The sequence below is a fragment of the Streptomyces polyasparticus genome, from assembly GCF_014493765.1.
GTDB classification, from domain to species: Bacteria; Actinomycetota; Actinomycetes; order Streptomycetales; family Streptomycetaceae; genus Streptomyces; species Streptomyces polyasparticus.
In genome coordinates, this window is sequence record NZ_JACTVJ010000006.1 from 170,048 (window position 1) to 227,718 (window position 57,671).

Genomic DNA, 57,671 nt, shown 5'->3' on the forward strand with positions numbered 1-57,671 from the left:
GATCAACCGCGGCGGCGAGAAGATCGCCGCCGAGGAGGTCGAGAACGTCGTCCTCGCCCACCCCGCCGTGCACGACGTCTCCGTCGTCGCCGTGCCCGACGACTACCTCGGCGAGCGCACCTGCGCCTATGTGATCCTGCGCGCCGACGCCGGGCCGCTGAAGCCTCTCGCCATCAAGAAGTTCGTCCGCGAACGGGGCCTGGCCGCCTACAAGGTGCCCGACCGGGTCGAGTTCGTCTCCGCGTTCCCCTCGACCGGGATCGGCAAGGTCTCCAAGAAGGATCTGCGCAGCGCCGCCGCCTCCTGAACCTCCTGCCCGTGTACCACCGAAAGGCCCCTGACATGGCGCTGCCCGCCATCGCCCCCTACCCCCTGCCCACTGCCGACGAGCTGCCCGCCAACCGGGTCGACTGGACGGTGGACCCCGACCGGGCCGTGCTGCTCGTCCACGATCTGCAGAACTACTTCCTGCGCGCCTATACGGGAGATCGGTCACCGATCCCCGAAATGCTGGCCAACGTGGGGGAGTTGACCCGGCAGGCCCGTGCGCTCGGCATCCCGGTGATCTACTCCGCACAGCCCGGCGGGCAGTCGGCCGAGGAGCGGGGGCTGCAGCAGGACTTCTGGGGCCCGGGACTGCCGGACGACGCCGAGGCGAAGGCGATCGCCGGGGCCGTGGCGCCCGAACCCGGTGACACCGTTCTGACCAAGTGGAAGTACAGCGCCTTCGTGCGCACCGACCTCGCCGAGCGGATGAAGTTGCGCGGCCGCGACCAGCTGGTCATCACCGGTGTGTACGCGCACATCGGCGTGCTGATGTCCGCGTCCGACGCCTGGATGCGGGACATCCAGGCCTTCGTCGTCGCCGACGCCGTCGCCGACTTCTCGCGCGCCGACCACGACATGGCACTCGCCTGGGCGGCCGGCAAGTGCGCCGTCGTCACGACGACCGACCTCGCTCTGAAGGGAGCCTGAGAGATGCCCGTACTGACCGTGGAACGCATCCGGGCCGATGTCGCCGACGTACTCGGCGAGGACCCCGCCGACATCCCCGACGACGAGAACCTGGTGGACTACGGCCTCGACTCGGTCCGTCTGATGTCCCTGCGGGAGCGCTGGGCACGGGAGTTCGCCATCGAGGCCTCCTTCACCGATCTCGCCGAACGCCCCGCGATCGAGGCGTGGGCGCCCCTGCTCGGAGCGCAGGAGTGAGCGTGCTGCTCTCGCGTGCGGAGGTGCCGCGCATCGTCCACGCCGAGGCCACGCCCGCCGAACTCGACCTGGTGCTGCGGGAGGTCAACGCGACTGCGCGCGCCGTTCCGCCGACGACCGCGATTGGGCCGTTCGAGGCGCAGGTGCTGCGCACGCCCGACGCGACGGCGCTCGTCGGACGTGGTGGCGGGCTGACGTATACGCAGCTCAACGCGCGGGCCAATCAGCCGGCCCGTCGACTGCAGTCGTACGGAGTGGGGCCCGGCACCGCCGCGGGCCTCGACCTGCCCTCGGCGGCCGAGACGCTGATCGGGGTGCTCGCGGTCCTCAAGGCGGGCGGCGCCTGGGTGCCGGGGCCGAGCGCCGCGGCCGTCACCGTGCTCCGCGAACTTCTGCCGGACAACGGCTACTTGACCATCGACCCGCCCCGCGCGCTCACCCCGCACCACCCTGGGGCCCTGTGCCCCCGCACGGGCGCGGTCGTCCCGCACGCCGCCCTCGACCACCGGGTGCGCTGGCTCCAGGCGGTCGCGCCGGTCGGCCCCGGCGACCGGGTGCTGTTCCGCACGGCGCACCTGGACGACGTGGCGGAGGCGCTGCGTGCGCTGCGGGCGGGGGCGGCGGTCGTCGCGGCGGAGTCGCGGGAGCCGGAGCGCCTGCTGCGGACCGTACGGGAACAGGGCGTCACGAGCTGGCACGTGGACCCGGCCCTGCTGGGAGACCTCCTGGCGTACGTCGAGTCCGGGCAGCCCCGGCTGCCCGCTCTGCGCCAGGTCATCTGCACCGCCGACGTGCTCACCCGCGAAGACGTACGCCGGTTCGCACACGCCCTGCCGGGAGTGCGCCTCCACCGCCTCTACGGCCATGCCCACGGCGCCGGCGCCATCACCCACCACCTGTGCGCACCGGACGACTTCGGTCCCGTACCGCTGGGCCGCCCCGCCTGGAACACCCGCGCGTACGTCCTCGACGCCGCGATGCGTCCGTGCCCGCCGGGCGTGCCGGGCGAGCTGTACGCGACTGGACCGCACCTGATCACGTCCAGCCGAGGCGTCCCCGCGTCCCGCTTCGTCCCCGATCCGTACGGACCGCCGGGCGCGCGCCTCTACCGGACCGGCACACGGGCGCTGTGGACCGACCAGGGCACGCTGAGCCCCTGCGGCAATCTCAGCCCCTGCGGCGTTTGAGCAGATCCGAACGACGTTCGGATGCACGGGGGCCGGGGCAGAGCCCCGGTTTCGGGAAGGGGCGGGGTGGGGGAGAAGAGCCCACCGCAGGCGCCACCCAGCCCGCCCGCCCCTACCCCCGACTCCGCAACCGATCCCCGCTCGCCAGAATCGCCGAGGCCAACGCCTGGGCGGCCTCGTGGGCATCAGCCCGCCGACCGCGTCCGTACAGCAGCACAAAGTCCACGGGCCCGAGATCCGGCAACCCCCCACCCCGCAGCCGCGCAAGCCCCGGCGGGATCAGCCCACGCGCGTGCGCCATCACACCGAGACCCGCACGGGCCGCGGCGACCAGGCCGTTGAGGCTGCCGCTGGTGCAGGCGATGCGCCACTCGCGCCCCGACCGCTCGAGGACCTCCAGCGCGCGGGCCCGCGTGATGCCCGGCGGGGGATAGAGGATCAGCGGGACCGGGCGCTCCGGGTCGAGGCGCAGCCCCGGGGCGCCGATCCACGCGAGCTCGTCGCGCCAGACCATCTCGCCGTGCCGGTCGTTCGGCCGGCGCTTGGCGAGGACCAGGTCGAGGGCGCCGTGCGCGAGCTGTTCGTGCAGCGTGCCGGAGAGCTCGACGGTGAGCTCCAGGTCCACCTCGGGATGCTCGTGCCGGAAGGTCTCCAGGGTCTCCGGCAGACGCGTCAGGACGAAGTCCTCCGAGGCGCCGAAGCGCAGCCGGCCGCGCAGCCGGGTACCCGTGAAGAACGCGCTCGCGCGCTCATGCGCCTCCAGGATCGACCGCGCGAAGCCCAGCATCGCCTCGCCGTCCTCCGTCAGCTCCACGCTGTGCGTGTCCCGCGTGAACAGTGCACGCCCCGTCGCCGCCTCCAAGCGCCGCACATGCTGGCTGACCGTCGACTGGCGCAGCGAGAGGCGGCGCGCGGCCTGCGTGAAGCTGAGGGTCTGCGCGACGGCGAGGAAGGTGCGCAGATGCACCGGGTCGTACATACGCCCAGCGTAGACGCTTATCGCGGATCGTGATGACAGTAAGTGTTGTATGCAGGATTCCCGATTTCGGTGATCAGGAGGACGATGGAGAGGGCACGTTCCGCGCCTCACCGGCAACCGGTACGTCCCACCAGCACGTCCCCCCCCACCTTGGAGCACCACGCAAGTGAAACGCCCCGCCTGGACCCAGAAGCTGCCGATCGACCCGTACATCCTGGCGCTCCTCGGCACCGTGGGCATCGCCGCGCTCTTCCCGGCCCGCGGGACCGGCGCCGATATCGCCTCCGGCGGTGCGACGGCGGCCGTGGCGCTGCTGTTCTTCCTGTACGGAGCGCGGCTGTCGACCCGCGAGGCCCTGGACGGGCTGCGGAACTGGCGGCTGCATCTGACGGTCGTGGCCTGCACCTTCGCGCTCTTCCCGCTGCTCGGCCTGGCGGCCAAGGGACTCGTGCCGTACGTCCTGACGCCGGCGCTCTACAGCGGCTTCCTCTTCCTGACGCTGGTGCCGTCGACCGTGCAGTCCTCGATCGCGTTCACCTCCATCGCGCGCGGCAATGTGCCGGCCGCGATCTGCGCGGGCTCGTTCTCGTCCCTGATCGGCATCTTCCTCACGCCCGTGCTCGCCGCGGTCCTGATCGGCGGGCAGGCCGGGTTCTCCGCGGACTCGCTGGTGAAGATCGTGCTGCAGCTGCTCGTGCCCTTCGTGGCCGGACAGCTCCTGAGGCGCTGGGTCGGTCCCTTCATCGCCCGGCACAAGAAGATCCTCGGCTACGTGGACCGCGGCTCGATCCTGCTCGTCGTCTACAGCGCCTTCAGCCTCGGCATGGTCGAGGGCATCTGGAGCCAGGTCACCCCGCTGCGGCTGCTCGCCCTGCTCGGTGTCGAGGCGGTGCTGCTCTCCGTGATGCTGACCGTCACCTGGTTCGGCGCGAAGCGGCTCGGGTTCGACCGCGGGGACCGGATCGCGATCCAGTTCGCGGGCTCCAAGAAGTCCCTGGCCGGTGGACTGCCCATGGCGAGCGTCCTGTTCGGGGCGCACGCCTCCCTCGCCGTACTGCCGCTGATGCTCTTCCACCAGATGCAGCTGATGGTCTGCGCGGTGATCGCCAAGCGGCGCTCGCGCGACCCGGAGGCCCTCGCCCAGGACGGCCTGGCGGGCCCCGAGGTCCTCGCACCGGCACCGGACGCGGCCGGCGAGGTCACTGCGCAGGCTCAAGACGCAGCCGCACGAACCGCGGCCGGTACAGGGACACGTTCCGGTTGATGTGCGACTCCGCCACCCGCGGAGCGGCGTCCAGCCAGTTCACGTCATAGCTCAGGGCCAGCCCCTTGCCGCCGAGATCCGGGTGGATCTGCGGGTTGTACGCGGCGGTGTCCTGCCGCGGCGCCGCGTCCTCGGGCAGGGGCGGCGCGAAGTCCCGCGTCGGACCGTGCCAGGGCCCGTGCGGCGCGCAGGCCCAGTAGGCGCTGATACTGCGCAGGCCCTTCGTACCCGCGGCCATCGTGAAGAGCACCCAGGTCCCGTCGGCCTGCCGCGCGACCGTGAACGCGCTGCCGACCCCCTTGCGCCGGCCGTCGCCGAGCACGGAACGGGCCCGCCGGCTGTCCGGGTTCCAGCCCTCGCCGTCCCAGTACCGCCAGGCTTCGGGCTCGGCGAGGCGGCCGCCCGGCACCCGGGCCAGATAGGCGTGCGACGCGGGGCGCAGGGCGGCCTTGCCGTCGTTGCCGCCGTAGACGTACGTGAAGCCGTCCTCGGACACGGCCGTCGTGCCGTAGAGCACCCGCTTCGACGGATCGGGTACGGAGTTCTGGTCGAGTACCCGGACGACACCCTCCAGACGGAGGTCCGGCAGCGAGAGCGTCGCCACCTCGGTCGCCGTCGGCACACCGAAGATCCAGGGCTCGGCGGCCGCGGCACGGGTCCACAGGAGCACCCGTACGACCCGTTCGGGCGAACCCGGCGAGCGCGGTTCGACCTGGGCGGCCACCGGCCACCGCCACTGCCCTGGCGCGGGGTCGGGGAACAGCGGGGCGGGCAGGGTCTGTTCGAGGCGGCCCGCGGCGGACATCAGGACCGCGCTGTTGCGGACGAAGGGAGCGGTGCCGTCGCGCCAGGGGTACGGCTGCCCCGACAGATTGGGCGGCCGGTACACCTGGCCGAGATAGCTGTCCGAGAACAACCACAGGATCCGCCCGTCCGGCAGCCGTACCGAATGCGTGCCGTCCCCGCCGGTCCAGTCGTCGGCGCGCGTCTGGTCGTCGCCGTAGCGGGCGAACTCGGCGGTGGTCGCCCGGTCCACGGACCAGGAGCCCACCACCGACCCGTCACAGGCCTTGTCGCCCTGCCGGCCGTTCTCCGGCAGGGCGACGAGGAGCACGATCGCGCAGGCAAGGGCGAGCAGCAGGACCAGGACGTACCGTGTGCTCGGCTTTCCCGCGGCGGACATGAAAGGCGACGCTAGTTCCTGTTGCTGATCCGGTCCATGGGCAGCCACAGGATCGCGCCCCTGCCGTCGGCCCGCGCGAGCTCCTCCTCGCTCAACAGCCGGTCGTGGACCTGCACTTCGTCGAGTGCTCCGGTGAAGTGCGCCCGTGCGTCGAGGCGCTGTCCGAGGTGCACACCGAAGCCCGAGGTGCGGCTGACCGTACCGGGCACGTCGGCCACCGCCGTCTTCGTGCCGTCGACCGTCAGCGAGAACTCCCCGCCGCCGCGCCGCAGCACCGCCCGATGCCACTGCCCGTCGTTGTACGCGGAGGAGGTCCGCGCCACCGCGGTCTTCACGGGGGTCATGCCCTCCCTCGTGGTGATCAGCGCACTGATCCGGTTCTGCTCGGGCTCGCCGCGCAGCCACACCTGCGGCTGGTTGGTGCCGATACCGCCCATCCACAGCATCGGCTGCTCGCCGGATTTCGCGTCGTAGCGGAACCACACGCTCGCGGTGAAGTCCTTCGTCCCGAGCGGAAGTTCGCTGCGGTACGGGAGCCGTACGGCGTCGTCGGTGCCGTCGAAGGCGATCGCCCGCCCGAAGCGGCCCTCCGTCTCCCGCGCCCCGCCGAGCACCGCCGCGTCGGCGGCTCCCTGCGCCCGGTCAGCGGTCCGCGGGTCGGGGCCGCGGCGCGGCTTCAGCCAGTCCTCGGTGAAGCGCGCGAAGCGGATCTCGTCGCGGGCGTCCACCGCGCCGCCCTCGTACAGCAGGCCCACATGGTCCTCGTCCGCGAGCACCATGTCCGAGTAGCCCGACCAGTCCGTGGTCACCTGCGTACCGCGGTCGACGCTGTCCCAGGTGCGGCCGCCGTCGTACGAGGAGCGCACCATCATCGTGCGCCGCCGGTCCGGGTCCGCCGGGCACGCGAACAGCATGCGGCCCTTGAACTCCAGTGTGGAGCCCTGGACTTGAGGTGCGTAGAGATCGGGAATCGTGGTGAACGGTCGCACGAAGGAGTCCCCGCCGTCCCGGCTCACCGTGTGCGTACGGTGCCCGAGGTCCGTGCCGTCCTGCTCGCGCCCGTTGACGTACACCGAGCCGTCGGGCCGCTCGGTGAGCGCCATCTCGCTGGGCTTCTGCCGGAAGGTGCCGTCGGAGGCCGAGATCGGATACGAGTCGACCGCGCCGATCCGCCAGTTCTCGCCGCCGTCGTCGCTGGTGATCAGGGCGGCGTGGTTGGCGGTGACGCGGGAGCCGTCCCAGGTCTCCGTGTTCACGCCGAAGACCAGCCGGCCCTTGTGCCTGCCGCGGCTGAGCTGGATGCCGTGGTGCGGTCCCGTGGCGTACCAGGAGTTCCAGTCGTCCGGAAGGAGCTGGTCGCTCAGGTCGCGCGGCTCCGACCAGGTCAGGCCGTCGTCGTCGCTGTGCTGCAGATGGGGCGTCCGGTCGCAGGGGACCGAACAGTTCTTCCCGTCGGTCCGTCCCGTGTTGTACGTCTCGGCCAGCACGATCCTGCCGGTCTCGCGGTCGACGATCGGGGCCGGGTTGCCGTGCGTGTCGCCGTTGCCCTCGTTGACGACCTGCAGCGGGCCCCAGGTGCGGCCGCCGTCCGTGGAGCGCTTGAGGACGAGGTCGATGTCGCCGGCGTCCGAGCAGTCGTTCACCCGGCCCTCGGCGAAGGCGAGCAGGGTGCCCTTGGTGGTCTGCACGATCGCGGGGATCCGGTAGCAGGCGTAGCCCGGGTCCTGCGAGGCCTTGAAGAGCACCTGCTGCTCGAAGGCCGGGGTGGTGGCGCCCGGTGTGACCGAAGCGGTGGCGTTCTGTGCGGTGGGGGCGGTGGCGCTCTGTGCGTCGGGGGCCGCGGCCGAGATCAGGCCGGGCAGGAGGAGTGCGGCCAGCGCCGTGGCGACGGCCGGTCTCAGGCGTGCGCGTATCTGCTGTGCCGGCATGCGGGTCTGCCCTTCGTGCGGGTGCGTGCGGAAAGGTGCCGGGTGCGTACGGGTCTGTGCCGGGTGCGGACGAGCGAAACGGACATCGGACGTAGGACGTCCAACGTGCAAGTCCCAGACGGTACTTGGGGCCCGCCGGGCCTCACAAGGCACGTGCACGTCTTTGTCGCATCGGGCGACGGCCGACACGCGCCCTGCGCCACGCGGCCCCCCCCGAATTGGGCTACGGAGCAGGTCGGGGGAGGATAGGGGCGTCGAGTCCGTCGAGCCGGGGAAGGCGCGCCTTGAACTTCTGGTCCCTCTACAGCCAGGGCTTCGCACGTATCGCCGCGTGCACGGGCCATACGTACATCGCCGACCCGCACGCCAACGCCGCCGCCGTGCTGCGGCAGGCCCGCGAGTGCGACGGCGAGGGCGTGGCCGTCGCCGTGTTCCCCGAGCTGACGCTCACCGGCTACTCGATCGAGGACCTGCTCCTGCAGGACGTCGTCCTCGACCAGGTCGAGTCGGCGCTCCAGGAGATCGTGGAAGGCTCCGCGGACCTGCTGCCGGTCCTGGTCGTCGGCGCCCCGCTGCGCCACCGCCACCGCATCTACAACTGCGCGGTCATGGTGCACCGCGGCCGGATCCTCGGTGTCGTACCGAAGTCGTATCCGCCGACCTACCGCGAGTTCTACGAGCGCCGCCAGCTGGCGGACGGCGACGACGAGCGCGGCGGCACGATCAGGGTCGGCGGCCAGGAGCTGCCGTTCGGCACGGATCTCCTGTTCGCGGCCGAGGACGTCCCCGGGCTCGTGGTGCACGCCGAGATCTGCGAGGACATGTGGGTTCCGGTGCCGCCGAGCGCCGAGGCCGCGCTCGCCGGGGCCACCGTCCTGGTCAACCTCTCCGGCAGCCCGATCACGGTCGGCCGCGCCGAGGACCGCAAGCTGCTCTGCCGCTCCGCCTCACAGCGCTACCTCGCCGCGTACGTGTACTCGGCCGCCGGCCCGGGGGAGTCCACCACGGATCTCGCCTGGGACGGCCAGACGATGATCTACGAGAACGGGGCGCTGCTCGCCGAGACCGAGCGCTTCCCCGACGGCGACCGGCGCTCGGTCGCCGATGTCGACCTCGATCTGCTGCGCCAGGAGCGCCAGCGGATGGGCACCTTCGACGACAACCGCCGGGTGCACGACGAGCGCACCGGCGACTTCCGCGAGATCTCCTTCTCGCTCGACCCGCCGTCGGGCAACCTCGGCCTCAAGCGCCGCCTGGAGCGCTACCCCTTCGTGCCCGCCGACGCGGAGCGCCTCGCGCAGGACTGCTACGAGGCGTACAACATCCAAGTCGCCGGTCTGCAGCAGCGCTTGGCCTCGATCGGCAACCCGAAGATCGTGATCGGGGTCTCCGGCGGTCTGGACTCCACGCACGCCCTGATCGTCGCGGCCCGTGCGATGGACCGGGCGGGCCGTCCGCGTACGGACATCCTCGGCTTCACACTCCCCGGGTTCGCCACCGGCGACCACACCAAGGGCAACGCGCACCGCCTGATGAACGCGCTCGGTGTCACGGCCGCCGAGCTGGACATCACGCCGACCGCGCGCCTGATGCTCAAGGAGATGGGCCACCCGTTCTCCGAGGGCGAGCCCGTCTACGACGTGACCTTCGAGAACGTCCAGGCGGGCCTGCGCACCGACTACCTCTTCCGGCTCGCCAACCAGCGCGGCGGCATCGTGCTCGGCACGGGCGACCTGTCCGAGCTGGCGCTCGGCTGGTGCACGTACGGCGTCGGCGACCAGATGAGCCACTACAACGTGAACTCGGGCGTGCCGAAGACGCTGATCCAGCACCTGATCCGCTGGGTGGTCAGCAGCGAGCAGTTCGACGAGGAGACGGCGGCGACGCTGACCGCCGTACTGGACACGGAGATCAGCCCCGAGCTGGTGCCCGGCGAGGAGCTGCAGTCCACGGAGTCGAAGATCGGCCCGTACGCCCTGCACGACTTCACGCTCTTCCACGTCCTGCGCTACGGGTTCCGCCCGTCGAAGATCGCCTTCCTGGCGTGGCACGCCTGGCACGACGTGAAGGCCGGCGAGTGGCCGCCCGGCTTCCCCGACGACAAGCGCGGCGCGTACGACCTGCCGGAGATCCGCCGCTGGCTCGAGGTCTTCTGCAAGCGCTACTTCGCCTTCGCCCAGTTCAAGCGCTCCGCGATGCCCAACGGCCCGAAGGTCTCGCACGGCGGCTCGCTCTCCCCGCGCGGCGACTGGCGGGCGCCTTCGGACAGTACGGCGGAGGCTTGGTTGAAGGATCTGCGGCGGGTCGACGAGGCGTTGTAGGGGGCTGAGCCGGCCGTCGGGCGGACGCGACGAGTCCGGTGTGGGCGCGGGCGGCGTCGGCACGGGACTGGTGAACAGCCCGCAGGGGCAGGAGACTTCGCGGCGGACGGAGCCGGACGGCCCGTCCGCCGCCCACTGTTCGCCCGCACCGTCCGCCGCTCGTAGAAGGTGAACCCGGGAACTGCTCAACCTCCCTGTGCCATCCTGACCTGCGCAGGCGATGGACGCGGGGAGGCGGCGGCATGGGGCAGAGCAGGCAGGCGCTGATCGTGGCGGTGCCCCAGTACGAACTCTCGGACCGCTTCGAGGACTTGAGGGACACCGTCGGCCGGGACGTCGAGCTGATGACCGAGGCACTGCGCTCCTCCGGCTACAGCGTGGAGCTCGTCGGCGTACCCCCGCACGAGCCCGCCCTGCGCTCACGGATCCGCAGCACCATCAGCCGGGTGTGCGCCACCGCGCCGGAGGACAGCACCGTCCTCATCCACTTCACCGGGCACGGTCTCTCCGTCGGCGGCGCGGACTATCTCGTCCCCGCGGACGCCCAGTTGACCTGGGCGACCTCACCGCCGCAGGTCGCGCTCGACAGCCTCATCGGACTCGACCTCGCGGAACTGCTCCAGGGCTGCCGGGCCGACACGGTGCTGCTCACTGTGGACGCCTGCCGCGACACGGCCGGCGCGGACGGCCCCTCCTACGGTGGCCCCGCGACCAACTTCCCGGCCTGGCGGGACAGGGTCGCCGTCCTCTTCGGCTGCGGCCCGGGCCAGACGTGCGGCTCCGACGCGGAACTGGGCAGTCACTTCTCACGGGCCCTCGCGGAGGCCCTGCACGCCGACACCGCGCCGCGCACGGTGGCGGACGTCATCACCCACACCGTCCGCAGGACCACCGAGTTCGCCCGGGCCGCTCGCGAGAAGCAGACCCCGACCCCTCACTACGCCCCGAGCGGCCCCGACGCCGTCAAGGAGGTCGAACTCTGCGCAGGCCGCACCCTCCAGGAGGAGTGGACGCTGGCGGTCCGTGATCCGGAGCTGTGGGCGTCGGTCCAGTGCGGGGACGAACGCCGCGCCGCGCTGCAGCAGGCACTGGTCCGGCTGACGCAGGAATGCGCGAAGTGGCGCGGCGGCGCCCTGGCCCGGGTCCCCGACCCCTGGGCGGACGACAACTACCCCGTGCGGGTCCTGTCGCAAGGACTCAGACCGCTCCTCGCACCGTCGCAGACCCAGGGCGGACCGCTGCTCGACGCGGGCGAGTTCGCGCTGCTGGCCGCGGCACCGTTCGTACGGGAGGCGGTCCATGCGATGGGGATCAGGAACGTTGCCACGATCGACCCGCACCGTCTCGATCCCGCCATGGGCGATGGGGGACGCGATCCCGAACGCGTCGACCTGGAGCACACGTTCGCGGCGCACGCCCTGCTGCGGCGCAAGGGCCGGGAGCTGGCCGGACGCGGGCGCGCGGAGGAGGCCGAAGCCGTCGCCGCCTGGCTCGTCCACCGGCACGTCAGCGGCAAGGAGGAGCTCTGGGACACGTATGCCCCCCAACTCCTCACCCCGCTCGCCAAGGTGATGATCGGCGCCGACGCCGCACCCGCCAGGATCGGGGAACTCACCGACGAGCTGGTGCGCGTCTGCCGCCAGACCGGGCTGGCTCCCGCACAGCCCTACCAGGGAGAGCGTCAAGGCGCCGACACCCATTGGCGCCTTGACGAACTCGTGTGCCCGGACTCGACCGTGGAGCGCTGGCGGCCGCGCGAACTGTCCTGGCTGATCGGTGTCGCGGGCCTGCTCGGCGGCGATCTGCGCCAGCTGCCCGGGGTCCTGGTGGACAACATCGGCATCACCGACGGTCTGCGCCCCGTCCAGGCTGTCCAGAGCGTGCGCGAGCTGAGGTGGTCCCGGGACCGCCACAGCAAGGCCCTCGACCTCGACCTCCCCTGCCCCCACCCCGCGGTCCACGCGGCGCTGGAGGCGTTGACCCAATGGACCGACGACGCCGTGCGGCGGATCCGGGCCCACACCGCCCCGACGGGGCCGACCGAGCTGCTCACCCATCTGCCCGAGCGGGTCACCTGCCGCAGGCTGCGCCCGCAGTACGACCTCACGACCAGGAGCGACGCCTACGGAGTGCCGCTGATGCGGTTCGCCCTCGCCGAGGACGAGATGCGTGAACTCCTCATGGGCACCCAGCTGTACGGCGACCCCGCTCTCGCGCTGCGGGAGCTCTACCAGAACGCGCTCGACGCCTGCCGCTACCGTCAGGCCCGGGTGCGCTACGGGGAAGTCAGCCGGAAGATCGCCCGGAACTGGGAAGGGGAGATCGTCTTCCGGCAGGGCGTCGACGACGAGGGCCGTCCCTACGTGGAGTGCGAGGACAACGGCGTCGGCATGGGGCACGAGACGCTGCGCGGCACCTTCTCGCGGGCCGGCCGGCGCTTCGAGCAGTCGCGCGAGTACAGGCGGGAGCAGGCCAACTGGCGGCGGGCCGACCCCGACCTGAGGATCTACCCCAACAGCCGTTTCGGCGTGGGGGTCTTCAGCTATTTCATGCTGGCCGACGAGATCAGCATCTGGACCCGCGCCACCGACGAGTACGGACGTGAGGACCCCTCCGGCGGGCTGCGCGTCGACATCGCCTCCAGCGGGAGCCTGTTCCGCATCCGCAGGAACGACGCGGCACAGGCCACGGGCGGCACGAAGGTGCGGCTCTATCTGCAGGCCGACGGCGTCGACGTGGCCGGACAACTCGGCAAGCACATCTGGCGGTCGGACTTCGCGATGCGTGTGGAGGACGAGGGCCTGACCGTTCGGACGTGGGAGAAGAAGGCCCTCTACTACTTCGGCGACCACACCCGGCCGGTGCCCGCGGGCAAGGACATGTGGTGGGTGGAGGGCAAGGGATGCCTTCTCGCAGACGGTGTGCAGGTCGACACGGGAGCCATGTTCGGTGAGGGCGACCACACCGCCCAGACCTGGCTCCGTGAGGACCGTCGCGCGCCGTACCGCGACGAGTTCGACGACTCAACCGGTCGCAGGACCGAAAGGCCTCCGTTCGGTTGCGTGGTGGACCTGCGCGAGACACACGCCCCGGACATCAGCACCAGCAGGACGACCCTTCTCTCGTACGACCGGGACTGGGTGGCCGATCGCGTCCTGGAGGCCTGCCGGGACTTCGAGGCACCCGAGTGGATGACCATGGAGTGGCTCTGGGCCTTCGCCACCTGGCACCCGGAAGGGGCGGTACGCATCACGGAGCGGCTGCTCGCAGCCGACGTACGCCTCACCAGCCGACTCGGCTGGGACCGGTCGACCGACTTCGAGTTCCGGAAGGTGGGGTGCTTCCCGCTCGATTCGGGTCTGGTGGCGTTCCGTACGGAATACGGGGGGTCCAGTGCCCTCGGCTCGGTCAGCCACCTTGAAGAGACTCTGCCGGCGTGGCGGGCCGGCGTACTGCGCTCAGCGGGTATCGAACTCGGCGTGCGGCTACGGCAGCTGGCGGTGCCGGAGACGGTGGCCGGATATCCGACGCCGCAGGCCTGGGAGGCGTACGTCGGACGGAGATCTCTCCTGGGCCAGTTCGACGGCGTACGGCGGGCCGCACTGGAGCACGGCACGGACGAAGTGCTGACTCTCGGCGACTTGTGGCGGAGGCTGCGACGCTATGCGGTCGTGGGCCTGGGGCTTCCCCCGGCGACAGGCTTCGACGCCGCGCACGCGATGGAGCTGGACGCCACGGACTGCGAGCTGCTGATGGGAGGCCGCACCTACTTCGGGTCCCTTCTTGATCCGGACCTCAATCGTGACGAAGTGGATGTGCTGTCCGTGCTGAGCCGCTTCAGCGCACAGCGGGGGCTTTCGCTGCGCGAGGCGTTGGGCAGGGCACGGCGCTTCGCGGCCGCGGGTTTTCCGCTGGCAATTCCCGAGACGGTCGCCGAACCTCCCGAGAACGAGGTGGCCACCCGAGAGGAACTCGAGGTGCTGTCCTGGCACTTCCAGTTCGTGCATACAGGCGAGCGGCCCCGAGGCCCGGTCCCGGACGCCGATGAGTACGAGAAGGTGCTGCACCGGTACGCGTGGCTCGGCGTGACGCCCGTCGCGCTGCCCGAGAGAGCCGAGGCTCCCGAAGCCGATGTGAGGCGTCAGGGCCCGCCGCGCTTCAGCGTGCCGCAGGAACAGCGTGAGGAGTTCGAGCGGAGCCTCGGGGCGTCCTGGTTCCGGGGGGTCGGCACCCTCTCCCGCCGCCAACTGGCGCGCGGGTCCGGGATGCTGTCGCTGCCCATCGACCAGGTCCTCGCGCGGTATGACGCCATCCTCAGGTCCCAGGCGGTGCGCATCCCCGACTACGGAGATCTGGCCGGCCGGGTCTTCAGCCGACTCGACAGCGACCTCCTGGGCGCCGCGCTGAACGACTGGATGGGTCGTTCGCTGTCCGACGAAGGAGCCGTCTGCCCTGCTTCGTTGCTCGAGACTGCGGCAGCCGTACGCACCGTGCAGGAGACCACGGAGCAGGTCGCGGAGAGCCTTCGCCAATTGGCGGCCCACGGTCTCGTGGCCACAGAGGCACCGGCTCTGGCCGAGAGCTGGCGTGGCATCTCGCAGAACGACTGGGATCTGCTCCCGGTGCCCATCCTCCGAGAAAATGAGCTGCCCGGCTATCCCCAGGCGCGAGCGTCCATGGTGGTGAACGGTGAGATCCACGGCCTCTACGCGGTCCTGGCCGCGGCGTACGCCAGGATGCCCCTCGGCTCCGTGATCGAGCGGCTGCTGACCGTGGGCCCTCTCGTCGGGCTCGCGGCGTCCGGACCGGCGCTTCCGGCCTCTCTCGCCGAGCTGCGCCCCACCCCGGCGGACATCCAGGCGTGCTGCGTCCAAGAGGACCGCCGAGTGGACTGGTGCATGGACTCCGCCCCCATGAGGCTGGTCCAACACGCCCTCTCCACGGACGGCACCCTCGGCGAGAGCATGGCGGTCCTGAGCCGCTACGCCCCGCTGGGCGGTCCGTGGCGGGAACCCGCGGACGAGGGCCGAGGCCACGGTGCGCACCCGGGCGGCCTCGCCGACTGGCGGGAGCACCGGCCCAGCCAGCACGACAGGGCGCTCTTCGGCCCCGATCTGGTGGGTGCCGGCCCCGCGGGGCCGCTCGAACTGCTGCGCGTCGCGGCCCGTTTCGGCTGGCGGATCGACCACGCGTGGGACCGGCTGGCGATTTACCGTCCGCTCGGGCTCGAACTGCTCGTGGACCGCCCGGAGTTCGAAGTGGTGCCGACCTGGGAGGACCTGATCCTCCTGACCGAGAACCTCACGGGCTCGGCTCCCGCGCTCGGCGGGCAGGTCACGGCCGAGCGCATCGCGGTCACCGCGCGGGAGCTGGAGCGGCCGACCCGCTGGGTCCATGACCGACTGGCCCTCTACGCCCCGCTGTTCGGCCTCGCGCTGCCGGCGGATTGCCCCGCCGAGCCGGCCCCGACGCCGGTACCCCGTCCCTACCGGGACCACACCGAGTGAGGAAGCGATGCCCGATCACGTAGCGACCGATTTCCGTGAATACGAGCCGCCCGTTCCGCCCACCGACACTTTCGACGTCGTACGTTCCGAGGACGGCCGCTGGTACACGGTGACCGGACCGTGCCCGACCTGCAGGGCGACGGTGGTCTTCCGTGTCGCGTACGGGGTACTGGGGCCGACCAAGCGGCTCCTGGGCCGCGGTCGGCGTGCGCCCGAGCCGCTCACGGGCAGCATTCCCGTCTACTGCCAGTGCGGCTACCCCCACGCGGAGCGGCCGCCCGAGTCGCCCGACTCGGGGTGCGGCGCCTTCTGGGAGGTTCCTGTGCCCGCGCCCGGCCCGGGGACGAGCACGTGACGGACCTGGCCAAGAAGCGGTTCGCGCAGCTCGGTCAGCAGTTGCAGCTCGATCAGCTCACCGCGGTACGCCGGCAGGCCGAGGGGTGGCGCAACGGCCTGACCGGGCTCACCGGTCTGGTCGGAGTGGTCTTCGTGCTCAAGGGCCGCGAGAGCGTGGCCGGGATGCCCGCCGTGTGGCGCTGGACCACGGCGGCGTTGCTCGTGTCCGCCTTCGTCCTGCTGCTGATCGGGGCACTCGGTGCCGTCCGGGCCGCGCACGGACAGCTGGGGCAGCGGACCTGGCTGACCGGGGACCGGCTCTTCGCAGCCGTCCTTGACGAGGTCGAGCGGACCCAGGACGCCCTGACCGCCGCGCGCCGGACCTCTGTCGTGGGCCTGTGCGTGATCGTCGCCGCCGTCGCCGTGTCCTGGGCCGTCCCGGCGGACGACAGCAAGGAACCCGCCACCGCGGTGCCGCACGTTCTGGTGGTGACCGCCGACGGCCCCCGCTGCGGTGAGCTCATGGCAGGCGACACCCGGACGCTGACCCTCAAGGTCGCCGGGGAGAAGGACAAGTCCGGCGGGCGTACACCGGCGGCCGGCGAGTGGCGCAGCATCCCCCTCGACCAGGTGCGTTCCATCACCCCTGTCCGCGGCTGCTGACCGGCTCGCCTCGCCGCCGCCCGTCGCCGGCGAGTGACAGCCGCCGGGGATGAGCGATCAGAACCCCCGCACAACGCGGGAGCGACACAAGGCAAGGGCCCGGCCGGCGCAGGGGGCGCTCCCCGCCGGCCCGGGCCCTGCCCGTCGTGCAGCGGACCGCCGCCGCTCAGCCCGTCGAGGCCGTCGCCTCCAGGGCCAGGCGATGCTCGCCCGCGTACACGTTCATGGAGTCGCCGCGCAGGAAACCGACCAGCGTGAGCCCGGTCTCCGCGGCCAGGTCGACCGCGAGCGAGGACGGCGCCGAGACCGCGGCGAGCACCGGGATCCCCGCCATCACGGCCTTCTGCGCCAGCTCGAACGAGGCGCGCCCCGACACGAGCAGCACCGAGCGGGACAGCGGCAGCCGTCCCTCGCGCAGGGCCCGTCCGACGAGCTTGTCGACCGCGTTGTGCCGGCCCACGTCCTCGCGTATGTCGACCAGTTCGCCGTCCTCGGTGAAGAGCGCGGCGGCGTGCAGACCCCCGGTCCTGTCGAAGACCCGTTGTGCTGCCCGCAGCCGGTCGGGGAGGCGGGCGAGCAGTTCCGTGTCCAGACGGACCGGGGGAGCGGTGTCCCCTTCGGTGTCGTCGATCGGGAAGCGCGCGGTGGTGCGTACGGCGTCCAGGGACGCCTTTCCGCACAGGCCGCAGGACGAGGTCGTATAGACATTGCGCTCAAGGGTGATGTCGGGGATCACGACACCTGGAGCGGTCTTCACATCGACGACGTTGTACGTGTTGGAGCCGTCGGCGGTCGCACCCGCGCAGTAGACGATCGACTGCAGTTCCTCGGCGGCGCCGAGCACGCCCTCGCTCACGAGGAAGCCCGCCGCGAGCGCGAAGTCGTCGCCCGGGGTGCGCATCGTGATGGCGAGCGGCTTGCCGTTGAGCCGGATTTCGAGGGGTTCCTCGGCGACCAGGGTGTCCGGGCGCGCGGAGATCTGTCCGCCCCGCACCCGGATGACCCGGCGCCGTTCCGTGACGCGTCCCATGTCGTGATCAGTCCCGGTTCTGTACGTGCTGGTAGCCGAAGCGGCCCTTGATGCAGAGATTGCCGTGGGTCACCGGGTTGTCGTGCGGCGAGGTGACCTTGACGATCTCATTGTCCTGCACGTGCAGGGTCAGATTGCAGCCCACTCCGCAGTACGCGCAGACCGTGGTCGTCTCCGTCTGCTGCGACTCGTCCCAGGTCCCGGCCGCGCGCATGTCGAACTCGGACTTGAAGGACAGGGCGCCCGTCGGACAGACCTCGATGCAGTTGCCGCAGTACACGCACGCCGACTCGGTGAGTGGGCCGTCGTGCTCCACGGCGATACGGGCGTCGAATCCGCGCCCGACCACCGAGATGGCGAAGGTGTTCTGCCACTGGTCGCCGCACGCGTCCACGCACTTGTAGCAGAGGATGCACTTGTCGTAATCGCGGACGTACAGGTCGTTGTCGACCCGCGGCTCCTCGTTCAGACGGGCCGCGTCAGGACCGAACCGGTCGGGCTTCGCGTCGTACTGCTTGATCCACTCCTCGACGCGGGGCGTGGTGGACAGGTCCACGGACGACGCGAGCAGCTCGATCACGATCTTGCGGGAGTGCCGGGCCCGCTCGGTGTCCGTCTTGACCGTCATGCCCGCTTCGGCCTTGCGGGAGCACGCGGGTGCGAGCGTCCGGGCGCCCTCGACCTCGACGACGCACACCCGGCAGGCGTTCTTGGGCCGCAGCGTGTCGCCCTCGCAGAGCGTGGGGATGTCCTTGCCCTCGGCCCGGCAGGCGTCCAGGATCGTGGACCCTTCGGGGACGCGCACCTGCTGCCCGTCCAGGGTGAACTCGATGAGCCTGCGCGGCAGTCCGAGCGGAACGGCGGACGTGTTGCGTGGCATGGCCGGTGCTGTCATTCGTACGCTCCCAGACGGTCGATGGCCGATTCCACGGCGTTCCACGCGGTCTGCCCGAGACCGCAGATCGAGGCGTCCTTCATGGCCGCCCCCACTTCCCGCAGCAGGGCGATGTCGCTCGCGGCGGCCGAGCCCGTACGGTCGGCGATCCGGTGCAGCGCCTCCTCCTGCCGTACGGTGCCGACGCGGCAGGGCACGCACTGACCGCAGGACTCGTCGCGGAAGAACTCGGCGATACGGAGCAGCATCCGCGGCAGCGGCACGCTGTCGTCGAGCGCAAGGACCACCCCCGAGCCGAGCGTCGTGCCCGCCTCGCGGGTGCCCTCGAAAGTGAGCGGGATGTCCAGCTCGTCGGCCCGGACGAAACCGCCCGCCGCGCCGCCGAGCAGCACCGCCTTCAACCGCTCGGGCGGGCCTGCCAGTTGGAGCAGATCTCCGAGCGTCGCGCCGAACGGCAGCTCGTAGATCCCGGGCCTGGCCACATTCCCGGAGACGCAGAACAGCTTCGGACCGGTCGACTTCTCCGTGCCGATCGCCGCGAACGCCTGCGCGCCCATCGTCAGGATCGGCAGCACGTTGACCAGCGTCTCGACGTTGTTCTCGACGGTCGGCTTGCCGAACAGGCCCTTCTCCACCGGGAACGGGGGCTTGGAACGCGGCTCGCCGCGATAGCCCTCGATGGAGTTGAAGAGCGCTGTCTCCTCACCGCAGATGTACGCGCCGGCGCCCCGGCGTATCTCGATGTCGAAGTCGTAGCCCTGGCCCATGATGTTCTCGCCGAGCAGGCCCCGGGCGCGGGCCGTCTCGATGGCGTTCGTCAGGCGTTCCAGAGCCCGCGGGTACTCGCCGCGCAGGTAGAGGTAGCCCTGTCGCGCGCCGATCGCGTACCCGGCGATCGTCATCGACTCGATCAGGGAGTACGGATCGCCCTCCATGATCACGCGGTCCTTGAAGGTGCCGGGCTCGGACTCGTCCGCGTTGCAGACCAGATAGTGCGGATGGTCCGGCTGCGAGGCCGTGGCCTGCCACTTCACCCCGGTCGGGAAGGCCGCGCCGCCGCGTCCCACCAGGCCCGAGTCCTTGACCTCTCGGATCACGCCCGCCGGGCCGATCGCGAAAGCCGTACGCAGCGCCGAATAACCGCCGTTGGAGCGGTAGTCGTCCAGGTCGTACGGGTCGACGACGCCGATGTTCTTCAGGAGGACCAGACCCTCCTGACCTGCCTGCGGCACGGCGAGAGCGGCGGCCGGCTCCTCCGGCGCCGTCTCGGGAGCGGTCGCCGCGACGATCGCCTCCTCGACGGTCGCCGGGGCGATCACCGCGGTGGCCCTGGTGACCTCAGGGGCGACCGGATCGCCGCCGCTCAGCGCCCCCAACAGCCGCTTGCCCGGGCCGACTTCACCGGAAGGCGTCGCCCCCGCCCGTATCACCAGAGCCGCCGGAGCCCGCTCGCACAGGCCCAGGCAGGGGCTTTTCTCCCAGAGCACCCCCGCCCCGGACGGCGTGCCCGCAGGACCCAGACGCGCTTCGAGACCCGCGCACAAGGAAGCGGAGTCCCGGGACGCGCACGCCAGGTCCGTGCAGACGTGCAGGACCGTCGCGGGGCGGGGCTTCATGGAGAACATGGAGTAGAACGTCGCGACCCCGTACGCCTCCGCCGGCGGGACCGTGAGCCGCCTGCAGAGATAGTCGAGCGCGCCCTCGCTGATCCATCCCACCCGGTCGTTGACCGCATGCAGCCCCGGCAACAACAGATCGCGCCGCTCCCGTGCGGCCCGGCCTCCCCGCGCCCAGCGAAGGTCGGTGTCCGTACGGTCCGACGCCCCCTCCCAGGCCGACTCCGGAGGGCCGAGCAGCGCGTCCACCGCTGCCCGCTCCTCATCGGTCGGCTTGCTGTCACCGAAGTGCAGATCCATGTCCTGCCTCAGCTCCTCACGGCCGCGACGGGCTCATTCGTGTGCAGCTTTTCGATACGGATCGCCGAGGCCTTGAACTCGGCGGTCCCCGCGATCGGGCAATTGGCCTCGATCGTCAGCTGGTTGGTGTCCACCTCGTCCGGGAAGTGGAACGTCATGAAGGCGAGCCCGGGCCGCAGCGCCGGGTCGACCCACACCGGGGCCGTGACGGTGCCGCGCCGCGACGCGACCCGTACCTCCTCGCCCACCTGGACACCCAGGCTCTCCGCGTCCTCCGGGCACAGCTCGATGTACTCGCCGCGCCGCAGCGGCGAGGCGAAACTCCCCGTCTGCACACCGGTGTTGTACGAGTCGAGGCGCCGGCCCGTCGTCAGGCGGATCGGGAAGTTCTCGTCGGTCAGATCCACCGGCGGATCGTGCTCGACCAGGCCGAACGCGGCGGGTGTGCCGCGCCGTTCGGGGTCGGTCTCCCAGAGCCTGCCGTGCAGGAAGCTCGACGGGAGCTTGTCCGTGTCCGGGCAGGGCCACTGCAGACCGTGGTGTTCTTCGAGCCGGTCGTACGTCATCCCGAAGTGGTCGGGGGAGAGGCTGCGCAACTCGTCCCAGACGGCCTGCGAGTCGGCCCACTTCCAGTCGTGGCCGAGGAGACCTGCGATATCGCAGATGATGTCGATGTCCTCGCGCGCCTCACCGGGCGGCGTGAGCGCTGCCCGTACCCGCTGAACCCGCCGCTCACTGTTGGTCGTCGTGCCGTCCGTCTCGGCCCAGGCGGCCGTCGCGGGCAGCACCACGTCCGCGAGCTCGGCGGTCTTCGTGAGGAAGATGTCCTGGACCACCAGGTGGTCGAGGGCCTGCAGGCGGCGCAGGGCCTGGTCGCTGTCGGCCTCGGACTGGGCCGGGTTCTCGCCGATGCAGTAGACGGCCTTGAGCTCGCCGTGCTCCATCGCCTCGAACATGTCCGTGAGCGTCATTCCGTACCTGGGCTGGATCACCACGTCCCAGGCGGACTCGAACTTGGCGCGGTGACCGTCGTCCAGGATGTCCTGGAAGCCGGGCAGCCGGTTCGGGATGGCACCCATGTCGCCGCCGCCCTGCACGTTGTTCTGTCCGCGCAGCGGCTGCACACCCGCGCCCCAGCGCCCGACATGGCCGGTGAGCAGCGAGAGGTTGATCAACGCCCGTACGTTGTCCGTGCCGTTGTGGTGCTCGGTGATCCCGAGCGTCCAGCACAGCTGCGCGCGCTCCGCGCTCGCGTAGGCGTGCGCCAGGTCCTTGATGGCGGCCGCGGGGACCCCCGTCACCTTCTCGGCGAGCGAGAGCGTCCAGGGCTCGACCAGCTTCTTGTAGTCCTCGAAGCCGGTGGTCGCGCGATCGATGAAGCTCTGGTTGTGCAGCCCGGCCGCGATGATCTCCCGGCCGACGGCGTGCGCGAGCGGGATGTCGGTGCCCACGTTCAGCCCGAGCCAGCTCTCCGCCCACTCGGCGGTGGAAGTGCGGCGCGGGTCGACGGCGTACATCCGCGCTCCGTTGCGTATCCCCTTCAGGACGTGCTGGAAGAAGATCGGGTGCGCGAAGCGGGCGTTGGAGCCCCACATCAGGATGAAGTCGGTGTGCTCGACTTCCTCGTACGAGGAAGTGCCGCCGCCGGACCCGAAGACCGCGGAGAGGCCGGCCACGCTCGGGGCGTGACAGGTGCGGTTGCAGGAATCGACGTTGTTGGTGCCCATCACGACGCGGGTGAACTTCTGTGCCACGTAGTTCATCTCGTTGGTGGCGCGGGCGCAGGAGAGCATGGCGAAGGAATCGGGTCCGTGCTCGATCCGGTTGCGCCGGAATCCCTCCGCCGCCTTCGCCAGCGCCTCGTCCCAGGTCGCCCTGCGCAGCGGCCCGTTCTTCTCGTCGCGGACCAGGGGATGGGTGAGCCGGCTGTACGTCTTGGGAGTTCGGTCTCGCTTCTTCACGCTGAGCTCCTCATGCCTGTATTGCATACAGTATTCTGTCGCCCGAGTCCCAACGGAAGCCTCTTGCAGGGTCTTTGTGGATCGGGACGGCCGGAGCGACGGGTGGAGCAGGACGGGCATACGGGCGCTTGCTCCGCATGCCCGTCCTGGTCGTGCGGGGTCAGGCTGCGACAGCCGTGCCCTGGGCGAGCAGATCGGAGATGGCCGCGACCGTACGCAGGGTCGGGACCGGGACCTCGGTGAACTCGGCCAGTTCCACCACCGCCGAGAGCAGCACGTCGAGTTCGAGCGGCTTGCCCTTCTCGAGGTCCTGGAGCGTGGAGGTGCGGTGGTCGCCCACGCGCTCCGCGCCCGCGATCCGGCGTTCGATGGAGATCTCCGGATGGCAGCCGAGCGCCGAGGCGACGGAGAGGGTCTCCGCCATCATCAGCTCGATCACGCCGCGCGTGGAGTCGTGCAGGCACATCTCGCGCATCGTGGCCCGGGTCAGGGCGCTGATCGGGTTGAAGGAGATGTTCCCGAGCAGCTTGATCCAGATGTCGTTGCGCAGATCCGGCTCCACCGGGCACTTGAGCCCGCCGGCCTGCATCGCCTCGCTGAACTCCAGACAGCGCTTGGACACCGAGCGGTCCGGCTCGCCGATCGAGAAGCGCGTGCCTTCGATATGCCGTACGACGCCGGGGCCTTCGAGCTCGGTGGCCGCGTAGACCACACAGCCGATGGCCCGCTCCTGCGGCAGCACCGCGGTCACCGCACCGCCCGGGTCCACGCTCTCGATCCGCCTGCCGTCGTGCGGCCCGCCGTGCCCGTGGAAGTACCACCACGGAATGCCGTTCTGGGCCGCGATCACCGATGTGTGGTCCTGGAGCAGAGGCTCGACCAATGGCCCGCACGCCGCATAGGAATTGGCCTTCAGCCCCAGGAAGACATGGTCGACCGGGCCGATGTCCTCGGCCCGGTCCGTCGCGTGCACCTGCGCGGTCCAGTCGCCCCGCGGGCTGTGCACCTTCACGCCGTGCTGCCTCATGGCCGCCAAGTGCGGTCCACGGGCCAGGAGATGGACGTCGGCACCGGCGCGCTGCAGCGCCGCTCCGACGTACGCGCCGATCGCACCGGCGCCGACAACTGCGACTTTCACTGTGGAGCTCTCCATTCGGTCGAGGGAAGCCGATCAAGGGGAGCGTGGGCTCGTGGCCCGGAGTGGCTCGTGGCCCGAAACTGGTTAGTGTCGACGAAATATTGTCTACAGTATGGGAACGAGTCCGACAACCCATCGTGGAGAAGCGGAAGTTGTCGACAGCGGATGCGGGGCGGCGTCACGCCCCGCATCGGGTCGGCGTCACGCTCCGGGCGGTGTGACGGTGTAGCTCAGGTCGGTGGCCTTCAGGGAGGTGGGCGTCAACCGCAGCCACTTCGTGCCCCGTTGGGCCGGATCGTCGTGCAGATAGCCGATGAACCGCTCGTCCCAGAGGGATTCGTCCGCCCCCAGATAGCGGGAGAGCTTGCGGCGGCCCCTCGGTACGTCGAACGGCACGAGCTCGGCCCGCCCGCGCGCGATGACCTGCAGTACGCGGCCGGTCGCGATATCGCATTCGTCCACCACGAGAGCGACGGCAGGGTCCTTCTGCACCCGGTCGAACAGCCGGGCCCAAGGACCCGTGAGAACCCAGAAGGCACCGTCCTCCCAGAGGAACCAGACCGGGCGCACCGTGGGCCCGCTGGTCGCGAGGCGTGCGGTCAGCGGCTGCTGCAGGAACGTGTCCACGTCGAAGTCGTGGGAAGCATCGGAGCTTTGAGAAGTCATGCCCTCTATCTTGATGCCTTTTCAACAACTCCCGTGATCTCTAGGGTGCCCAGACATGACCCCTCCGATCGCCCCACCCGGTTGGAGCCGCTGGCTCGTACCGCCTGCCGCCCTTTCGGTCCATCTGTCCATCGGCCAGGCCTACGCGTGGAGTGTGTTCAAGCCCCCACTCGAATCCGCCCTCGACCTCACCGGCACCCAGAGCGCCCTGCCCTTCCAGCTCGGCATCGTGATGCTCGGCCTGTCCGCCGCGTTCGGCGGCACGCTCGTGGAGCGCAACGGCCCGCGCTGGGCGATGACCGTCGCGCTCGTCTGCTTCTCCTCGGGTTTCCTGCTCGCCTCGCTCGGCGCCGCCACCGAGCAGTACTGGCTGATCGTCTTCGGCTACGGCTTCGTCGGCGGCATCGGCCTGGGCATCGGCTACATCTCGCCGGTGTCCACGCTGATCAAGTGGTTCCCCGACCGGCCCGGCATGGCCACCGGCATCGCCATCATGGGCTTCGGCGGCGGTGCGCTGATCGCCTCGCCCTGGTCGGCGCAGATGATCGAGTCCTTCGGCGCGACCGGCAGCGGCATCGCGCTTGCCTTCCTGGTCCACGGACTCACGTATGCCGTCTTCATGTCGCTCGGGGTGCTGCTCGTCCGCGTACCGCGGCCGAAGCAGACCGCGGACGGCAAACCGGTGGAGCTCACCGGCGTGCAGGTGTCGGCTCGACGGGCCATCCGCACCCCGCAGTTCTGGTGCCTGTGGGTCGTGCTCTGCATGAACGTCACCGCGGGCATCGGGATCCTGGAGAAGGCCGCCCCGATGATCACGGACTTCTTCGCGGACACCGCCACGCCGGTCTCCGTCTCCGCCGCGGCCGGCTTCGTCGCGCTGCTCTCGGCCGCCAACATGGCGGGGCGGATCGGCTGGTCGTCGACCTCGGACCTGATCGGCCGCAAGAACATCTACCGCCTCTATCTGGGTGCCGGCGCGGTGATGTACCTGCTCATCGTGAGCCTCGGCGATTCGTCCAAGCCGCTGTTCATCCTCTGTGCCCTGGTGATCCTCTCCTTCTACGGCGGCGGTTTCGCGACCATCCCCGCGTATCTGAAGGATCTGTTCGGCACCTACCAGGTCGGCGCGATCCACGGCCGGCTGCTCACCGCATGGTCCACCGCCGGAGTCCTCGGGCCTCTCATCGTCAACTGGGTCGCGGATTCCCAGGAGTCGGCCGGCAAGAGCGGACCGGGCCTGTACGGCCTCTCCCTGACCATCATGATCGGCCTGCTGGCCGTCGGGTTCGTCGCCAACGAGCTGGTGCGTCCCGTGAACCCGCGCCACCACCACATCCCGACGCCCCGAAAGGCCTCCGATGACTCCTCCGATGACGCCACCGTCGAGCAGCAGTCCGCCTGACCGGCGTCCTCTGATCGCCTTCGCCTGGCTCTGGGTGCTTGTCCCGCTGGGGTACGGAATCTACGAGCTCGTCCGCAAGGCCACCCAGCTCTTCACGGGCTGAGGCTCTTCCTGTGCTGAGGCTCTCTACGGGGCGAGGCTCTCTACGGGCCGAGGCTCCCTAAGGGCCGAGGCCGCACGCACCGCAGGCCGAGGGGCACACCTGTGTCCCTCGGCCGACGTGTTTCTGCAGGTATGCGTATCCCCGTGTGATGAGGGCAACTTTTACCCACGCTGGAAATTGTGCTCGGTAGACTGTAGACGATAGCCAATGCCCATCCGTGAGGGGCGAGTTGACCGTGTGGCGGTAGCGCCGCCCAGGAGGGGGTTCGTGATGTTGTCCGCAGGACTGCCGCAAGGAGCGGTGCCCAAGCTCGAGCGGCCGGGTCCGCTGCGTGAGCGTGTCTATGTCGCACTGCTCGAGCTCATCACGACCAGAGCCTTGCGGCCGGGCCAGCACCTGGTGGAGAGCGAGCTCGCCGGTCATCTCGGCGTCTCCCGTCAGCCGGTGCGCGAGGCGCTGCAGCGTCTGAACACCGAGGGCTGGGTCGATCTGCGTCCCGCGCAGGGCGCGTTCGTGCACGAGCCCACCGAGGAGGAGGCCGACCAGCTCCTGACCGTGCGTACCCTCCTCGAAGCGGAGGCCGCGCGGCTCGCCGCGGCGAACGCGGGATCCGCCGGGATCGCCGCTCTCGAGGCGCTGTGCGAGAAGGGCGAGCAGGCCGTCGCCGACGGCGATGTCGACCTGGTCGTCGCGACGAACGCCGAGTTCCACGCCAAGGTGATGCAGCTGGCCGGCAATCTCGTGCTCTCGGAGCTGGCGGGACGGGTCGACCAGCGGGTGCGCTGGTACTACACACCGGTGGCCCGGCAGCGCGGCAAGCAGTCCTGGATCGAGCACCGCGAGCTGATCGCCGCGATCTCGGACCGCGACGAACAGCGCGCCACCCAGGTGATGCGCGCCCACACCGAGCACACCCGCCGTACGTACCACCAGCGCGAGAACGGCTGACCTGCCCGCCTTCGCGGGGCATACCCCCACCCCGTACGATGGTCGGCGTGACCACGGACCGCGCACCGAGGAGCCGCCCCGCCGGGCGGCTCCTCGTGCTGCTGGTCATGGCGGTGCTCACCGGTGTGCTCGGTATGCACGCGCTGCCTCCCGGTGGCGCACCCGCGCCGCACGCGAAGCCGATGGCGCACGCGGCCGCGATGGGGCAGACGTCCGTCGGTGAGCACGCGCCCGCCGGTGCGCACGAGACCGCGCAGTGCGCGCACAGCGGTCATGGCTCCGACCACCTGGAGCACGCGGACGGGACCTGTGCGGCGACCGGTATCGGCTCGCCGTACGTGCCGCCCGCTCTGAGTGCGGCGCCGGTGAATCCGCCCGCCGTCGTCCGTGCCGAGGCCCCCGAGCCCGGCGTCGTGCGCGACCGCGCTCCGCCCGATCTATCCGAAATGCAACTCCTGCGTATATAGGGCCCGCCTTTCGCGGCGCCGCACTCCGGCCTGCGCCGGAGCGCTCCGCCGCGCTCGCGCCCACCCTGAATCCGTATGTCCGCGCGTCCTGTTCCGGTCGCGCGCGAAGGAGTTGCACCTCAGATGAAGAGCACGCGTACCTTGATCCGCCGCACCGTCGCGATCACCACGGCCGGAGCGGCCGCGTTCGTCCTGGCCGCCTGCGGCAGCGAGGACACCGCCGGGCACGGCGGCGGCCACACCTCGAAGTCGCCGTCAGCCACCGCGTCGCAGGGCGAACGGCAGCAGAACGCCGCCGACGTCGCGTTCGCGCAGGGCATGATCCCGCACCACCGCCAGGCGGTGGAGATGGCCGAGCTCGCGCCCGAGCGGGCCGAGTCCGCCGAGCTGAAGCAGCTCGCCGAGCAGATCAAGAAGGCCCAGGACCCGGAGATCAAGACCCTGTCCGGCTGGCTGGCCTCCTGGGGCGAGGACGTGCCCGCGGAAGGCGAGATGGGCGGCCACGGCGGCCACGATGGCGGCGGAATGATGACCGAGGCGGAGATGGCCGGCCTCGAGAAGGCCTCGGGCAAGGCCTTCGACACCGCCTTCATGGAGCTGATGATCAAGCACCACGAAGGGGCCGTGGCCATGGCGAAGACCGAACAGGCCGAGGGTGCCTACGCCCCCGCCAAGGAGATGGCCGGGGCCATCATCACCTCGCAGTCGGACGAGATCGAGCGGATGAACGAGATGCTCGGCAAGAGCTGACCGCCGGCGCGATGGGGGCGGGCACCACGCGTGCCCGTCCCCGACCCCGCTTATCCGAAGGCGGCCGCGTGCTCCGTCGCCCACGTGCGGAAGGTGCGCGGCGCCCGCCCCGTGAGCTCCTGAACCGTGGGCAGCACCGGCGACTCGTCCAGCGTGCCGTCCACGTAGAAGCGGAAGAAGGCGTCCGCGTACTCGGCGGGCATCTGCGCGCTCATCTCCGCCCGCGCCTCCTCGTCCGACTGCCCCTCGAAGGTCAGCTTGCGGCCGAGCACGTCGCCGAGGATCCGTACGCGCTCCTCGGGCAGCAGGGACTCAGGACCGCTCAGGGCGTATGCCTTGCCTTCGTGACCGGACGAGGTGAGGGCGAGGGCGGCGACCGCGCCGATGTCGTACGGATCCAGGGTCGCCTGCCGCACCTGCGCGAACGGCGCGCGGATCACGTCACCGGCCGCCAACTGGTCCTTCCACTGCAGGGCGTTGGCGGCGAACGCGCAGGGCCTCAGGAAGGTCCACGGCAGTCCGCTCGCCTCGACCGCCTCCTCGGACTCCCTCATGTAGCGCGTCACGGCGTTGGTCCGCTCCCCGCCGGGGATCGAGCTGCTGGAGAGCAGCACCACCCGCTCGACGCCCGCGTCCGCGCACGCGGCGAGGGTTTCGGGGAGCCGCTGATAGCCCGGGAGCAGGAAGATCCCCTGTACGCCGTCGAGGGCCGAGGCCACGGAGGCGGGATCGTTGAGATCGCCGGCCACGGGGAGCGCACCGTCCGTGCGCGGGCGGCCCGAGCGGCTGAACGTCCTTACGGCGGCGTCGAGTTGCTGCAGATGGCGGACGACTTCCGAGCCGGCATTGCCGGTGGCTCCGGTGACCAGGAACATGCGAGACCCTCCCTGCCGCGTCGTGAGAACCCGCCGTCCCACAGGGTTCGCACGGGCCTTTGTCCTCTGCGTGGAGAAAGTTGTACTGGATTCCTGCGCAACTTCTTCCCCCTCAGGTCAACCGCTGCTACTTTCCCCTCGAAAGCCAGCGGATGCCGGAGTACGGCGGGAGGGGCGGCGTGAGACGAATGACGGCTCGACCCGCGAACGCGCACCAGGCGCGACTGCTCCGTCTGCTGCGTGACGGCGGGCCGAACTCACGGGCACAACTGGGCGACCAGGTCGACCTGTCCAGGTCGAAGCTGGCCGTCGAGGTGGACCGCCTCCTGGAGACCGGTCTGGTCGTGGCCGACGGCCTGGCCGCCTCGCGCGGCGGGCGCCGCTCCCACAACATCCGGCTCGCGCCGGAGCTGCGCTTCCTCGGCGTGGACATCGGCGCGACCTCCGTCGACGTGGCCGTCACCAACGCGGAGCTCGAGGTGCTCGGCCACGTCAATCAGCCGATGGACGTCCGTGAGGGCCCCGTCGCCGTCTTCGAGCAAGTCCTTGCGATGGCCGCCAAGTTGAAGGCCTCGGGACTCGCCGAAGGCTTCGACGGGGCCGGGATCGGAGTCCCCGGACCGGTGCGCTTCCCCGAGGGTGTGCCGGTCGCGCCGCCGATCATGCCGGGCTGGGACGGTTTCCCCGTACGGGAAGCGCTCAGCCAGGACCTCGGCTGCCCGGTCATGGTCGACAACGACGTGAACCTGATGGCCATGGGGGAGCAGCACGCGGGCGTCGCCCGCAGTGTGCACGACTTCCTCTGCATCAAGATCGGTACGGGTATCGGCTGCGGCATCGTCGTCGGCGGCGAGGTCTACCGCGGTACGACGGGTTCGGCCGGAGACATCGGCCATATCCAGGTGGAACCGGACGGCAGGCCCTGTGCCTGTGGCAACCGGGGCTGTCTGGAGGCCCACTTCAGCGGTGCCGCGCTCGCGCGCGACGCCGAGGAGGCGGCCCACTCGGGGCGTTCACCCGAACTCGCGGCGCTGGTCGAGGCCGAGGGCTTCGAGGGCCGGCTCAGCGCCGCCGATGTGGCCGCCGCCGCGGCCGCGGGCGACGCCGTCGCGCTCGAGCTGATCCGCGAGGGCGGCAACCGGACCGGGCAGGTCATCGCCGGTCTCGTCAGCTTCTTCAACCCGGGCCTCGTGGTGATCGGCGGCGGTGTGACCGGACTCGGCCATACGCTGCTCGCTGCGATCCGCACACAGGTCTACCGCCAGTCGCTGCCCCTCGCGACCGGCAATCTGCCCATCGTCCTGGGCGAGTTGGGCCCCACCGCCGGTGTCATCGGCGCGGCCCGGCTCATCAGCGACCACCTGTTCTCGCCGGCCTGATCCACCACCAGGCCGACGCGCACCAACCGGCACGGCTGAAACAACCGGCACAGCTGAACTGACCGGCACGGCAGGACCACCCGGCCTTGCCCTGCCGACCCGCACCCCCGCACCAACCCGCACCTCCGCACCAACTGGCCTTCCCGCACCACCAGTTCGTACGACCGCAAGAGCCGCACGCGTACCTTCCACCCGCCCCGTACTCGTCGAACGAACCCGTCAGCCCCACCCCATCCGGACCCGCGCCCGGTACGCCGCGCGGCTTTGCCCTGCCCGCTCACCGGCATGGACCGCCCTTTGAGGGGATATGTCATGGCACCAGAGCACGACCGAGCACCACAGCCGCCCTTGCTGCTCATGGACGGCATCACCAAGTCCTTTCCCGGCGTCCGCGCCCTCGACGGCGTAGCCCTCGAAGTGCTGCCCGGTGAGGTGCACTGTCTGCTCGGGCAGAACGGCGCCGGCAAGTCCACCCTGATCAAGGTGCTCGCCGGGGCCCACCAGCCCGACGGCGGCACGATCACCTGGCAGGGCGAGGAGGTGTCCCTGCGCTCGCCGATCGCCGCGATGCGCCTGGGAATCGCCACCATCTACCAGGAGTTGGACCTCGTCACGCATGTGTCGGTGGCGGAGAACGTCTTCCTCGGCCACGAGCCGACCAGCGCCGGCTTCGTGGTGCGGGGGCGCGAGGCGAAGGAGGAGACGCGCAAGCTGCTCAAGCGCCTCGGCCACCCGGAGATCGACCCCGGCACACTCGTCGGCAACCTGTCCGCCGCCCACCAGCAGATCGTCTCGATGGCCCGCGCCCTCTCGCACGACGTCAAGCTGATCGTGATGGACGAGCCGTCCGCGGCCCTCGACCCGGACGAGGTCGAGAACCTCTTCCGTATCGTCGCCGACCTGACCGCCGACGGCGTCGCCGTCGTCTACATCTCGCACCGGCTCGAGGAGATCCGCCGGATCGGCGACCGGGTCACCGTCCTCAAGGACGGCCGGGCCGTCGCGGTCGGCCTGCCGGCCAAGACCACCCCGACCAAGGATGTCGTCGCCCTGATGACCGGGCGCAACGTCGAGTACATCTTCCCCGAGCGGCCCACCGGGGCAGCGGACGGCAAGGTGCTGCTCAAGGCCGAAGGCCTCGCCCGCGAGGGCGAGTTCGCGCCTCTCGACCTGGAGATACGGCCCGGAGAGATCGTCGGGCTCGCGGGCCTGGTCGGATCGGGCCGCTCGGAGATCCTGGAGACCATCTTCGGCGCGCGGAAGGCCACTTCGGGCCGCGTGCTCGTCGAAGGGACCGAGCTCAAGCCGGGCAGCGTACGGGCCGCCGTACGCGCCGGACTCGGACTCGCTCCCGAGGAGCGCAAGGCACAGGCGCTCCTGATGCTGGAGTCCGTCACGCGCAACGTCTCCGTCTCCTCCATGTCCCGCTATGCAACGGGCGGTTGGCTCAACCGGGGTGCCGAGTTCCTGGCCGCCCAGAAGGCCGTACGCGAACTGTCGCTGCGGCCCGACAACCCCGACGTGCCCGTGCGCACCCTGTCCGGCGGCAACCAGCAGAAGGCGGTGCTCGCCCGCTGGCTGCTCCGCGGCTGCAAGGTGCTGCTGCTCGACGAACCCACCCGCGGCGTCGACGTCGGCGCCCGGGCCGAGCTGTACGCCGTCATCCGGCGGCTCGCCGACGAAGGCCTCGGTGTGCTGCTCGTCTCCAGTGAAGTCCCCGAAGTGCTCGGTCTCGCCGACCGGGTGCTCGTCCTGCGCGAAGGCCGCGTGGTGCACACGGCGCCCGCGCAGGAGCTCGACGAACACCGCGTACTCGATCTCGTGATGGAAGGGAGCCCGGCGACATGACAAGCCCTGTTTCGAAGGCGGAGCAGAACGGCCCCGGGGCCGGGCCTGTGCTCGCCGAACCCGAAGCGCCGAAGGCGGCGAACCCCCGGCGCATCGTCTTCGCCCGCGCCGATCTGCGCACGCTGTCCCTGGTCGGCGTGCTGATCGCGCTGATCATCGTCGGCGGCATCACCAAGCCGGACAACTTCCTGGAGATCGACAACCTCCAACTGGTCCTCACCCAGGCCTCGGTCATCGGTGTGGTCACGGTCGGCATGACCTTCGTGATCATCAGCGGGGGCATCGATCTGTCGGTCGGCGCGATCGTGGCCCTCGCCTCGGTATGGGCGACGACCGTGGCCACCCAGGAGTTCGGGTTCTGGGGCATCCTGCTCACCGCCGTCCTCGTGGGACTCGGCTGCGGCCTCGTCAACGGCGTCCTGATCTCGTTCGGCGGGATGGTGCCCTTCATCGCGACCCTGGCGATGCTCGCCTCGGCGCGCGGCTTCGCCCTCCAGATCACCGGCGGCAACACCCAGACGGTCACTGTCCAGTCGGTGCTCGACATGGGCTACCAGGACGCCTACATCCTCGGCATCCCGCCACTGGTGCTGATCTTCGCGGGCGTGGCGATCATCGGCTGGCTGGTGCTCAACCGCACCACGTTCGGCCGCCGTACGGTCGCGGTCGGCGGCAACGACGAGGCGGCACGCCTGGCAGGCATCGATGTCAGGCGGCAGCGACTCTACGTCTATCTCCTGTCCGGACTGTGCTGCGGCATCGCCGCGTTCATGCTGATCGTCCTCTCCGGCTCCGGCCAGAACACCAACGGCAACCTCTACGAACTCGACGCCATCGCCGCGTGCATCATCGGCGGCACCTTGCTGAGCGGCGGACGGGGCACGATCGTCGGCGCGGTGCTCGGCGTGCTGATCTTCCAGACGATCACCAACATCTTCATCCTCAACAACCTGGAGAGCGCGACCCAGCAGATCGCCAAGGGCGCGATCATCGTCGTCGCCGTCCTGGTGCAGCACCGCACCTCGCGCAACCAGACCACTTAGCGACCCCCACGCGCCCGGTCGTACCACCCGTTCCGCTCCACCCCACCCACCCCGTCGTACCCACACTTCAGCGAAGGGTCCGTCATGCCAGAAATCACGAGCCGCAGAGGACTGCTCTTCGGGGCCGCCGCCATCTCCACCGGTGCCCTCCTCACCGCCTGCACCAGCAACGAGCCCAGCGACAAGTCGGAGGACAAGCCGTCGGAGGCCCCCGTCGCCGACGACAAGCCCGGCAAGAAGGTCGTCGTCGGCTTCGCCGGACCGCAGGCCGACCACGGCTGGCTCAACGCGATCAACGACAACGCCCGCAACCGCGCCAAGAAGTACTCGGACGTCGAGCTCGACATCACCGAGGGCTCCAACGACGCGGCCGCCCAGATCGGCCAGATCGACTCGCTGATCAACAAGAAGGTCGACGTCCTGGTGATCCTGCCGGCCGACGGCAAGGCCATGACCCAGGCGGGCCTCAAGGCCATGCGGGCCGGCATCCCGGTGATCAACCTGGACCGGATCTTCTCCTCGCCGCAGGCCTACCGCTGCTGGATCGGCGGCGACAACTACGGCATGGGCCTCAACGCCGGCCACTACATCGGCGAGAAGCTCAAGGACAAGCAGGACGCCAAGGTCGTCGAGCTCGCAGGCATCGACAACCTCGAGCTCACCCAGCAGCGCACCAAGGGCTTCGACGACGCCCTGAAGAACTACCCGAACATCAAGAAGGTGGCCCGCCAGGCCGCCGAGTTCACCGTCGAGTCCGGCCAGGCCAAGATGGCCGCGCTGCTCCAGGCGCAGAAGAGCTTCGACGCGCTGTGGAACCACGACGACGACCAGGGCGTCGGCGCACTGCAGGCCATCTCGCAGGCCGGCCGCGACGACTTCCTGATGGTCGGCGGCGCCGGCGCGGCCAGCGCCTTCGAGCACATCGAGAAGGACGACGGCGTCCTCAAGGCCACCGTCCTCTACCCGCCCACCATGGCCGCATCGGCCATCGACCTGGCCCGCGCGCTCGGCCAGGCCAAGGGCATCGGCGGCATGGCCGAGTTCGAGATCCCGTCCTCGGTCACCTTGTACTCGGCCGTCGTCGACAAGACCAACGTCGCCCAGTACAAGCCCACCGGCTTCAAGTGATGCGGACACGGGCCCCGGGCCCAGTGGACCCGGGGGCCGGTTCATCCGCACCTGGTGCCGCGGTCATCCCCCCACGGCAGACGACCGCGGCACCGCAAGCCGACTAGGAGGAATCCCGTATGGAGGACGTGCAAGACAAGCAGGAGTCCGCCGCCGTGAGGCGCGGCGGGCTCGGCGTGGGCATGGTCGGCTACGCCTTTATGGGCGCCGCCCACTCCCAGGGGTGGCGCACCGCAGGCCGGGTCTTCGACCTGCCGCTCCAGCCCCGGCTCGCCGCGATCTGCGGACGGGACGCGGCCGCGGTGCAGGCGGCCGCGGACCGGCACGGCTGGGCCGCCGCGGAGACGGACTGGCGGGCGCTGATCGCGCGCGACGATGTGCAGCTCGTCGACATCTGCACACCGGGCGACAGCCACGCGGAGATCGCGATCGCCGCGCTGGAGGCCGGCAAGCATGTGCTGTGCGAGAAGCCCCTGGCCAATACGGTCGAGGAGGCCGAGGCGATGCTGGAGGCGGCCGAACGTGCCGCGGCCCGCGGGCAGTTGGCCATGGTCGGCTTCAACTACCGCCGGGTGCCCGCCATGGCCCTGGCGCGGCAGATGGTCGCCGACGGCAGGCTCGGCGCCATCCACCACGTACGCGTGACGTATCTGCAGGACTGGCTGGTCGACCCGGAGTTCCCGCTGACCTGGCGCCTGGAGCGCGAGCATGCTGGCTCGGGGGCGCTCGGCGACCTCGGGGCGCACATCGTGGACCTCGCGCAGTACGTCACCGGTTCGCCGATCGCCGGGGTGTCCGCGCTTACGGAAACGTTTGTCCGTGAGCGCCCGTTGCTCTCCGGTTCCTCGGCCGGGCTCTCCGGTACGGCCTCGGCGGAGCGCGGCCAGGTGACCGTGGACGACGCGGCCCTGTTCACCGGGCGGTTCGCCAACGGGGCGCTCGCGTCCTTCGAGGCCACCCGGTTCGCGACCGGCCGCAAGAACGCGCTGCGGCTCGAACTCAACGGTGAGAAGGGCTCGCTGGCCTTCGACCTGGAGCGGCTCAACGAGCTGTCCTTCCACGACCACACCCTGCCCGCGGGTACGGCCGGCTTCCGGCGCATCCTCGTCACCGAACCCGAGCACCCGTACCTGGAGGCCTGGTGGCCGCCGGGGCACGGTCTCGGCTACGAGCACACCTTCGTCCACCAGGCGCGCGATCTCGTGCACGCGATCGCCTCGGGCACCGCGCCCGCGCCGTCCTTCGCGGACGGTCTGCAGGTGCAGCGGGTGCTCGCGGCGGTCGAGGAGAGCGCGGCCAAGAACTCCGCCTTCACCCCCGTACCGGTACAGGAGGCCCGGACATGACCCGTACACCCGCCGAGGAGGCCCGGACATGACGCGTCCCTTCACGCTCTTCACCGGCCAGTGGGCCGATCTTCCGCTCGAGGAGGTCTGCGCGCACGCCCGCGACTTCGGCTACGACGGACTCGAACTCGCCTGCTGGGGCGACCACTTCGAGGTCGACAAGGCCCTCGCCGATCCCGCGTACATCAAGGGGCGCCACCAGCTCCTGGAGAAGTACGGCCTGAAGTGCTTCGCCATCTCCAACCACCTCGTCGGCCAGGCGGTCTGCGACTCGATCATCGACCAGCGCCACCAGGCCATCCTGCCTTCGAGGATCTGGGGCGACGGCGAGGGTGAAGGGGTGCGGCAGCGGGCGGCCGCCGAGATCAAGGACACCGCGCGGGCCGCCGCGGCCTTCGGGGTCGACACCGTGATCGGCTTCACCGGGTCCTCGATCTGGCATCTCGTCGCGATGTTCCCGCCGGCTCCCGAGTCGATGATCGAGGCGGGGTACGAGGACTTCGCCGCGCGCTGGAACCCGATCCTCGACGTCTTCGACGCCGAGGGCGTGCGCTTCGCCCACGAGGTGCACCCCAGCGAGATCGCGTACGACTACTGGACCACGGTGAAGGCCCTCGAAGCGGTCGACCGGCGCCCCGCCTTCGGCCTGAACTTCGACCCCTCGCACTTCGTCTGGCAGGACCTAGACCCGGTCGGCTTCCTCTACGACTTCCGCGACCGCATCTACCACGTGGACTGCAAGGAGGCCCGGCGCCGCCTAGACGGCCGCAACGGGCGGCTCGGCTCGCATCTGCCCTGGGGCGACCCGCGGCGCGGCTGGGACTTCGTCTCCGCGGGGCACGGGGACGTGCCCTGGGAGGACGTCTTCCGGATGCTCAACTCCATCGGCTACGACGGTCCGATCTCCGTCGAGTGGGAGGACGCGGGCATGGACCGGCTCCGGGGTGCACCGGAGGCGCTGACGATGCTGAAGGCGTACGACTACGAGCTGCCGACCACGTCCTTCGACGCGGCCTTCGGGAGCGACTGAGCACGGACCCGCAGGGGCCCGGCTGTCCGCACGGACGCCGGGCCCCGGCTCCGGCCTGCCCTGAATCAGGCCGCTGACCTCGGCGAACAAGGCTTTGTCCTTGACCGGGAAAAAGTTCAACTTCCTTGCTGCACAACGTCTTTCGGAAGTGGACGAACCCGGCTACGGTCCCTGAGGTGTACAGGACATGAGTCCTTCGGGGTGACGGCGCACCCCGCTCGCAGAGCACGTCTAAGCACCGTTTCGTACGGCCCACCCGCATTCCGGAGGGACTTCGTGCACAGAAGCAGAGATCTCACTCCAAGAGCTCCGAGAGTAAACAAGCGTCCGAGACTGCGTTCCACCCTCGCCCTGTTCACCGGTTTACTGCTCGCCGTGGGTGCTCCCGCGACCGTGGCCGGCGCCCACCCCGGGCACCCGGAGCACGACGAGCAGCCGGCCGCCGCCGAAGGGCAGTTCCAGCAAGTGCCGCTCGCCAAGGGCGAGCCCGAGACCGGTGAGCCCATGTCGCTCGCCGTCCTGCCGGACCGCAGCGTCCTGCACACCTCGCGCGACGGCACGCTCCGCCTGACCGACCAGGGCGGCGTCACCACGGTCGCCGGCAAGCTCGACGTCTACAGCCACGACGAAGAGGGCCTGCAAGGCGTCGCGGTCGACCCCGACTTCAAGAACAACCGGGCGATCTACCTCTACTACGCCCCGCCGCTCGACACCCCCGCGGGCGACGCCCCGGAGACCGGCACCGCCGAGGACTTCAAGAAGTTCGACGGCGTCAACCGCCTCTCGCGCTTCACGCTGAACGCCAACGGCACGCTGAACACCGCCAGCGAGAAGAAGGTCATCGACGTCGCGGCCTCGCGCGGCATCTGCTGCCACGTCGGCGGCGACATCGACTTCGACGCGCAGGGCAACCTCTACCTGTCGACCGGCGACGACACCAACCCCTTCGCGTCCGACGGCTACACGCCGATCGACGACCGCGAGGGCCGCAACCCCGCCTTCGACGCCCGCCGCAGCTCCGGCAACACCAACGACCTGCGCGGCAAGATCCTCCGGATCAAGGTTGCCGAGGACGGCTCGTACACCATCCCGGAGGGCAACCTCTTCGCCCCGGGCACCGAGAAGACCCGCCCCGAGATCTACGCGATGGGCTTCCGCAACCCGTTCCGGATGAGCGTCGACGACAAGACCGGCATCGTGTACGTGGGCGACTACGGCCCCGACGCGGGCGCCGCCTCCGCCACCCGCGGCCCGGCGGGACAGGTCGAGTTCGCCAAGGTCACGAAGGCCGCCAACTTCGGCTGGCCCTTCTGCACCGGCAACAACGACGCGTACAACGACTACGACTTCGCCACCAAGGAGTCCGGCCCGAAGTTCGACTGCGCGAACCTGAAGAACACCTCGCCGCACAACACCGGCCTCACGGATCTGCCGCCCGCCCAGGCCGCGTGGATCCCGTACGACGGCGGCAGCGTGCCCGAGTTCGGCACCGGCTCCGAGTCCCCGATGGCCGGTCCGGTCTACCGCTACGACCCGGACCTCGACTCCAAGGTGAAGTTCCCCGCCTCCTACGACGGTGACTTCTTCGCGGGCGAGTTCGGCCGCCGCTGGATCAAGCCGATCTCGCAGAACGAGGACGGCTCGGTCAAGGAGATCAAGACCCTGCCGTGGACCGGCACGCAGATCATGGACATGGAGTTCGGCCCCGACGGCGCGCTCTACGTCCTCGACTACGGTGTCTCCTGGTTCCAGGGCGACGAGCACTCCGCGCTCTACCGGATCGAGAACGCCGAGGACGGCTTCTCGCCGATCGCCGAGGTCAGCGCCAACAAGACCTCAGGCCCGGCCGGTCTGAAGGTGAGCTTCACCGGCTCCGCCAAGGACGCGGACTCCACGGACCTCACGTACAGCTGGGACTTCGGCGACGGTACGAAGGGTGAGGGCCTCAACCCCACCCACCAGTACAAGAAGATCGGCACCTACACCGCGGTCTTCACCGCCAAGGACCCCGAGGGCAACACCGGCAACGCCAGCGTGCGGATCGTCGTCGGCAACACCGCGCCCAAGGTGAAGATCGACGTCCCGGGCAACGGCACCCTGGCCGAGTTCGGCAAGCCCGTCCCGTTCAAGGTGACGGTCACCGACCCCGACGAGACCATCGACTGCTCGAAGGTCAAGGTCGGCTACAGCCTCGGCCACGACTCGCACGCCCACGAGCTGACCAGCGAGATGGGCTGCGAGGGGACGCTGACACCGCCGCCCGGTGACGGCGGACACGACCCCAACGCCAACATCTACGGCGTCGTCGGCGCCTCGTACACCGACGGCGGCTCCAACGGCCAGGAGGCGCTGACGGGCACCGCCCGCGCCGTGCTCCAGCCGCTGCACCGCCAGGCCGAGCACTTCGGCAAGCAGCAGGGCATCAAGACCTACGACAAGGCCGGCGCCCACGGCGGCAAGACCGTCGGCGACATCAACGACGGCGACTGGATCTCCTTCTCCCCGTACCGCTTCTCGGGTCAGAAGAAGATGACCGTACGGGCCTCGTCCGGCGGCGCGGGCGGCTTCATCGAGCTGCGCACCGGATCGCCCACCGGCATGCTGCACGGCTCCGCGTACATCCCGCCGACCGGCAACTGGGACACCTTCCAGAACGTGGATGTGCCGCTGCGCAGTCTGCCCAGCAAGACCACCGAGATCTACCTGGTGTTCAAGGGCGGAGAGGGCGCGCTGTACGACGTGGACGACTTCGAGTTCTCCACCGAGCCCTTCAAGGCCGGCAAGAAGGTCCTGGTCTTCTCCAAGACCGCCGGCTTCCGGCACGACTCCATCCCGACGGGCGTCGCCGCCCTGAAGGAGCTCGGCGGGCCCGCCGGCATCTCGGTCGACGCGACCGAGGAGGCCGGGCAGTTCACGACCACCAACCTCGCCAAGTACGACGCGGTGGTCTTCCTGTCCACGACCGGTGACGTGCTGAACGAAGCCCAGCAGAAGGCCTTCGAGGGGTACGTCGCGAACGGCGGCGGCTACATGGGCATCCACGCGGCCGCCGACACCGAGTACGACTGGGAGTTCTACGGCGGCCTCGCCGGCGCCTACTTCCAGTCCCACCCGGCCATCCAGAAGGCCACGGTCCGCGTCGAGGACCACGACCACCCGTCGACCGCGCACCTGGGCGAGACCTGGGAGCGCACCGACGAGTGGTACAACTACCGCACCAACCCGCGGGACAAGGCGAAGATCCTCGCCACCCTCGACGAGACCACCTACACCGGCGGCACCATGAAGGGCGACCACCCGATCGCCTGGTGCCAGAGCTACGGCGGCGGCCGCTCCTTCTACACCGGCGGCGGTCACACCAAGGAGTCGTACGCCGAGGAGGCCTTCCGTCAGCACCTGCTGGGCGGTCTGCAGTACGCCTCCGGTCAGGTGAAGGCGGACTGCCGGCCGGACACCGGCTACCGGTCGATCTTCAACGGCGAGACGCTCGAAGGCTGGAAGCAGGCCGGACCCGGCAAGTTCGTGGTCAAGGACGGGGTCATGCAGACCGAGGGCGGCATGGGGCTGCTCTGGTACCAGGCCAAGGAGCTCAAGTCGTACTCCCTGAAGCTCGACTGGAAGATGCAGGGCGACGACAACTCCGGGATCTTCGTAGGCTTCCCCGCCTCCGACGACCCCTGGTCCGCGGTGAACAAGGGGTACGAGATCCAGATCGACGCGACGGACGCGCCCGACCGCACCACCGGGGCGATCTACTCCTTCAAGTCGGCGGACATCAAGGCCCGTGACCAGGTGCTGCGGCCGCCGGGCCAGTGGAATTCGTACGAGATCAGGGTCCAGGGGGAGCGCCTCCAGGTGTTCCTCAACGGAGTCAAGATCAACGACTTCACCAACAAGGACCCCGAGCGGAGCCTGACCGACGGCTACATCGGTCTGCAGAACCACGGCGCCGCCGACCAGGTCTCCTTCCGGAACATCGAGCTGAAGAACCTGCCCACTCCGGGCGCCTAGGACGGCGTCGGGCGGCGGACGCCGGACCTCCGCCCGACGTCAGTGCCGGACCGGCTGCCCCCGAATTGATCACGGGGGCGGCCGGGACCGGTCCGACTTCCCTGTCCGGCCGCTCGGTCCGACTCCTTCGTCCGATCGCTCGGTCCGACTTCTCCGGCGCATCCGGCATGGTCTGTGCACGACAGGAGGCTCCCTGTGTCCACGTCCGCATCCGCCCAACTGACTTCTGCCGCACCCGCTTTGGGGGTGTGGCTCGTCGGAGCCCGGGGCTCCGTCGCCACCACCGTCGTCGCCGGTGCGGCGGCCGTCGCCGCCGGGCTGCATCCGGCGACCGGGATGGTCACCGAGACGCCGCCGTTCGCGGACTGCGGGCTCGCGCCCCTCGGGTCGCTGGTGTTCGGCGGCCATGACACGGTGGGGTGCCCGCTGCCCAAGCGGGCGGAGCAGCTGGCCGCCGGGGGAGTGCTGCCCCACGGGCTGCCGGCCGCGGTCGGTGCCGAACTGACCGCCGCGGACGCGGAGATACGGCCCGGCGGACCGCAGCCGGGAGACACGCGCTCCGACGAGGAGCTGATCGACGCTTTCGCCGCCGACATCACCGATTTCGTACGGCGCCGGGGTCTGGGCGGGGCCGTCGTGGTGAACGTGGCCTCGACGGAGGCGCTGCCCGCGGGCGCCCACAGTGGGGATGGACGGCTTCCGGCCAGCTCTCTGTACGCGGCCGCGGCGCTGCGCGCCGGCTGCGCGTATGTGAACTTCACGCCCTCCACCGGTATGCACCACCCCGCGCTGGCCGACGAGGCCGAGGCCTCGGGACTCACCTGGACCGGGCGGGACGGCAAGACCGGTCAGACACTGCTGCGTTCAGTGCTCGCGCCGATGTTCCTGCAGCGCGCGCTGGAAGTACGCGCCTGGTCCGGATCGAACCTGCTCGGCGGTGGCGACGGCGCCGCCCTTGCCGACCCCGCCGCGGCGGCCGCCAAGAACGCCGGCAAGGAGCGTGTGCTGGCCGATGTGTTCGGCAGCGCGCCGCAGGGCGAGGTGCACATCGACGACGTGCCGTCGCTCGGCGACTGGAAGACCGCCTGGGACCACATCGCCTTCGACGGGTTTCTCGGTACGCGGATGGTGCTCCAGACGATCTGGCAAGGCTGCGACTCGGCGCTCGCGGCGCCCCTGGTCATCGACCTGGCCCGTCTGGTCGCCCGGGCCGGCGAGGTGGGTCTGACGGGACCGCGCCCCGAACTCGGCTTCTTCTTCAAGGACCCGGACGGCGCTTCCTCCTCTCTCGGCGAGCAGTTCACCCATCTTTTGTCCTTCGCCGAGCGGCTGCGAGCCACTCGATGACCGGCGGTCGTCTACGCCTCCTTTCCTTGGCGGGCGCGCTGGCGGTGGCGGGGGTCGCGGGTGCGGCCTGGGCGGGGATCGGCCGCGGTGGCGGATACCGCGCCAGGACTGAGACCGCCGCAGCGGACACCTCCGCGTCGGACGGGCCGGGGGAGCGAACGGGGCGTGGCACGGGTGCTGCCATGACGACCGAGGGCACGGTCTCCGCTTCGGCCTCGGAGCGCGGTGTGCCGCCAGTGGCGGGTCGAGTCGGCGCTGGGGAGAACGTTGTCAGCGGCACGAGCACCGGCTCGGGCATTGGCACCGGCTCGGACACGGGCTCGGGCACCGGGTCGGGCATTGGCGCCGGCTCGGACATCGGCTCGGGCACCGGCTCCGGCATGGGCACCGGCTCCGGCACGAGCACCGGCTCCGGTATGGGCACTGGTGCCGCGCCCCGGCCCTCCGTCCGCCCGTATCGGCAGGCGCCCAGCAGCGAGCCCTCGCCCGTGCGCGTCCGCCCTCGCCTTGGTGACTGGGCCGAACTCCTGCGCGTATCCGCCTTGTTCACCGTCCCCGGTGATGCCCTGGCCGGCGCCGCGGCGAGTGGGGCGCGGCCACGAGGCCGCACGCTGCTCGCCATCGGCTCCTCGCTGTGTCTGTACGAGGCCGGGATGGCGCTCAACGACTGGGCAGACCGCGAGGTCGACGCCGTCGAACGTCCCCACCGGCCCCTGCCCTCGGGACGTATCACCCCGTTCGCCGCGCTCGCCGCGGCCGCGGGTCTCACGGCGGCCGGTCTCGTCCTGGCCTCGCTCGCCGGCCGCAGGCCGCTCGCCGTCGCCGGTGCGCTGGCCGGCGCGGTGTGGGCGTACGACCTGGGTCTGAAGAACACCCCCGCGGGCCCGCTCGCCATGGCGGGCGCCCGCTCGCTCGACCTCCTGCTCGGTGCGGTCGCCACCACCGGGCGCGTCCGCCCGGCCCTGTCCGCCGCGGCCCTGCTCGGAGCCCACACCTTCTCCGTCACCACGGTCTCCCGCCGCGAGGCGGAGGGCGGCTCGACCCTGGCTCCACTGGCGGGACTTGCCGTCACGGCGGTTCTGTCACGGGCGGTGGCGCATGGTCGTGCGGCGGGTGTATCCGGTGACGGGGGACCACCTGTCACCGCAGGTGGAGGGGCGCCCCTCTCCGGGGACGGCGGGGCACAGGTCTCAGCAGTCAGCAGGGCACCCGCGTCTGCAGGTGGCGGGGCATACGTCCCAGCAGACGGCAGGGCACCCGTGTCCGTGGACGGTGGGGCACACATCTCCGCAGACGGCAGGGCACCCGCGTCTGCAGGTGGCGGGGCACACGTCTCCGCAGGCGGAGGGGCACCCCTCTCCGGGGACGGCGGGGCACACGTCTCCGCAGGCGGAGGGGCACCCCTCTCCGGGGACGGCGGGGCACACGTCTCCGCAGGCGGCGGGCCACCCGTCGCGCGGGGGCTCGGCACCCACCTCGACCCCACCCCCGCATCCCACCGACCCCCGGCAGCCCAGGTGCTCGCAGCCGCCCTGGGACTGCCGGGCCCCACGCCCGCCGCGAGCCTGCGCGCCGAGCTCGGCGCCCTGTACGCGCTGACCGCCGCGCAGCCCCTGTTCCACGCCCTCCTCAACCCCTCGCCCCAGCTCACCCAACGAGCCGTGGGCGGCGGGATCCGCGCGATGATCCCGCTCCAGGCGGCCCTCGCCGCACGCGCCGGGAGGCCCGGCACCGCACTGGTCACGGCGTCACTCGCCCCCCTCGCCCGTCGGTTCGCACGGAAGGTGAGCGTCACATGAGCCTCCGGTTCGGCTACGGCACCAACGGTCTGACCGATCTGCGTCTCGACGACGCCCTCGCCCTGCTCGCCGACCTGGGCTACGAGGGCGTCGGCCTGACCCTCGACCACATGCACCTGGACCCGATGGCGCCCGACCTGGCCGCCCGCACCCGCAGGGTGGCCCGCCGTCTGGACCAGCTCGGTCTGACGGCGACCATCGAGACCGGCGCACGCTACGTACTCGACCCACGCCGCAAACACGGCCCCTCCCTTCTCGACTCCGATCCCGACCGCCGCGCGGCCCGCGTCCGGCTGCTGATCCGGGCCGCACGCGTCGCCGCCGACCTGGGCGCCCATGCCGTGCACTGCTTCAGCGGCATCAAGCCCGAGGGCACCGCTGAGGACACCGCGTGGAAGCGGCTCGCCGAGGCGATCACCCCGGTCGTCGAGGCCGCCGAAGGGGCGGGCATCCCCCTGGCCATCGAGCCCGAACCCGGCCATCTCCTGTCCTGTCTCGCCGACTTCCACCGGCTGCGCACGGATCTGGGCGCCCCGGAGGCCCTCGGCCTGACCCTCGACATCGGGCACTGCCAGTGCCTCGAACCGGCCTCGCCCGCCGACTGCGTCCGCGATGCCGCGCCGTGGCTCCGGCACGTGCAGATCGAGGACATGCGCCGCGGCGTCCATGAACACCTCCCCTTCGGTGCGGGCGAGATCGACTTTCCGCCTGTCCTGGAGGCACTGGCCGCCACCGGCTACCAGGGCCTCACCGTCGTCGAACTTCCCCGCCACTCCCACGCCGGCCCCCAACTGGCGGAGGAGTCCCTCGAGTTCCTCCACCTGGCCCAGGCCGCAGCGGAACGCCGCTCACAGCAGCGCCGGGTGCCCGAGCCCCGGCGATCGGCGCCGATCGCCGGGGAGCCGGTCACCGTCCCGCCGAGCTCACCCGCCGCCCCGGCCTCCACCGCTCAGCTCTCCGAAGGAGGCAGGCCATGACCCGCACCCCTTCCCTCGCAGCCCTCCGCGCCGGCCTCGAAACCGCCCTGGACCCCGACGCCCGGGCATGGCTGGACCAGTCGCTCACCGAAGCCGCCGACCACAAGGCGGACAGCGGCCAAGGGCCCGTCCCCACCTGGGAGTTGCGCTTCGCCCAGGCGGGCCGGCGCTGCGGACCCGAGCACGCCGACGACGCACGGCTGCTGCTCCTGCACGCCGCCCGCGCCGACACCGCCACCCTGACCCGCCTCTACGAACAGGGCACCGCCGCCGAACGCCGCGCCGTCCTGCGCACCCTCGACCATCTCGTCCCCGGGCCCGAGGCGCTCGGGCTCACGGAGGACGCGCTGCGCACCAACGACACCTCCCTCGTCGCCGCCGCCGTCGGCCCCTACGGCGCCGAACACCTCGGCGCCCACGCCTGGCGGCACGCCGTACTCAAGTGCCTGTTCACCGGAGTGAGCGTCGATGAGGTGGCCGCACTGGCCGACCGCGCCCGAGGTGACGCCGAACTCGCCCGTATGCTCGGCGACTTCGCCCGCGAGCGTACGGCCGCGGGCCGCCCCGTGCCCGCGGATCTGCAGCGCGTCCTGGCCTTGACCGAGGTTTCCGCAGAGACCTCCGCAGAGACCTGCACCGAAACCTCCGTCGAGACCTCTGCAGTGGAGGCCCCCGGCGCGAGCTCCACCGAGCCCCTCACGAGAGCCGGCGCCCCCACCGAGCCGCCCTCCGAAGCCGCGCCCGCCGCGTCCGCCGCGTCCCCCCAGGAGTCCTGATGCGCATCTTCGACCCCCACATCCACATGACCTCCCGCACCACCGACGACTACGAGGCCATGTATGCGGCCGGTGTCCGCGCCGTCGTCGAGCCGGCCTTCTGGCTGGGTCAGCCCCGCACCTCCCCCTCCTCCTTCTACGACTACTTCGACTCGCTCCTGGGCTGGGAGCCCTTCCGTGCCGCGCAGTACGGGATCGCGCACCACTGCACCATCGCCCTCAACCCCAAGGAAGCGAACGACCCCCGCTGCACCCCGGTCCTCGACCAGCTGCCCCGCTATCTGGTCAAGGACAACGTCGTGGCCGTGGGCGAGATCGGCTACGACTCGATGACCCCGGCCGAGGACACCGCGCTCGCCGCCCAGCTGCAGATGGCCGCGGACGCCGAGCTCCCCGCCCTCGTGCACACCCCGCACCGCGACAAGCTCGCCGGACTGCACCGCACCATCGATGTGGTCCGCGAGTCCGCGCTGCCGCTCGACCGGGTGCTCCTCGACCACCTCAACGAGACCACGGTCAAGGACGCCAAGGACGCCGGCTGCTGGCTCGGTTTCTCCGTCTATCCCGACACCAAGATGGACGAGGACCGGATGGTCGCCCTCCTCAAGGAGTACGGCCCCGAGAAGGTACTGGTGAACTCGGCCGCGGACTGGGGCAAGAGCGATCCGCTCAAGACCCGCAAGGTCGGCGACGCGATGCTCGCCGCCGACTTCACCGAGGACCAGGTCGACCAGGTCCTGTGGCGCAACCCCCTCGCCTTCTACGGGCTCAGCGGCAGGCTCGACCTCGATGTCGCGGACACCGATGCCACGCACGAGGGGAACTCGATTCTGCGCGGCGGTGAGTGAGCCATGCGCTTCCGGCACCCCGACGGCTCCACCGTCCACCTCGCGTACTGCACCAATGTCCACCCCGCCGAGACCCTGGACGGCGTACTCGCCCAGCTCCGCGACCACTGCGAACCCGTCCGCAAACGGCTCGGCAGGGACCGGCTCGGCATCGGCCTGTGGCTCGCGCGCGACGCCGCCCGGGCGCTGATCGCCGACCCGGCCGCCCTGCGCGGGCTGCGCGGCGAACTCGACCGGCGCGGCCTCGAAGTGGTCACCCTCAACGGCTTCCCCTATGAGGGCTTCGGTGCCGAAGAGGTCAAGTACCGCGTGTACAAGCCGGACTGGGCCGATCCCGAACGCCTCACCCACACCACCGATCTGGCCCGGCTGCTCACCTCCCTGCTCCCCGACGACGCCACCGAAGGCAGCATCTCGACCCTGCCGCTCGCCTGGCGCACGGACTACGACGACACCCGCGCCGCCACCGCACGCGACGCACTCACCACCCTCGCCCAGCGCCTGGACGCGCTCGAAGAGCTCACCGGCCGCTCCATCCGCATCGGTCTGGAACCCGAGCCCGGGTGCACCGTCGAGACCACCGCCGACGCGATCGCCCCGCTGACCGAGGTCGGTCATGAACGCATCGGCATCTGTGTCGACACCTGTCATCTCGCCACCTCCTTCGAAGATCCGGGGACCGCACTCGACGCCCTGGTCGCAGCGGGCATCCCCATCCACAAGGTCCAGCTCTCCGCCGCACTCCACGCCGAACAGCCCCAACTGCCCGCGGTCCGTACCGCATTGGCGGCCTTCGACGAGCCCCGCTTCCTGCACCAGACCCGCACCCGTACGGCCGGCCGGCTGCACGGCACGGACGATCTGGGCGAGGCCCTCGACGGCAGTGCCCTGCCCGAGACCGCACCCTGGCGCTCCCACTTCCATGTCCCGCTGCACGCGGCCCCGGCGCCGCCTCTCACCTCCACCCTCGATGTCCTCAAGGACGTCCTGACCCGCCTGGTGGGCGGCCCGACACCGCGCACCCGGCACCTCGAGGTCGAGACCTACACCTGGCAGGCGCTGCCCGACGAACTGCGTCCCCGCGCCCGCACCCAGCTCGCCGACGGCATCGCCGCCGAGCTCACCCTCGCCCGTGACCTCCTCGTCGACCTGGGCCTCAAGGAGCTGCCGTGACCGTCGCCCCGCCCCCCGACACCGCGAACCCCGACGGCGGCCCCACCCCGCTCCTTGTCCTGGACGTCGTCGGCCTCACCCCCCGTCTGCTCGCGCACATGCCGAACCTCAAGTCCCTTGCCAACAAGGGCTCCCAGGCCACCCTCGGCACCGTGCTGCCCGCCGTGACCTGCGCCGCCCAGTCCACCTTCCTGACCGGCACGCTCCCCGCCGAGCACGGCATCGTCGGCAACGGCTGGTACTTCCGTGAACTCGGCGACGTGCTGCTGTGGCGCCAGCACAACCGCCTCGTGGCCGGCGACAAGCTCTGGGACGCCGCCCGCCGGGCCCACCCCGGCTACACGGTCGCCAATATCTGCTGGTGGTACGCCATGGGCGCGGACACCGACATCATCGTCACCCCCCGTCCTGTCTATTACGCCGACGGCCGCAAAGAGCCCGACTGCTACACCCGGCCGCCCGCCCTGCACGATGAACTCACCGAGAAATTCGGCACGTTCCCCCTCTTCACCTTCTGGGGCCCCGGCGCGAATCTCACCTCCTCTCAGTGGATCGTCGACGCGACCCGTCACATCATGCGCACCCGCAAACCCGACCTGACGCTCTGCTACCTCCCGCATCTCGACTACGACCTGCAGCGCTTCGGCCCCGACGACCCCCGCTCCCTGAAGGCGGCCAGGGACATCGACGCCGCCCTCGCCCCGCTCCTGGCCGACGCGAAGGCGCAAGGCCGCACCGTGGTCGCCCTGTCCGAGTACGGCATCACGAAGGTCAGCCGGCACATCGACATCAACCGCGCCCTGCGCAAGGCGGGACTGCTCGAGGTGCACACGCAGGACGGCATGGAGTACCTCGACACCATGGCCTCGCGCGCCTTCGCCGTCGCCGACCACCAGCTCGCGCATGTCTACGTACGCAAGCCCGAAGACATGGACGCGACGAAACAAGCCCTGGCCGGCCTCGAAGGCATCGAGGAACTCCTCGACGACGAGGGCAAGAAGAGCCACGGCCTGGACCACCCGCGCTCCGGCGAGCTCGTCGCCATCGCGGAACCGGATGCCTGGTTCACGTACTACTACTGGCTCGACGACGCACGCGCGCCCGACTTCGCGCAGCTCGTCGAGATCCACCGCAAACCCGGCTACGACCCGGTCGAACTCTTCATGGACCCCGAAGACCCCTATGTGAAGGTCAAGGCCGCCAAAGCCCTGGCACGCAAGAAGCTCGGCATGCGCTACCGCATGGCGGTCGTGCCCCTGGACCCGTCACCTATTCGCGGGAGCCACGGCAGGCTCCCCGACGACCCGCAAGACGGTCCGCTCATCCTGATCTCCACCCCCCGCGCTGTCGATGGCTCCCTGAAAGCCACCGATGTGAAGTCGCTGTTGCTCACCCTCGCGGGGCTGGCCTGATCACGGCCCGCTCCCGCTTCCCCGATCCACGACTCAACTCAACCAGACACCACTGACAACGCCCTTAAAAACAAAGGAGTTCCCGCATGGCCCGCACGCCTCAGGACCCGGAGCTCGCCCAGCGCCTCAGCAGACGCAATGTCCTCGGCGTGGCCGCCGGAGTCTCGGCGGCCGCCCTCATCGGCGCCGCCGCCACACCGAGCGCCGCAGCCGAGACGGACGCCGCGGCGGCCGGCCGCGGCCGTCCGGTTCTGCCCGAGGGCCGCCTCGGCATCCAGCTCTACAGCCTGCGCGACAAGGTCTCCACGCTCGGCTTCGCCGCCGTGTTCGCGGAGCTCCAGAAGTACGGCTACGACGAGGTCGAGTACGCCGGCTACACCCAGGGGTCGGCCGGTGCCATCACGCTCGCCCAGCTCAAGCAGATGACCCGTGACCACGGCCTCAACGCGATCGGCAGCCACGTCGGTTACTACTCCAACGACCCGAACGCCTACACCTTCGCCACGAACCTGGAGAAGGTCCTCGACGACGCCGAGGCCCTCGGCCTCAAGCACATCGGCACGGCCTCGGGCCCGTTCCGCTACGGCTCCACCGTCGAAGGCTGGAAGCGGGCGGCCGAGGAGTTCAACACCTACGGCGCCGCGGCCAGGAAGCGCGGCATGAAGTTCTACCAGCACAACCACTCGGAAGAATTCATGTTCGCGACGGACAAGCCCAACGTCCGCCTCTACGACGTGCTTCTGGAGGAGACCGACCCGGACCTCGTCTTCCTGGAGATGGACATCTTCTGGGCGTACGCGGGCCAGTTCCGCTTCTCCAAGCAGGTCGACGGGACCCCGCGCCCCTTCGACCCGCTGCGCTACGTCCTCAAGCAGCCGCACCGCTACCCGCTGTTCCACGTCAAGGACGGCACCAAGGACCCGACGTCCACGTACGGCTACCGCATGACGGACGTCGGTGACGGAGACATCGACTACAAGACGTTCCTCTCCGAGGTGACGCGCAGGTCGCACAACGGCCGCCGTTACCACCACTGGCAGGCCGAACACGACAACCCGGTCGAGTCCTTCGCCTTCGCCCGCAAGTCCAGCGAACACCTGCACTCACTGCGGGAGCGCTGCGGGGACTGACCTCGCCGAGCCCGGGAACGCCCCTGACCGGTCCCTGGTCAGGGGCTTTCCCATGTCCGGGCACCGCAAGGTGAGTTGACCTCTGTGAGCCGGGGGTTGAGGAACATCGGAACGAAAACCGGCGCTAAGCCTCCCACGCGCCTGAGAGTGCTCTGACCTGGTCTTATGTGGTGGCGGAACCTTCAGCAGTCGTGTTGATCATTGACTGTGTGGAGGTCCGGGGTGCCGGTTGAGTTCCTGACTGATGTGCAAGCCGCCGCGTACGCGGCGTTTGACGGGGCGCCGTCCCGTACGGAGTTGGAGCGGTTCTTCTTCCTGGATGACGCGGACCGGGAGATGGTCGAGGGGAAGCGGCGGTCACACAACCGCCTGGGCTTCGCATCCCAGCTCACGACCGTGCGGTATCTCGGGGTGTTCCTGGACGACCCGACTGACGTGCCGGCTGAAGTCGTCGACTACCTCGCCGAGCAGCTCGGCATCAAGGACTCCTCGGTGCTGAAGGCGTACGGGGAGCGGGAGAACACCCGGCCGGACCATGTACGTGAGCTGCGGCGGGTGCTGGAGTACACGGAGTTCGCCGAGGCGGAAGCCGAGTTGCGGGTGTGGGTCGACGCGCGGGCCTGGACGACCGGTGAGGGCCCGAAGGCGCTGTTCGACGCGGCGGTGGGGTGGCTGCGCGAGCGGCGGGTGCTGCTGCCCGGCGTGACGACGCTCGCCCGGCTGGTCGCCTCCGTACGGGAGGCGGCGAACCAACGGCTGTGGGACACCCTCTACGGGCTGCTGAGTATCGGTCAGCGGGCGGTGCTCGATTCCCTGCTGACAGTGCCGCCGGGGGTTCGGGTGTCGGAGCTGGACCGGCTGCGGCGTGGTCCGGTACGGATCTCCGGCCCTCAGATGAAGTGGGCGCTGGAGCGGGCCGAGGAGATCGCCGACTTCGGGATGGGCTGGCTGGACGTGTCGGGGATACCACCGCGCCGACTGGCGGAGCTGTCGCGGTACGGCGTGGACGGCAAGGCGTCGCTGCTGCGCCGTCACGGCGACTCTCGGCGCCTGGCAACCCTGCTGGCCACGGCCGTCTACCTGACGAGCAGGGCCGTCGATGACGCGCTCGATCTGCTGGAGGTGCTCATTGCCACGAAGCTGCTTGCCAGGGCGGAGCGGGAGACGGCGAAGCAGAAGATGAAGACCCTGCCCCGGGTCGAGCGGGCCTCAGCGAAGCTCGCGACCGCGTTCCAGGTCGTCTTCAGCACTACGTCCGAGCACGTCGACACCGACACGGGCGAGATCGCCCCGCCGGAGGTGGAGACGTTCGAGGCGATGTGGGAGCGGATCGAGGCGGTGGTGCCCCGGCATGAGCTGGCGGCCGCGATCGCAGCGCTGTTCGAGCTGACACCGCCGCTGGACTCCGATGCGGACGAGGCATGGCGGTCGATGCTGGTCACTCGGTTTCCCACCGTACGGCCGTTCCTCAAGCTCCTCGTCCAGGTCGTCGACTTCGGCGCCTCCCCGGAGGGCCTGCCGGTCCTCAAGGCGCTGAAGACCCTGCCCGACCTGATGGGGCGCAAGAAGGTGGGCCCCGATGAGATCGACACGTCCCTGCTGGTGGGCTCGTGGCGGCGCCTCGTGCTGACTGCGCCGCACTTGGAGCCGGGCACGGTGGACTGGAAGGCGTACGTGTTCTGCGTGTTGGAGTCCTTCCACCGGATGCTGCGCCGACGGGAGGTGTTCGCGAAGAACTCCTCGAAGTGGGGCGACCCGCGGGCGAAGCTGCTGGACGGGGAGGCATGGGAGCAGGTCCGCCCGACAGTGCCGGCCTCCCTGAACCTGCCTGGTGAGCCGGGTGAGCACCTGGCGGCGCGGGCCGCGCTGCTTCACGGCACATACCGGGAGGTCGCGGGGCGGGTGCCAGCGAACTCCCAGATCGTGTTCGACGACGACGGCCGTCTGCACTTCGCCGCGCTGGAACCGGAGCCCGAACCCGCCTCCCTCCTGGACCTGCGGAAGGCGGTGGAGGCGATGATGCCCCGCGTCGACCTGCCGGAGGTGCTGCTGGAGGTGTTCTCGTGGACCGGCGCCGACCAGGCGTTCACCTCCATCACCGGCGGCGAGGCCCGGCTCAAGGAACTGCACGTCACGATCGCCGCGCTGCTGGTCGCGCACAGCTGCAACGTCGGCTATACCCCGGTCATCGGCTCCGCCTACGCGCTGAAGTACGGCACGCTGTCCCACGTCGACCAGACCTATCTGCGGCTGGCCACCTACCGGGCCGCGAACGCCACGCTCATTGAGCACCAAGCCATGATCCCTCTCGCGCAGGCGTGGGGCGGCGGGCTGGTCGCTTCGGTCGACGGGATGCGGTTCGTCGTCCCCGTTCCGTCCGTGTACGCCCGTCCCAATCCCCGCTATTTCGGGCGCCGGGGCGGCGCGACGTGGCTGAACATGATCAACGACCAGGCGGCGGGGCTCGGAGGGAAGGTGGTGGCCGGCACCCCGCGCGACTCCCTGTACGTGCTCGATGTCCTCTACGACCGCGACGGTGGCAAGCGCCCGGAGATGATCGTCACCGACACCGCTTCGTACAGCGACATCGTGTTCGGGCTGCTCACGCTCGCTGGGTTCGCGTACGCGCCGCAACTGGCGGACCTGCCCGACCAGAAGATGTGGCGCATCGACCGCACTGCCGACTACGGCGCATTCACTGACGCCGCCCGTGGTCGGGTGGACCTCGCGCGGATCGAGCGGCAGTGGGAGGACATCCTGCGGATCATCGGCTCCATCCACACCGGCGCCGTGCGCGCCTACGACGTCATCCGCATGCTGTCCCGGGACGGGCGGCCGATCCCGCTGGGGGACGCGATTGCGCACTACGGGCGGATCGCCAAGTCCCTGCACATCCTGCGCCTGGCCGACGAGCCCGGCTACCGCCGCCAGATCAAGGCCCAGGCCAACCTCCAGGAGGGCCGCCACGCACTCGCCCGGAAGATCTTCCACGGCCGCTCAGGGCAGCTCTACCAGCGCTACCAAGACGGCATGGAGGACCAGATCGGCGCCCTCGGCCTGGTCCTCAACGCCGTCGTCCTCTTCAACACCAGGTATATGGACGCCGCGGTGAATCAGCTGCGGGCGGACGGCTTCGATGTCCGCGACGAGGACGTGGCCCGCCTCTCGCCGTTCGTGCGGCAGCACATCAACATGCTCGGCCGCTACTCCTTCCAGCTCCCCGACCTGCCCGGAGGCTTGCGGCCACTGCGCGATCCGGATGCCGTAGACGGCGAGTGACCGCCAATCATCGGGAGACGCCGACCAGCCCCTGCTGCGAGCTGGCCGGCGGGGCTGCGGTTGGGTTGCTTAGATGGTCACGCCTGGCCGCTGCCGGGGCAGTTCGGCGTGCCGCACCGCGTCGGAGGCCAGGGCGATGCCCGCTCCCAGGCTGGCGAAGATGCCGCAGGCGACGAACACCGGGGCGGCGCCCCAGGCTCCGATGGCGGCACCGACCAGCGGATAGCTGAGGGGGGCGAGACCGACCATGGTGAGCATGACCACGGAGGTGACCCGGCCAAGATAGGCCGGGTCCGCGGCAGTCTGTATGAGGGCGTTGTCCAGGCTGCCGAAGACGCCCGCACACAGTCCGATGACCGCAGCCAGCACCGCGGCGAGCCACAGGGTCGGTACCAGAGCGATCGTGGCCGCACCCGCGCAGCCCACGAGCAGCGTCCCGGCCATCATCAGGCCAGCACGCGGCAGCCAACCGGCGATCGCGAGCAACGCGGCGCTAGCCGCAGCTCCTGCGCTGAAGCTGCTGACGATCCAGCCGTAGCCGGAAGGACCCCAGCCGCGCTCGGCGTTGAGGAGCACCATGCCGACGTTGAGGGTGCCGGTGAGGCCGAGTTCGCAGACGGCGCCGGCGGCGACGAGCGGGCCGATGAGTCGGTGGCGGCGGATGTAGCGCAGGCCGTCGAGCAGGTCCTGTCGCGCGGTGCCAGGCTCCGGCCGCTCCGCGTCGGGCGCCACGAGAGGTCGTATCCGTATCGTCAGCAGGAGCGGCAGGGACAGGGCGATGAGCAGTCCGGCGACGGTGAAGGCGGCTGCGGGTCCACCGAGTCCCATGGCCAGGCCGCCGATCGGCGGTCCCGCGATCTGGCTGAGGCGCGTCGACAGCGAGCGCATGCCGGTGACCCGGGCCAACTGGTCGGGGGCGGTGATCCGGGGCGGAAGAGCACCGACAGCGGGTACGAACAGTGCGTCGACGGCGCCGAAGACGAGCGCCATCGTGACCAGGATCCACAAGGCCGGAGCCGTCAGTGCGATACCGGCGGCCACCGCCAGGATGAGGAGGCAGCGCAGCGTGTCACTGCCGAGAATCACCCGGCGGGGGTCGAACCGGTCGGCCACCACGCCCCCACCGAGCATGAGTAACGCTCGTGGTACTGCCCCGGCAGCCATGACGAGGCCGACTTCGGTAGGACCGGCGGCCTTCTGGGCGGACCAGGCCAGGGCGACGAAGTACACGCTGTCGCCAATGAGGGAGACGGTGTAGGCGGTGAGCCAGCGCAACACGTTGCCGTCGCGGTGAGCCGGTGTGGCGGCGTTTTTGGGCAGGACCGTCTCTGGGGTGGCCATGGTGGGCTCCAAGTACGTTGGGAATTCGGCTGAGTCAGGGCCGGAAGGGAAAGCCGTATAGGTGCACAGACACGTGCTCGCGGTCCTCGGTGTCGTCGGCCGCCTTGGCGGCCTTGCCGCGCTCCCGCCAGCGCCGGGCCAGCGCCTCAAGCTCGTCGCTCATCTCGGCGAGTTCGGCCGGGGTGAGGTCGAGCAGCCACTCGGAGCTGAAGGACGCGTCGGTCCACGCCTTCCCCCAGGCGGACTTCTGGTCGAGATACGTGCGGTATTGGGCGACGCGGGTGTCGAAGATCCCTCGGGTCACCGCGCCGACCGCGGCGGCTCCCTCGGGCGTGTCCGCGAAGTCCGAGTCACGGAAGCCCCAGCCCTCTTCAGATGCCACCTGCCACCAGCGCTCGCGGCCGTCGGCGCCCTGGCCACTCGCCTGGGTCACGAAGCCGTGCTCAGCCAGCTTGCGCAAGTGGTAGCTGACCAGCGAGGGCGTTTCGTCGACATGCTCGGCGAGCTGAGAGGCGGTCGCGGTGCCCGCGGCGTACAGCAGCCGGTACAGCTGCATCCGCAGCGGGTTCATGAACGCCCTCAACCGTGACAGGTCGGTGATCTGCTCAGGCTCGTGCTTCGGTCGCATGCGCTTACCGTAGGTATGAAGTGGAAACTTCGCAATAAGCGCTTCAGAGTTGGATGGCCGAGTAGCCCGGCTCTATGCGCAGGGGACTGGAGACAGCCAGCTCAGCTCGACTTGACTGGCGCTGACCAGGTCAGCGCCTGCTGTCTCCGGGCGCGAGAAGGCTGGTGACCTCGGCGATCGCCTCAGCCGAGGGGTGGAAGTAACGCCGCACGTTCTCCGGCTTCTTGTGCCGCGACTTCGCCATGAGCATCGGCAGGCTGGCCCCGGCCTCACCGAGGTGGGTGAGGCCGGAGTGCCGGTACTCGTGCAGGTCCCAGCCCGTTCCCGCCACACCCCCGACAGCCGTGTGCGCATCCAGGAGGGCGCGGGCCTGCCCGTACGACAGTCGGACCAGCCCGGTGTTCGGGCACACGTCGCGCCGGCTGACGACCTTCCCGGGGCTCGGCTTGCGGTGGGTGACGAACACCGGCCCGCGGGTACGGCCCTTGATCAGTCGGGGCAGCAGGCGGGCGGTGCCGGCGTCCCAGTACACGGGCTCCATGACGTAGTCCTCGCGCGGGGCGCCGCGGCGTCGGGTGCGCGGCTTCGCGCCCTTGGCCTTCACCGGGGCCCTGCGGGCGGCGAGGGCCAGCTCCTCAATGTTGACGCCGAGGATCTCCTCCGCCCGCGCGACGGTCTCGTAGAGCATCCGTCAAAGCGTCTTCTCCCGGAGGTGGACGTCGCGTCGGGCGATCAGCCGGTCGACGGCCATCTTCGAGCGGGCCGGGGTCTCCGAGTCCGGCGGGGGCATCCGCTTCACCCAGGCCGGGACAGCCGGGCCGTCGTACCCGCGCTCGGCGCACCAGCCCAGCCATGACAGCACCGACGCCCGCCGGGCGTTCCACGTGTTGACCGCGGCCTCGCCCCACAGCTGTTCGAGGGCGCCGCCGATCTCGTCGTCCGCGACGGTGGCGAGCGGGCGGGTCTCGCCGAGGTGTTCGGCGGTCTTGCCGACGCCAATTCCGTACGACCGGAGCGTGTTCGCGTTGTCGAGTGAGTCGAGGAACACGTCGGCCGCCGCGCGGACGGTCAACGCCTTCCCGACGGGCAGTCGTACGACGGCGGGCACAGCTTCCCCCTTGCCGCAGATAACGGGGCCGCTTCACGCACGGCCCCGAGAACGTCGCCGCAGGTCGTGATCAGCGATGCCACAGATAATAGGGCGTTATCTGCGGGAAGACTTCAGACCGGTCCCGCGACCGACACCCCGTCAGCCGCCCACCAGGGCCGACAGATCCTTAGCGCCGGTTTTCGTTCCGATGTTCCTCACCCCCCGAGCCATGCCCCAGTTCATTTGAGATAGTAGACTGTATGCAATCTCGATGGTTCACTGGAGAGAGACGACAAGGGCCCGCCCCGGGGGAAGCGAGCGGGCCCTGACGTACCGAGAAGGGGATCGGTGGTGTTACATCACCTCGCGGCTGATCGGCTTGGGGTTCTCCTTGATGAGGCGTCCCTTGTAGTCGCGTCCCGGTGCCTTGAGGAAGAGCGCGATGAAGAACGCCGCGAACGACAGGGAACCGGCCAGCGTGAAGGCGCCGTTGAGTCCCCAGGCGGTCACCGCGACCGAACCCATGCCGGCACCCAGACCGGAGACCAGCTTCGAGCTGTAGACCATGCCGTAGTTGGAAGCATTGTTGTTCTCGCCGAAGTAGTCGGCGGTCATCGCAGCGAACATCGGGAAGATGGCGCCGCCGCCGAAGCCCGATATGGCGGAGAACAGCAGGAACAGTGGCAGGCTCTTGATGCCCGCCGACCAGATGATGCCGAACTGGGAAGCGCCGAGGACGATACAGACGAAGAGCAGACACTCCTTGCGCCCGTACCGGTCGGACAGCCAGCCGATGACACCGCGCCCGGTGCCGTTGACGATGGCCTTCAGGGACATGGCCGTCGCCACGATCCCGGCGGCGAATCCCGCGGACTCACCGATGTCGACCTGGAAGGAGATACCGAAGATGTTGACGCCCGAAGTGAAGGCAAGACACACCCACATGACCGCCACACGACCGGTCTTCCATGCCTCCCCGGGCGTCATCTGCTTGACCGCGGGCGGGTTCTTCTGCAGCGCACGGGCCGCACGCGGGTCCTTCGGCGGGTTGAGGGGGTCGACTTCCGCCGGCCACCAGTTCCGCGGCGGGTCCTTGAAGAAGAATCCTGCGTACGCCACGATTCCGGCGAGGAACAGGCCCGCCGACACCAGTACCCACTTGTAGTTGGTGGTGTCCATGTAGCCGTGGAAGAGGAACACGAAGGGCACCGAGCCGTAGGCGAAACCGCCGTTCACGAAGCCGGTCTTGCCGCCCTTGCGCTCCGGATACCACTTGCCGACCATGTTGACGCAGGTCGCGTACACCATGCCTGCGCCCATACCGCTGAACATGCCGAAGCCGATGACGGCCAGCA

43 protein-coding genes and 1 pseudogene (2 of these 44 running past the window's edge) are annotated in these 57,671 nt (G+C 70.3%); 30 read left to right on the forward strand and 14 right to left on the reverse strand.

What is annotated here, in order from left to right:
- The 4 genes in view from H9Y04_RS12785 to H9Y04_RS12800 are tightly spaced (at most 35 nt apart) and all read left to right on the forward strand, a layout consistent with a single transcriptional unit that may run on beyond the window.
- Nucleotides 1-307 carry the final stretch of a (2,3-dihydroxybenzoyl)adenylate synthase gene (locus tag H9Y04_RS12785; protein ID WP_187813935.1) on the forward strand. 1,316 nt of this gene lie to the left of the window's left edge, so only the last 307 of its 1,623 coding nucleotides appear in the window; the start codon falls outside the window, past its left edge; the stop codon is at nucleotides 305-307.
- A 35-nt stretch (nucleotides 308-342) separates the two neighbouring features.
- Complete coding sequence (locus H9Y04_RS12790) at nucleotides 343-975, forward strand: isochorismatase family protein (protein ID WP_187814413.1); 633 nt, start codon at nucleotides 343-345, stop codon at nucleotides 973-975.
- Between the two features lie 3 nt (nucleotides 976-978).
- The gene (locus H9Y04_RS12795; protein ID WP_187813936.1) at nucleotides 979-1,212 is read left to right on the forward strand and encodes a phosphopantetheine-binding protein; all 234 of its coding nucleotides are present in this window, start codon (nucleotides 979-981) and stop codon (nucleotides 1,210-1,212) included.
- Between the two features lie 2 nt (nucleotides 1,213-1,214).
- Nucleotides 1,215-2,399, forward strand: coding sequence for an AMP-binding protein (locus H9Y04_RS12800; RefSeq protein ID WP_187813937.1), 1,185 nt, complete (start codon nucleotides 1,215-1,217; stop codon nucleotides 2,397-2,399).
- Between the two features lie 112 nt (nucleotides 2,400-2,511).
- Here the strand turns inward: H9Y04_RS12800 and H9Y04_RS12805 are convergent, their stop codons facing one another.
- Nucleotides 2,512-3,378 (reverse strand): LysR substrate-binding domain-containing protein, encoded by an 867-nt coding sequence (locus tag H9Y04_RS12805; protein WP_187813938.1) that lies wholly within the window; start codon nucleotides 3,376-3,378, stop codon nucleotides 2,512-2,514.
- Nucleotides 3,379-3,544: 166 nt separating this feature from the next.
- Here H9Y04_RS12805 and H9Y04_RS12810 point away from each other — a divergent pair, with 166 nt between their 5' ends.
- Nucleotides 3,545-4,642 (forward strand): bile acid:sodium symporter family protein, encoded by a 1,098-nt coding sequence (locus tag H9Y04_RS12810; RefSeq protein ID WP_187813939.1) that lies wholly within the window; start codon nucleotides 3,545-3,547, stop codon nucleotides 4,640-4,642.
- On the opposite strand, the gene H9Y04_RS12815 is transcribed toward H9Y04_RS12810, so the two are convergent.
- The gene (locus H9Y04_RS12815) at nucleotides 4,578-5,825 is read right to left on the reverse strand and encodes a DUF5005 domain-containing protein (protein ID WP_187813940.1); all 1,248 of its coding nucleotides are present in this window, start codon (nucleotides 5,823-5,825) and stop codon (nucleotides 4,578-4,580) included. The two genes, H9Y04_RS12810 and H9Y04_RS12815, sit on opposite strands and share 65 nt — an antisense overlap.
- Before the next feature lie 11 nt (nucleotides 5,826-5,836).
- Nucleotides 5,837-7,753: a sialidase family protein gene (locus tag H9Y04_RS12820; protein ID WP_187813941.1), complete on the reverse strand. Its 1,917-nt coding sequence runs from the start codon at nucleotides 7,751-7,753 to the stop codon at nucleotides 5,837-5,839.
- 284 nt (nucleotides 7,754-8,037) lie between these two features.
- Here H9Y04_RS12820 and H9Y04_RS12825 point away from each other — a divergent pair, with 284 nt between their 5' ends.
- From H9Y04_RS12825 to H9Y04_RS12840, 4 genes are all read left to right on the forward strand, one after another.
- Entirely contained in the window at nucleotides 8,038-10,074 is a 2,037-nt protein-coding gene (locus H9Y04_RS12825; RefSeq protein WP_187813942.1) for an NAD(+) synthase, read from the forward strand.
- Between the two features lie 242 nt (nucleotides 10,075-10,316).
- Complete coding sequence (locus tag H9Y04_RS12830; RefSeq protein ID WP_187813943.1) at nucleotides 10,317-15,581, forward strand: HD domain-containing protein; 5,265 nt, start codon at nucleotides 10,317-10,319, stop codon at nucleotides 15,579-15,581.
- Between the two features lie 7 nt (nucleotides 15,582-15,588).
- Nucleotides 15,589-15,936 carry a hypothetical protein gene (locus H9Y04_RS12835; protein ID WP_187813944.1) on the forward strand — a complete coding sequence of 116 codons (348 nt, stop codon included), beginning with the start codon at nucleotides 15,589-15,591 and terminating at the stop codon, nucleotides 15,934-15,936.
- On the forward strand, nucleotides 15,933-16,580 hold the full coding sequence (locus tag H9Y04_RS12840) for a hypothetical protein (RefSeq protein ID WP_187813945.1): 648 nt from the start codon (nucleotides 15,933-15,935) through the stop codon (nucleotides 16,578-16,580). The genes H9Y04_RS12835 and H9Y04_RS12840 overlap by 4 nt, the downstream gene beginning before the upstream one ends.
- Nucleotides 16,581-16,746: 166 nt before the next feature.
- On the opposite strand, the gene fdhD is transcribed toward H9Y04_RS12840, so the two are convergent.
- The 6 genes from fdhD to H9Y04_RS12870 form a co-directional block, all read right to left on the reverse strand.
- Nucleotides 16,747-17,610 carry a formate dehydrogenase accessory sulfurtransferase FdhD gene (gene fdhD / locus H9Y04_RS12845; RefSeq protein WP_187813946.1) on the reverse strand — a complete coding sequence of 288 codons (864 nt, stop codon included), beginning with the start codon at nucleotides 17,608-17,610 and terminating at the stop codon, nucleotides 16,747-16,749.
- A 7-nt stretch (nucleotides 17,611-17,617) separates the two neighbouring features.
- Nucleotides 17,618-18,490, reverse strand: a complete 873-nt coding sequence (locus tag H9Y04_RS12850) for a 2Fe-2S iron-sulfur cluster-binding protein (RefSeq protein WP_187813947.1) — start codon at nucleotides 18,488-18,490, stop codon at nucleotides 17,618-17,620.
- 11 nt (nucleotides 18,491-18,501) lie between these two features.
- Nucleotides 18,502-20,421, reverse strand: coding sequence for an NAD(P)H-dependent oxidoreductase subunit E (locus H9Y04_RS12855; protein WP_187813948.1), 1,920 nt, complete (start codon nucleotides 20,419-20,421; stop codon nucleotides 18,502-18,504).
- Nucleotides 20,422-20,429: 8 nt separating this feature from the next.
- Nucleotides 20,430-22,382: a molybdopterin-dependent oxidoreductase gene (locus H9Y04_RS12860; protein ID WP_187813949.1), complete on the reverse strand. Its 1,953-nt coding sequence runs from the start codon at nucleotides 22,380-22,382 to the stop codon at nucleotides 20,430-20,432.
- Nucleotides 22,383-22,542: 160 nt separating this feature from the next.
- On the reverse strand, nucleotides 22,543-23,520 hold the full coding sequence (locus H9Y04_RS12865; protein WP_187813950.1) for a 2-dehydropantoate 2-reductase: 978 nt from the start codon (nucleotides 23,518-23,520) through the stop codon (nucleotides 22,543-22,545).
- Nucleotides 23,521-23,721: 201 nt separating this feature from the next.
- Entirely contained in the window at nucleotides 23,722-24,186 is a 465-nt protein-coding gene (locus tag H9Y04_RS12870) for a pyridoxamine 5'-phosphate oxidase family protein (RefSeq protein WP_187813951.1), read from the reverse strand.
- 55 nt (nucleotides 24,187-24,241) lie between these two features.
- On the opposite strand from H9Y04_RS12870, the gene H9Y04_RS12875 reads away from it, so the two are divergent.
- The 5 genes from H9Y04_RS12875 to H9Y04_RS12890 all read left to right on the forward strand — a co-directional run bounded on the left by H9Y04_RS12875 (nucleotide 24,242) and on the right by H9Y04_RS12890 (nucleotide 27,856).
- A complete protein-coding gene (locus tag H9Y04_RS12875) occupies nucleotides 24,242-25,588 on the forward strand; it encodes an OFA family MFS transporter (protein WP_187813952.1) in 1,347 nt (448 codons plus the stop codon).
- On the forward strand, nucleotides 25,557-25,691 hold the full coding sequence (locus H9Y04_RS48665; protein ID WP_438818099.1) for an MFS transporter small subunit: 135 nt from the start codon (nucleotides 25,557-25,559) through the stop codon (nucleotides 25,689-25,691). Before H9Y04_RS12875 ends, H9Y04_RS48665 begins: the two co-directional genes overlap by 32 nt.
- A 270-nt stretch (nucleotides 25,692-25,961) precedes the next feature.
- Entirely contained in the window at nucleotides 25,962-26,639 is a 678-nt protein-coding gene (locus tag H9Y04_RS12880) for a GntR family transcriptional regulator (RefSeq protein ID WP_187814414.1), read from the forward strand.
- 38 nt (nucleotides 26,640-26,677) lie between these two features.
- Nucleotides 26,678-27,106 (forward strand): DUF6153 family protein, encoded by a 429-nt coding sequence (locus H9Y04_RS12885; RefSeq protein WP_187813953.1) that lies wholly within the window; start codon nucleotides 26,678-26,680, stop codon nucleotides 27,104-27,106.
- 123 nt (nucleotides 27,107-27,229) lie between these two features.
- Nucleotides 27,230-27,856 (forward strand): DUF305 domain-containing protein, encoded by a 627-nt coding sequence (locus H9Y04_RS12890; RefSeq protein ID WP_187813954.1) that lies wholly within the window; start codon nucleotides 27,230-27,232, stop codon nucleotides 27,854-27,856.
- Between the two features lie 50 nt (nucleotides 27,857-27,906).
- On the opposite strand, the gene H9Y04_RS12895 is transcribed toward H9Y04_RS12890, so the two are convergent.
- Entirely contained in the window at nucleotides 27,907-28,731 is an 825-nt protein-coding gene (locus H9Y04_RS12895; RefSeq protein ID WP_187813955.1) for an NAD(P)H-binding protein, read from the reverse strand.
- Nucleotides 28,732-28,919: 188 nt separating this feature from the next.
- Here H9Y04_RS12895 and H9Y04_RS12900 point away from each other — a divergent pair, with 188 nt between their 5' ends.
- From H9Y04_RS12900 to H9Y04_RS12975, 16 genes are all read left to right on the forward strand, one after another.
- A complete protein-coding gene (locus H9Y04_RS12900) occupies nucleotides 28,920-30,110 on the forward strand; it encodes an ROK family transcriptional regulator (protein WP_187813956.1) in 1,191 nt (396 codons plus the stop codon).
- 357 nt (nucleotides 30,111-30,467) lie between these two features.
- Nucleotides 30,468-31,958 (forward strand): sugar ABC transporter ATP-binding protein, encoded by a 1,491-nt coding sequence (locus H9Y04_RS12905; protein WP_187814415.1) that lies wholly within the window; start codon nucleotides 30,468-30,470, stop codon nucleotides 31,956-31,958.
- Nucleotides 31,955-33,001 (forward strand): ABC transporter permease, encoded by a 1,047-nt coding sequence (locus tag H9Y04_RS12910; RefSeq protein WP_187813957.1) that lies wholly within the window; start codon nucleotides 31,955-31,957, stop codon nucleotides 32,999-33,001. Before H9Y04_RS12905 ends, H9Y04_RS12910 begins: the two co-directional genes overlap by 4 nt.
- An 84-nt stretch (nucleotides 33,002-33,085) precedes the next feature.
- A complete protein-coding gene (locus H9Y04_RS12915) occupies nucleotides 33,086-34,129 on the forward strand; it encodes a substrate-binding domain-containing protein (protein WP_187813958.1) in 1,044 nt (347 codons plus the stop codon).
- 182 nt (nucleotides 34,130-34,311) lie between these two features.
- Nucleotides 34,312-35,475 carry a Gfo/Idh/MocA family protein gene (locus tag H9Y04_RS12920; protein ID WP_187814416.1) on the forward strand — a complete coding sequence of 388 codons (1,164 nt, stop codon included), beginning with the start codon at nucleotides 34,312-34,314 and terminating at the stop codon, nucleotides 35,473-35,475.
- A gap of 28 nt (nucleotides 35,476-35,503) precedes the next feature.
- Nucleotides 35,504-36,505 carry a sugar phosphate isomerase/epimerase family protein gene (locus H9Y04_RS12925; RefSeq protein WP_187813959.1) on the forward strand — a complete coding sequence of 334 codons (1,002 nt, stop codon included), beginning with the start codon at nucleotides 35,504-35,506 and terminating at the stop codon, nucleotides 36,503-36,505.
- Nucleotides 36,506-36,781: 276 nt separating this feature from the next.
- Entirely contained in the window at nucleotides 36,782-40,516 is a 3,735-nt protein-coding gene (locus H9Y04_RS12930) for a ThuA domain-containing protein (protein WP_187813960.1), read from the forward strand.
- A gap of 195 nt (nucleotides 40,517-40,711) precedes the next feature.
- Nucleotides 40,712-41,863 carry an inositol-3-phosphate synthase gene (locus H9Y04_RS12935; protein WP_438818100.1) on the forward strand — a complete coding sequence of 384 codons (1,152 nt, stop codon included), beginning with the start codon at nucleotides 40,712-40,714 and terminating at the stop codon, nucleotides 41,861-41,863.
- Nucleotides 41,864-42,045: 182 nt separating this feature from the next.
- Nucleotides 42,046-43,662 (forward strand): SCO3242 family prenyltransferase, encoded by a 1,617-nt coding sequence (locus H9Y04_RS12940; RefSeq protein ID WP_236070786.1) that lies wholly within the window; start codon nucleotides 42,046-42,048, stop codon nucleotides 43,660-43,662.
- Nucleotides 43,659-44,639 carry a sugar phosphate isomerase/epimerase family protein gene (locus tag H9Y04_RS12945; RefSeq protein ID WP_187813961.1) on the forward strand — a complete coding sequence of 327 codons (981 nt, stop codon included), beginning with the start codon at nucleotides 43,659-43,661 and terminating at the stop codon, nucleotides 44,637-44,639. Before H9Y04_RS12940 ends, H9Y04_RS12945 begins: the two co-directional genes overlap by 4 nt.
- Nucleotides 44,636-45,415, forward strand: a complete 780-nt coding sequence (locus tag H9Y04_RS12950; protein WP_187813962.1) for an EboA domain-containing protein — start codon at nucleotides 44,636-44,638, stop codon at nucleotides 45,413-45,415. The genes H9Y04_RS12945 and H9Y04_RS12950 overlap by 4 nt, the downstream gene beginning before the upstream one ends.
- Nucleotides 45,415-46,263 (forward strand): TatD family hydrolase, encoded by an 849-nt coding sequence (locus H9Y04_RS12955; RefSeq protein WP_187813963.1) that lies wholly within the window; start codon nucleotides 45,415-45,417, stop codon nucleotides 46,261-46,263. Before H9Y04_RS12950 ends, H9Y04_RS12955 begins: the two co-directional genes overlap by 1 nt.
- A gap of 3 nt (nucleotides 46,264-46,266) precedes the next feature.
- Nucleotides 46,267-47,436 carry a metabolite traffic protein EboE gene (eboE, locus tag H9Y04_RS12960; protein ID WP_187813964.1) on the forward strand — a complete coding sequence of 390 codons (1,170 nt, stop codon included), beginning with the start codon at nucleotides 46,267-46,269 and terminating at the stop codon, nucleotides 47,434-47,436.
- Nucleotides 47,433-48,848, forward strand: coding sequence for an alkaline phosphatase family protein (locus tag H9Y04_RS12965; RefSeq protein WP_187813965.1), 1,416 nt, complete (start codon nucleotides 47,433-47,435; stop codon nucleotides 48,846-48,848). Before eboE ends, H9Y04_RS12965 begins: the two co-directional genes overlap by 4 nt.
- Before the next feature lie 86 nt (nucleotides 48,849-48,934).
- Nucleotides 48,935-49,978 carry a sugar phosphate isomerase/epimerase family protein gene (locus tag H9Y04_RS12970; protein WP_187813966.1) on the forward strand — a complete coding sequence of 348 codons (1,044 nt, stop codon included), beginning with the start codon at nucleotides 48,935-48,937 and terminating at the stop codon, nucleotides 49,976-49,978.
- Nucleotides 49,979-50,200: 222 nt separating this feature from the next.
- Nucleotides 50,201-53,257 (forward strand): Tn3 family transposase, encoded by a 3,057-nt coding sequence (locus H9Y04_RS12975; protein WP_187813967.1) that lies wholly within the window; start codon nucleotides 50,201-50,203, stop codon nucleotides 53,255-53,257.
- A 69-nt stretch (nucleotides 53,258-53,326) separates the two neighbouring features.
- On the opposite strand, the gene H9Y04_RS12980 is transcribed toward H9Y04_RS12975, so the two are convergent.
- The 4 genes and pseudogenes from H9Y04_RS12980 to H9Y04_RS13000 form a co-directional block, all read right to left on the reverse strand.
- Complete coding sequence (locus tag H9Y04_RS12980) at nucleotides 53,327-54,598, reverse strand: MFS transporter (RefSeq protein WP_187813968.1); 1,272 nt, start codon at nucleotides 54,596-54,598, stop codon at nucleotides 53,327-53,329.
- Nucleotides 54,599-54,632: 34 nt separating this feature from the next.
- On the reverse strand, nucleotides 54,633-55,226 hold the full coding sequence (locus H9Y04_RS12985) for a winged helix-turn-helix domain-containing protein (protein ID WP_046425638.1): 594 nt from the start codon (nucleotides 55,224-55,226) through the stop codon (nucleotides 54,633-54,635).
- A gap of 130 nt (nucleotides 55,227-55,356) precedes the next feature.
- A pseudogene (locus tag H9Y04_RS46120) lies at nucleotides 55,357-56,334 on the reverse strand (tyrosine-type recombinase/integrase).
- A 336-nt stretch (nucleotides 56,335-56,670) separates the two neighbouring features.
- Nucleotides 56,671-57,671, reverse strand: the 3' portion of a protein-coding gene (locus tag H9Y04_RS13000) for an OFA family MFS transporter (protein ID WP_187813971.1). It continues 388 nt past the right edge of the window; only the last 1,001 of its 1,389 coding nucleotides appear in the window; its start codon lies beyond the right edge, outside the window; its stop codon occupies nucleotides 56,671-56,673.

Bases quoted from the DNA above. Each gene is read 5' to 3' on its own strand.
- H9Y04_RS12895 (WP_187813955.1), bottom strand. From the start codon at position 28,731: ATGTTCCTGGTCACCGGAGCCACCGGCAATGCCGGCTCGGAAGTCGTC.
- H9Y04_RS12815 (WP_187813940.1), bottom strand. From the start codon at position 5,825: ATGTCCGCCGCGGGAAAGCCGAGCACACGGTACGTCCTGGTCCTGCTG.
- H9Y04_RS12850 (WP_187813947.1), bottom strand. From the start codon at position 18,490: ATGCCACGCAACACGTCCGCCGTTCCGCTCGGACTGCCGCGCAGGCTC.
- H9Y04_RS12790 (WP_187814413.1), top strand. From the start codon at position 343: ATGGCGCTGCCCGCCATCGCCCCCTACCCCCTGCCCACTGCCGACGAG.
- H9Y04_RS12980 (WP_187813968.1), bottom strand. From the start codon at position 54,598: ATGGCCACCCCAGAGACGGTCCTGCCCAAAAACGCCGCCACACCGGCT.
- H9Y04_RS12855 (WP_187813948.1), bottom strand. From the start codon at position 20,421: ATGGATCTGCACTTCGGTGACAGCAAGCCGACCGATGAGGAGCGGGCA.
- H9Y04_RS12925 (WP_187813959.1), top strand. From the start codon at position 35,504: ATGACGCGTCCCTTCACGCTCTTCACCGGCCAGTGGGCCGATCTTCCG.
- H9Y04_RS12830 (WP_187813943.1), top strand. From the start codon at position 10,317: ATGGGGCAGAGCAGGCAGGCGCTGATCGTGGCGGTGCCCCAGTACGAA.
- H9Y04_RS12875 (WP_187813952.1), top strand. From the start codon at position 24,242: ATGACCCCTCCGATCGCCCCACCCGGTTGGAGCCGCTGGCTCGTACCG.
- H9Y04_RS12900 (WP_187813956.1), top strand. From the start codon at position 28,920: ATGACGGCTCGACCCGCGAACGCGCACCAGGCGCGACTGCTCCGTCTG.
- H9Y04_RS12870 (WP_187813951.1), bottom strand. From the start codon at position 24,186: ATGACTTCTCAAAGCTCCGATGCTTCCCACGACTTCGACGTGGACACG.
- H9Y04_RS12805 (WP_187813938.1), bottom strand. From the start codon at position 3,378: ATGTACGACCCGGTGCATCTGCGCACCTTCCTCGCCGTCGCGCAGACC.
- H9Y04_RS12880 (WP_187814414.1), top strand. From the start codon at position 25,962: ATGTTGTCCGCAGGACTGCCGCAAGGAGCGGTGCCCAAGCTCGAGCGG.
- H9Y04_RS12835 (WP_187813944.1), top strand. From the start codon at position 15,589: ATGCCCGATCACGTAGCGACCGATTTCCGTGAATACGAGCCGCCCGTT.
- H9Y04_RS12820 (WP_187813941.1), bottom strand. From the start codon at position 7,753: ATGCCGGCACAGCAGATACGCGCACGCCTGAGACCGGCCGTCGCCACG.
- H9Y04_RS12885 (WP_187813953.1), top strand. From the start codon at position 26,678: ATGGTCGGCGTGACCACGGACCGCGCACCGAGGAGCCGCCCCGCCGGG.
- H9Y04_RS12940 (WP_236070786.1), top strand. From the start codon at position 42,046: ATGACGACCGAGGGCACGGTCTCCGCTTCGGCCTCGGAGCGCGGTGTG.
- H9Y04_RS12985 (WP_046425638.1), bottom strand. From the start codon at position 55,226: ATGCGACCGAAGCACGAGCCTGAGCAGATCACCGACCTGTCACGGTTG.
- eboE (WP_187813964.1), top strand. From the start codon at position 46,267: ATGCGCTTCCGGCACCCCGACGGCTCCACCGTCCACCTCGCGTACTGC.
- H9Y04_RS12970 (WP_187813966.1), top strand. From the start codon at position 48,935: ATGGCCCGCACGCCTCAGGACCCGGAGCTCGCCCAGCGCCTCAGCAGA.
- H9Y04_RS12945 (WP_187813961.1), top strand. From the start codon at position 43,659: ATGAGCCTCCGGTTCGGCTACGGCACCAACGGTCTGACCGATCTGCGT.
- H9Y04_RS12910 (WP_187813957.1), top strand. From the start codon at position 31,955: ATGACAAGCCCTGTTTCGAAGGCGGAGCAGAACGGCCCCGGGGCCGGG.
- H9Y04_RS12915 (WP_187813958.1), top strand. From the start codon at position 33,086: ATGCCAGAAATCACGAGCCGCAGAGGACTGCTCTTCGGGGCCGCCGCC.
- H9Y04_RS12905 (WP_187814415.1), top strand. From the start codon at position 30,468: ATGGACGGCATCACCAAGTCCTTTCCCGGCGTCCGCGCCCTCGACGGC.
- H9Y04_RS12920 (WP_187814416.1), top strand. From the start codon at position 34,312: ATGGTCGGCTACGCCTTTATGGGCGCCGCCCACTCCCAGGGGTGGCGC.
- fdhD (WP_187813946.1), bottom strand. From the start codon at position 17,610: ATGGGACGCGTCACGGAACGGCGCCGGGTCATCCGGGTGCGGGGCGGA.
- H9Y04_RS48665 (WP_438818099.1), top strand. From the start codon at position 25,557: ATGACGCCACCGTCGAGCAGCAGTCCGCCTGACCGGCGTCCTCTGATC.
- H9Y04_RS12950 (WP_187813962.1), top strand. From the start codon at position 44,636: ATGACCCGCACCCCTTCCCTCGCAGCCCTCCGCGCCGGCCTCGAAACC.
- H9Y04_RS12890 (WP_187813954.1), top strand. From the start codon at position 27,230: ATGAAGAGCACGCGTACCTTGATCCGCCGCACCGTCGCGATCACCACG.
- H9Y04_RS12955 (WP_187813963.1), top strand. From the start codon at position 45,415: ATGCGCATCTTCGACCCCCACATCCACATGACCTCCCGCACCACCGAC.
- H9Y04_RS12795 (WP_187813936.1), top strand. From the start codon at position 979: ATGCCCGTACTGACCGTGGAACGCATCCGGGCCGATGTCGCCGACGTA.